Source organism: Flavihumibacter sp. UBA7668 (genome assembly GCF_002483205.1).
GTDB lineage: Bacteria > Bacteroidota > Bacteroidia > Chitinophagales > Chitinophagaceae > Flavihumibacter.
The window spans coordinates 57,672-115,342 of the sequence record NZ_DLHM01000007.1; the positions used below are offsets into that span (position 1 = coordinate 57,672).

A 57,671-nucleotide genomic window follows, 5' to 3' on the forward strand; every position below is an offset into this window, starting at 1 on the left:
TCAGCAACACCAGGGCAGGAATAATCAGAAACCCGCCACCTGCGCCAACCAGTCCGGTTAACATCCCAACGACAACACCTTCCAATAAAATCAATGGATAATTGAAATGCTGTTCTGTAACTACTTCTTCCTCCACTTCTTCTTTCTTGCTTCGAATCATGGAAACAGACGCAAATACCATCAACACTGCAAACAGCAACATCATCAGAATTGATTTGGTAAATACCATCCCCCCAATAGTAAACAGTTCATCCGGAATAGCCGGCACAATGAAAGCCCTGGTTGCATATACAGCAAGGATGGAAGGAATACCAAAAATTAAGGCAGTTTTCAGGTTGATTTCATTTCCCTTGTATTTCGGAAAACTACCAACCAAACTCGTTGAGCCAACAATAAAAAGTGAATAGGCCGTTGCAACAACCGGCTGAACCCGAAACAGATAAACCAAAACCGGTACTGTAAGTATAGAACCTCCTCCCCCAATTAATCCGAGAGAAATTCCAATTATAAGCGAAGCTATGTACCCTGCGATTTCCATATCCTTTGTATTTGAAAACAAAGATGAAACATCGCAAATCGGATTTTGGTGATGGTAGTCACACAGCTTGTGTGACACTAGTCACTCTATGACAAAGCTTATTCTGACCGGTTAAATTCTTGAAGATCCTTTCTGATAAGTTGAAGTGCCTTACTAATATGCTTTTCCACCGTACTAACAGAAATCGCCAGATGGTTGGAAATGTGCTTATTAGATTGAAACTCCCATCGGCTCAGACAAAATACCTGACGGCATTTTTCCGGTAAAGAAGAGATCGATTTATGTATGGTATGTTGCAATTCTTTAGCCTCAATATTTTTTGCAAAATCGATTTTGCATTGAGCGTTTAAAAAAAATTGCTGTTGGTATCGAACACGTACTGCCTGCGCCCTCATTTCATTTAAAAGCTTGTATTTCAACGCCTGCATAAGATATGCCTGAACTGAAACCGTGAATTGAACCCGCTGTTTATTCTGGTATAAGCTTATAAAAATTTCCTGAATTAAATCTTCCGCCTTTTCACGAGAACGAATCCTCCGGTAGGCGGTATCCATCAAAATCGACCAATACCGACAGTATAGGACCTCAAAGGCCTGGGAATCTTCCTGACGAACCCTGTTGAAGAGCTCCTCATCCGATAGTTTTTCATACAGCAGTTTAGAAGATAGCATGCAATTCGTTTAGGTAGCCAAATTAATACTTAAATAAGGGAATAGTATAGTAGAAACGCTAGAATTAATAGTTAATACGACATTTAATCCATTTTATTCCTCAATTTCCGCAAACCGAGCGTACGAAACTTTTCAATTTCTTCCTCATTTAGCGAACTGGTGAAGGAACCAGCCGAATCAAAAGAATTGTACCATTTATCCAATTGCCTGCATTCTTCATCTGTAGCATTCCCATTCAGGTATTTGTCGATTAATATGTCTATATCAGGTGGATACATGCCAATAAATATAATATTTATTTTGAGTTCCTTTAATCAGGTAGAGTTGCGAATAACCATTTCAGGTTGTTTTAGATAATTCTCAGCAATGGTTGGCGAATTTTTATCCAGTTGCTTCATCAATAAATGGATAGCTGATTTGGCAATATCCCTGATTGGTTGCCGAATGATAGTAATGGAAGGTGAATACAAACGGAATAAATCATGATCATCAAAACAAAGTATCGCCAAGTCCTCCGGAATCTTCTTTTTGGCATATTGCACTGCTTCCAAACCACAAATCCCTAAATAATTGGTTGCAAAAAATACCGCATCCACTTCAGGATGCTCTTTAAAAAACAACCCAATCGCTTCTACAATTTGCTCCTGACTATTCTGATAGGGCAAATTTAAAACCAGGGACTCCTGAAGATCAAGATGCCACTGCTGCAAAGCGATGTGATAGCCGCGCTCCCGTTCTTTCATCTGGATCTGATCAAGGTCAACCGTTACAAGAGCAATGGATCGATACCCTTTTTTAAGGAGGTGCTCCATCCCCATCATTGCCCCTGAAAAATTATCAACCAAAACCGATGGCACATCCAGCAACGGAAAGTACCGGTCCATCAGTACCACAGGTTTACCCGTCAATTTCAGTTTCCGAATCTCCGCTTCCATTCCAGGGCTGGGAGTAATCAGGTATCCATCTACCTGCTGGGAGGTTAACATGGCGATCAGCTCCCGTCCCTTATCATTATCATTCTCCGTACTGCAATACACTATTTTATAGCCACTCGCATAGGCCTCTTCTTCAATTGCTTTGGCAAGTGTTGCAAAAAAAACATTGGAGATATCCTCTACAATCAGGCCCAGCGTTTTTGAATAACCGGTACGCAGACTAACAGCAGTTTGCAGGGGACGATATCCTGTTTCATCTGCAATTTTCCGGATACGATCCGCCACCTCATCACTGATTCTTTGCTCACGGGCCTTGCCATTTAATACCAGGGATACCGTGGATGGCACCACACCTGCTTTGTTGGCAATATCTTTAATTGATATTCTTTTCATGTATTGCTGACTAATGCAGCAAGGCAAATTACAAATTATTCTCCTCCAGTACCGCAGCCATTTCAATCAGCATGGCGCCGCTTAACTGAATCGTAAGGTCCGTAGATGCACCCGGAGGTGTTTTCCAGTAGGATCCGAATAATAAATAATTTTTATCCGTACCGCTTGTCCATAAGGTTTTTGCATTATGCTTCAAATAATTCACATATCGACCCTTATCAGAACTCAGCATACCCGGTGTAAGAATCAGCTCAGTACAATACCGAACAAATACTCCTTTAAATAAACCACCATCTCCACCGCCTTCATCTTTTAAAAGATTATCTGTAAAATTAGTCAGTACATTATCTGACAATGTAAAGTTGGCTGCCTGGATCGCATCATTCAGGTAACCACTTTCATTCGTAATCTTGAACAATTCAACCGCTGCCCCTACAAACAACCCCTGATTATAGGTAAACTTCCAGGTAGTATTCCGAACACCATCATTATTGTCATTCATACCATCGTATACCCAGCCGGTACTCCGGTTATATAAACTGTCCTTTATCCAGGTGTAAATTTTTTTAGACCAGACAAGGTCATCCGGATTATTAAACTCTTTGTATAAGCGGGCAGCTAATATGGCAGCCGGACCATTGGCAGGTGTATTCTTATAGTACGGCATTGCTTTTCTCCAGGCTATTCCTCCCCCCATCGTAGCATTCCATCCATTTTTCAGATCTGCCCATAATACATCCACTGCATCTTTATATTTCTCATCACCAGTAGCCTTAAACGCTCTTAACATAGCCAGCGCATTCCATCCCATATCATCATAAAACTCATTGATAAATGTATTGCCATTTTTTACCGGCACTCCGGTGAACCATTTATCCATATAGTCTTTATACACCTGACTACCTGTACGTTCATATGCGTCTACCAAAACATCCAATCCATGTGCCTGAGGCCAGTAATGAAAATTGGTATTGATATTTTTTTCATTAAAATAATTACCAGAAGCATTCCAGAATTTGGATACCAGTGATTGTGTACTGCTGTCTGCTGCCAGTGCCCAGTCAATTTCTGCTTCATTCTCCCCTCCAGTACCATCATCAATTACACCTGGATCATAATCCTTTCTGCAACCAGTACTGAGCAGGACTAATGTAACGCCAGCAATTGCCGCCAGTGATTTAAAATGTACAAATCTCATACTCGGGATTATTTAATGATGATCTCGTGATTGTATGCAGCGTCCGTTTTAAAATTAACCAGCATATCAACATGTTTCATATCCGCTTCTGTCTTGAACTTGAAACAGTAATCCCATTGGTTTACATTCTGCTTGTAGATATTATACCAGGCAGCTGCAGTACCTGCATCCGGTCTTGAATTATCACGATTTACACTTCCCCAATCTTCTTCAAATTCATTCCCGTCAGAACTTTTTAGTTTCATCCGGAATTTATAGCGCTCATCACGGCCCCAGCCTTCCTGTCTGAATTCAATGGGAACATCAGCTGCTTTAAATACACCACCACCCTCATAGTCAAGTTCAGCCTGCAGGCTATTGTTTGGTGCAAACCAAAATCCAAGTCCGGTTATTTCAGTGATGCTAAAAGCAGCATTATTGAAATCAAGAACAAGCCGATATATCTGGGTGCCGGTTGCCGGACTGGCAACAGCTTCTCCTTCTTTCAGGAAACTTCCTTCTACCTGATAGGAAGTAATGGTTCCGCTGGTTCTGTTTACAAATCTGTAAGAGCCAGATTTCAATGAAGTATAAATTTCAAATACACCGGCACTGGTTGATTTCAGCTTTATTGCATTTGCCAGATCAGCGCCTGCTTCTGTAGCATCACCGCTAAGGAAAACCTCATTGGGGATTTCAGCAAAACCAGCCGGACGCTCCACTTCAATTGTTCTAACCAACTCGGATCTTTTCATATTGGTTCCTTTAGAAGCGATAACAGCCCAACTCATTTTACCCGTTTCAAGCGAACCAATACCCGCCATATCCGCTATGCGATTAAGTTCTTTGTGACTAAGAGACAAACGATTCTGTACGCCGTTCCCATCTGATGTTATCTTGTAAATTGGTTCAGAGAAATCACCCCCCTCTTCATCAAATGCCACTTCATACATTACCAGCGCTCCGTCTTCTGCTTTAGCATGATCCCATTCAAAACCCACAGATGCAGAAGTTGCAGGCTCTAATTTAACAAACACATTATCGTTTGGCGCATAATACTGTGTTACACCGGTAATGTTCATATTAATGTCTCGATCATTCCTGGAACAGCTGATGAATGCTGTTGCTAACAGGAGGCAACCAGTGATGGTTAAAAGCAATCTATTCATATAAGGAAGATTTATAAATTTTAAATGAGTTAGTTTCCGTAATTAGGGTTCTGCGACAGATTTCCATTTCTGCCAATTTCTGATGCCGGAACCGGCCAGAGATAATGTTTGGTTCGATCAAATGTTCTGAGCTGCGCCCGGATATATCCATTGTCAATGGAGGGGTCTTCGTATTGTGCCCCATGTGCCCATCCGTTTAACACTTCTTCAGCAATTTTCCATCTGCGGATATCATCTACCCGCAGACCTTCCATAGCAAACTCTACTCTTCTTTCATTTCTGATTATTTCTGTCAGATCACCGGATGATGGAAAATTCAATGCAGCAGGATCAGTAAAACCGGCTCGTGCCCGAAGCGGACGAATGGTTTGATTCCAGACTTCTTCATTAAACTGATTCATTGCCTGTTTCGCTTCTGCATACATCAACAAAACATCCGCATAACGAATCAGAATAAGATTTAATCCCGAATTAAATCCAGCAACCGCTGTTGGATCATAATATTTTTTCCAGAAATAACCGGTGGCTGTTCCCTGTCCGGATGGATTGTATTCATTATTTGCAGCCGGATTCGGATCTGTTCCAGGCTCAATATAAATTGTTTGAGTTGTTCCATTTGCATTGGTCCAGGTTGAACCATGGTATACTATGGTAGCAGTAAGTCTTGGATCTCTGTTTGCATATGGATTATTTTCATCAAAACCGGAACCTGCCGCATTAATTGCAAGTCCGTTTGTCATGGTATAACTATCTACCAGTTCTTGCGTTGGTGCCAGGTTATTACCTCTCGCACCCGCAGAAAGAGGAACAAAGTCAATATGTTCACCCCAGGTACGAAGGTTTGGAACGTATTGCAGATCCAATATTACTTCACTGTTGTACTCATTAGTGGGACTAAATACTGCAGAATAAGAAGACTGAAGACTGTAAGTGCCATTTGTACCCTGATCATTCATTAGTTCTTCACAAATGGAAACCACCTCATCCATACGATTCCCTTCATAGAGGAGTACTCTTGCCTTAAGTGCTTTGGCAGCACCTTTTGTAATACGACCCCGGTCGCCTGCAGGATATTGATTTCGGGTAGGTAACACAGCAGCTGCTGCATCCAATTCTGATAAAATAAAGCCAAGCACTTCTGCTCTCGGTGAGCGGGCAATAGCTTTTGCTTCATCCGGCGAAAGATCTGTTTTTATTAAAGGCACATCACCCCACCAGTTCATGAGTCGGAAATAATGAAAAGCCCGAACAAACCGCACTTCTCCTTTATTTCTTTCACGTAGGGACGCATCCATTGTGGTATTCTGATCTACATTATCCAGAAAAATATTGGCAGCTTTGATGCCGGTATAATAATAAGCCCACTCGCCTCTGAACCGATCCAGAGTTGGCGTAAAGTTTCCACTGGTAATTACATCCGGAAAGCCGGCACCAATTCCCAATCTTGTGTAGGCATTATCGCTCAATGCTTCATTGTAGAAAAAATACTGACTGGTATACATCCGGTTGTATACATTGTTCAGGGCATTATTTACATTGGCACCGGATTGCCAGAAATTCAATTCAGTAAACCGGTCAATTGGCGTAAGATCCAGCTTTTTGCAACTCACCATCCCTGTTACCAGCATGAGCACCGTACTTAAGCGTTTTATTTGATTTGCAACCATTGTTAAAGAGATTTTTGTAATTAAAAGGTTATATCCAGTCCGGCTCCATAAAATACCGGCAATGGATAGGCACGTCCGCTATTTGCGCCTGCTCCCATTCCTGTGCTATTTCCAAATTCAGAATTTTCAGGATCAAGAAAATTCATATCTGTGATAGTGAATAAATTCTGGCCACTGAGGTAAATTCTTGCTTTCTGAATTTTTGCGCGTTCAGCCAGGTGCTTTGGAATAGAATAACCAATCTGGAGGTTTTTTAACCTTGCATACGCTGCATTAAAAAGATAAATATCTGAACCAGTGCGGTAGTTATTTGCATTTGACGGCGTTCCTGATTCAGCCAGACGCGGCCATTCTGCATTCGGATTGGTTGGTGTCCAGTAATCTGTCTGATGCTGGTACATGGTTCCGGAATAACCTACGTGAAATGGCTCCACAAGCTCACCTCTTACCATTACTTCACGGATTCCCACACCCTGCATAAATACAACGGCATCAAACCCTTTCACATTTACTGAATAGGTAAGTCCAAATGTGTATCTGGGGAATGGATTACCCAGAATAAATTTATCGCGGTCATCAATGGTGCCATCACCATTCTTATCTACAAACCGGACATCCCCCGGAACAACAGTTGCATTGGCAGGCTTTGGCAATGTCTCCACATCTCTAACATTCTGGAAATAACCTGCTACCCGGTATCCCTGATATACGGTAATTGGAAGTCCGACTCTGCGAACAAATTCAAATTCTTCCTTACGAAGCACCAGCTCTTCTGCACCGAATGTGTAATTCAATAATTTATTCAGGTTATCTGCCAGGTTTGCGTCGATTCTGTGGGTAAACAAACCTCCACGATGGGTATATCCAACCCGAACTTCCCAACCACGGTTCTGAACTTTTGCAGCATTATAGGGCGGGAAGCCTGCTCCGAATAATTCTGGTACATCTTCTCGTGCCACCAGGATATCTGAAGTGACTTTATTAAAAAAATCGAAGGAGAAATCAAGTTTATTATTAAAGGCTGTACCATCCAGCCCGATATTAAAAGTGGATGCTTTTTCCCAGGTCACTTCCGGATTTCCTAAGGAATAACCAGAACCACCTACAATTTCATTGTTGAATCCATACGCATTGGCATAATTAAAGAAAGTGGTCTGGTACTGATAAGCGCTGATATTCTGATTTCCCAACATACCATAGGATACGCGAAGTTTCAGGTCTCCAATTTTATCCTTATACCCCTGTAAAAAATTCTCCTCTGTTGCACGCCATGCAGCGCTAATGGAAGGAAATAAACCCCAGCGTATGGCTTTTGGGAAATTTGAAGAACCATCATACCTGAAATTAACTTCTGCAAAATATTTGTCGTCATAGGAATAACCAACTCTTCCCAATAAGGAATTGAGGCTTGTTTCTGAAGTTCCCTGAACGGTATTGTTTGAATTCGGATCCACAACAGTACCGGTAGTTGGAACGCCCCAAACCGGATCTGTAAGTGTTTTACGAACATTACTTGCTTCAGTTTTGAAGGATTCATTGGTTCCTCCAAATAATGCGGAGATATCATGTTTGCCCAGGTTTTTTTTGTACTCCAGCAATAACTGAGTGTTTGTTAACAGCGATTTGCTATTGGCATCAAAAACCTCCCGATCCTGACCATATCTGCCACCTGGTACAAACTCCAGTTCCAGCCGGCGGCCGAAAGAGGTATTGGATCGTACAGTTCCACCAAACACACCCCTGATTTTAAGATCTTTGGTAATTGCATATTCACCATTTATACTTCCAAATATTTCGTCGTTGTTATAGGTTCTGTAACCGCCGTTTTCCAAAACAGCTTTCGGATTGAATTCTGATGATACAGCATTGGTAAGATAGCGACCCAAACTATCCTGAAAGTCATAAATCAACGGAACACGTGAAGCATCGATTATCAGGGTTCCTGCACTGGAAGAATGATCCCGTCCGTTTGATTTCGCATAACCCAGGATGGTGTTCAATTTGAACTTGCCTATTTCAGTACTTTGATTGATCCGGAGATTATATCGTTTCCAGCCATAATCATCACCAATAAAATTATTGGCCTGATCCATGTATCCAAATGAAACCATGTAGGAACTGGTTTGTCCACCACCTCTAACACTTACGCTATGGGTATGCTGAGGAGCGTTTTGCAGAATATTTGAAAGCCTCCAGTTACCATTTCCTCTTGCGGCCAGCTCCTGAATCTCTGTTGGTGAGTAAATAGGTTGTCTGCCTGAATTAACCAGTGATTCGTTTTTATAATAGGCATTTTTCCAGCCATCAACAGGTTGTGCTGCAATATTCGGAGAGGTTACCCCATACATGCCATTGTAGGTCAAGCTAGGCTTTTGATTCTTACGGCCTTTTTTGGTTGTAACCAGGATAACTCCATTTGCAGCACGTGATCCATAAATAGCAGCAGTTCCCGCATCTTTTAACACAGAAACGGATTCCACATCATTTGGATTCAGCAGATTAAGGTCACCCCCTACGATTCCGTCAATTACCACCAATGGATCATTGTTTCCCAAGGTTCCCAAACCACGAATATTGATGCTTAATCCCTGACCGGGTTCGAAATTGGTTTGCTGAATAATTAGATTGGGAGAAACACCCTGAAGTGCCTGGCTCATATTAACAACAGGTTTCCCTTCAATGGCATCCGTACCAATTTTATCCACTGCACCAGTAACTGATATTTTCCGTTGGGTACCATATCCAACAACGATCACTTCACCCAGGCTTCCATTCTGAGCCTGCAGTTGAATGGTGAAATTATCCTTGTCCAATGGCAATTCCTGCGTATCATAACCAACATAACTGATAATCAGGGCACCTTTTATTTCTGGTACGGAAAGCACAAAATTTCCATTGGCATCAGTAGAAGTAGCCAGTGTGGAATTTTTAAGCTGAACTGTTGCACCTGTTACCGGAGAATTTTTATCATCCATCACTTTACCGCGAACAGAAATACTCTGTGCTAGCAGTGAGGATGCTGATAAAAACAACAAAAAAACTAAAACGCCGATTTGACGGCCAATACGGTACACCGCAGGCGGCTTGAAACTATTCATATGGATGCTTATTTAATCGTTCGTATTATAAAGTCACTTCAAAAGAAATAACCTGCTATTCTGTTAAAAAAATTATTTCACACCGAATGTAATTTGGAAACATACCCTGCTGCTCCAACCAGAGCTGCAGATTCTCCAAGTTTTGAGATTTTAATTGTAATTGGAACGCGGCTTTGCTTCAACTGATTTAGCAATGCGGGCGCAAACAAAGGATAAGCCAAAGAAATACTGCCACCAAGAATTATATACTCCCATTTATATTTATAATAATAGAAAAGCAGAAATTCGCCCAGATTTTTACCAAAATCATCAAAGAGTTCGGCAACTATATGCTGATCTCCCTGTTCCGTAATGGACAGGACATCCGTTAATATAAAACCTGTTCTTTTTTGATAATTTTCTACAAACCATCGGGTGGATAAATAATCTTCTGCTGTTCCCTGTTTAAATGGAGCACACCAAAGATTGGCATCGACGGCAACATTCATTTCTGTTATTGCAGAACCAAATCCGGTTCCCAATGTAAAACCGGCAGTGTAATCCGGTAAATTTTCCTTTGCGACAAATAACTCGCCCTGTAAAAAACAGGCGGCGTCATTGGAAAAATGAATTCCTTCCGAATGTATCCCGAGAGAAGTAGAAATCAGGTTACGGATATTCAAACCATACAAAGAATCAAATTTATTCTGGTTCTTCATATAGGAAATACCCTGTGTATAGTCAAATGGTCCAGGCATTGCAATGCCAACTTTACGAACAGGGAGCTCTGCGAAACAAATCGAGTCCTTTATTGCCAAAGCCCATTCATTAATAATTTCCGCCGAAGTTCCACCCGCATCAATTTTCCGCCGAATGCAGGAATTTTCAAGAACGACTCTTTTTTTACAATCAACTAATGCTGTGGCAATATGAGATCCACCAATATCAACACCTACAACTAAAGGAGAATTCATGATAAAAGATGTTTTCGCTCACGATAGGTTTTCCATAATAATTCCCCGAACAGGGTATTTGCCCAAGCAAACCAGGAGCGGGTGAAATTTTTTGGATCATCTTTATGGAAAGACTCATGCATGAAACCGGTATCTGCATGCGTTTTTCGTAATACTTCAATACAATCTGCAATTTCCTTATCGCTATTGCTGGTCATCGCTTTCATTATAATTGCCATTGGCCAGATCATATCCTGCCCTACATGCGGACCGCCAATCCCTTCTGCTACTTTTCCTTTGAAGTAAAACGGATTATCATCAGACAGAATCATTTTTCTAGTATTCTGATACACCGGATCAGATACCGGAATTGCACCCAGATAAGGCATCGCCAACAAGGAAGGCACATTGGCATCATCCATCAACAATGTGGAACCAAATCCATCAATTTCAAAAGCAAAAACTTTTCCATATTTTTTGTGGTCGACAATGGCATATTGCTTCAATGCTTTTTCTACCTCATTGGCCAGATTCAGCAAAGGTTGTGCTCCTGCGATATCCTGATGGATTGCTTTCAGCATTTCTGCTGCCTGCCGAAGACTGGTAACTGCAAAAAAGTTGGAAGGAATCAGGAATGAAAAGACAGTGGCATCATCACTTGGACGGAATGCGGAACAAATAAGTCCGATTGGTTTAACCGGATAACCATATCCCTTCATGGGTTGGGTATCAGTAGCATGCGGGGTAGTCCGTTGAAAATGATAGGATCCCAGATTTGCTTTTCTTTGTTGATCACGAAAAACCCTATAAATTGTTTGAATCGCTTTTTTCCAATCAGCACCATAAGGACTATTATCTCCTGTCATTTTCCAATAGTGGTAAGCCAGTCGGATAGGATAACAAAGGGAATCAATTTCCCATTTGCGCTCATGCACCCCAGGCTGCATATCGGTATGATCAGTTGCCCATTCGCCCCTTTTAGCCGGATCATTATAAAATGCATTGGCATAAGGATCTTTCAGAACACAACTGGTTTGGCGATTAATTACCCCTGCAATAAGAGCCTTCAGTGCTGCATCTTCTTTCACCAATTGCAAATAAGGCCAAACCTGTGCAGAACTGTCCCTTAGCCACATGGCATCGATATCTCCTGTGATTACATACGTATCAGGTACGCCATTTTTTATTTCATGAAAAACTGTAGTATCTAATGTATTCGGGAAACAGTTGCCGAATAACCAGGCCAGTTCTTTGCTTTTAACTCCTGCCTGAAAACTGTTGATGGTTTGTTCAACTGCTTTGCTTGTAAATCGGCGTTTTGCAAGGGGCACCCTTACTTCCGGAAAAGTTTCATATGCAGCGAAAGAAGAGAACTGATTCAGTACCAGTCCGGCACCAAGCAAGCCTGAGTTTTGTAAAAAATGGCGACGTTTCATCGTTCAAAAAAATATTTAGTACTTAATAAGTCACTTCATATTTATTCTACCACCAGTCGGCCGCCATTTTTTTATTTTTTTTATCGGGTCTTTATAATCAGCTCACCTCCCTCATTAAATAAGGTATGTGGTACAAAATACCCATCCAGCTTGTTATCATTCCAGTTGATCTGGTAAGGTGTACGGGTACCACCCTCATTGCTGATATGCACTTTTTTCCCATTGGGAAGTTTCCAGTTGATCTTATTAAACAATGGAACAGAAACAATATAATTGGTATCTGCAGGAGAAAGCGGATACACCCCCATAGCTGCAAATACATACCAGGACGACATTTCACCAGCATCATCCATCCCGCAAAGTGCTAAGCCCTCCGGACCAACTCCGTAAAGACTATCCATTATAAAATCCAGGATTTTCTGCGATTTTTCAGGTTTGTCAACAAAATGATAGGAATAAGGCGCTTCATGATCGGGCTGGTTGCCGTGGCAATACTGTCCGATCATGGTTTCCACATTTCGGGCTATATAGGTCGGATTCCAGGGCAGGCTGAAGAGGGAATCAAGCTTGGATTCAAAAGCAGCTTTCCCTCCATATAGCTGAACAAGTGAAGGCATGTCATGCGGTGCGAAAAAAGACACCTGCCATGCATTGGCTTCCCGGTACATATATTCATAATAGGGGTACTGCGGATTAAAATTCTGGATCCACCCGCCAGTTTCCGAACGCCCGCGCATAAAACGCGTGGACGGATCAAATACATTTTTATAATTACGGGAGCGCTCCATCAGTATTCTATGATTGGCCGTATCACCCAGTTTAGCTGCCAGTTGTGCCAGCGAATAATCGTCATAGGCATATTCCAGGGTTTTGGAAACACCAGCCTTTCCTTTGATTTCAACATTATGGATACCAGCAATCTCGGGATCAGCTATGTACCCTTTTTCCATGTATTCATTCAGGTGAGGACGGCTTGGCCCTTCTTTGAAAGCATTATTTAAAAGTCCTTTATATGCCTGTTGTACATTAAATCCATCAATACCTCGCAGATAGGATCCAGCGATAAATGGTGCGGCGTGATCACCATGGAAAAAAGTTGGTATAAAACCGGTCTTATCTCCCATATCGGTGAGCGATTGTATGATGTCAGCAGTTACTTTGGGCGACATCATACCCAGTAAAACCAGTTTGTTCCGATACGTATCCCACAATGAAGGAACCGTATAATAATTGAAGTCAGCCTTTACAACCTGATTTTTTACATCTGTGTATTCTCCGTTAATATCTGACCGTAAAGCAGGCCACAAAAAAGTTCTGTATAAAGAAGAATAAAATAATTGTTTTTTTTTTTCAGTTCCACCTTCCACCTGAATGCCAGCAAGTAATTTTTCCCAGGTCGCATTGGCGGCATTTTTGATTTCGGCAAAGGATTGTTCGCCAATTTCTTTCTCCAAATTTTCTTTTGCATTGGCAGTGCTCACATAGGAAAGACCTATTTTAAGTTCAACCGCTGGACTTTTTTCCTCCATTAATTTAAGAAAAGCTCGTCCTCCCCTGGTATTTTCTCCCTGTTTTTCCAGTTCAAACGGACTATTTAATTTTGCATAAAAATATACCTGCTCACCTCCCATATCCTGCACACCCTGTACCGCAGCAGAATCGACCTGATCAATTTTCCAGCTCCTTACACGATTATTGGATCTTGCCAGATCAAATAATATGGATCGCGCTCCGGGTTTTGTAAATTCATATTGATGAAAAGCTGCACGCAGGGTTGAGGTCAATTTCACGTTGATTCCAAAATCCTGCAGCACTACCTGATAGTATCCTGCGCCAGCTGATTCCTGCGTATGGTTATAGGCAGATTGAATCGGCTTGCTTGTATCAACTTCACCGGTAATTGGCAATACAGGCACATTGCAGAGATTCCAATGTCCTTTGTTAGTATGTGCGAAACCAATTATTACAGAATCTTCATATTCATAACCGGCACCTGATCCATATTCTGTAATCGGACTTACCTGAACCATGGCATTGGGAAGAGCTGCACCGGGATAGGTTAATCCCGACCAGGGACGCCATCCATCCGGAACCCGAAAACCAACAATGGCCGAATCCGTGAGTGGAGTTGTGCCAAGAAATGGATTTACATACTTTGCAACATCATCGTCTGTACCCGTTGGCAGATTTGTTTTACAGGCAATAGCGGAAACCAAAAAGATCGGCATCCATAACTTAAGTAGATCTCGCATGGGCTTGAAGGATTTATCCATAAATCAATAATAGTCACTTCAAATCGATCAAACCGCTATTCGCCTAATAAAAAAAGCCGCCTGCTCCTGACCGACCGGGGGAACCTGCGGCTTATAACCAACTGCCAGTAAACACTACAACATAGTTTTCGGAGCCTCATAGGTAGATTTAGGGAGGGCTGTTTTGGAAAGGGCAGCAAATCCTCCCTGAATATTAATTAATTTATGGAAACCTCTCGCTTTCAGAATGGAGGCAGTAATCATGGAGCGATAACCGCCTGCACAATGTATATAATAGGTATTGTTTTTATCCAGCATACTCATATTGGAATTAATAAAATCCAATGGGAAACTCATTGTTCCTTCAATATGCTGACTAGTGTATTCAGATTCACGACGCACATCCAGCACCTGGAGTTCCTTGTATTTTTCGTACATCCTGACAAAGGAATCCGCATCAATTTCTTCAATCTGATCAGTTGGTAGTCCCGCTGCTTTCCAGGCGGCAATTCCACCTTTCAGATATCCCAGCGTATTATCGTATCCTACTCTTGCGAGCCGGATCACTGCTTCTTCTTCTTTTCCTTCCTCCGTAATCAAGAGGATCGGCTGTTTTAATTCGGTTACAAGTGTTCCAACCCAAGGCGCGAAATTATCATCCAGTCCAATAAAGATGGCTCCAGGCAGAAATTCCTTTGGAAATTGATTCTTGTTTCTTGTATCAATAACAATTGCTTCTTCCGCTTCCCAAACCAATTGAAACTGGCCGGGATCGAGGGCTGTGGTTCCCTTCCGTATGATCTGGTCTATGCTGTTCAAACCTCCTGTAACATTCATGATCACATTATGTGGAAAGTATTGAGGCGGCGCAACGAGCCCCTCAGTAACTTCTTTAATGAATTCATCCCTTGTCATATCGGCACGAAGGGCATAGTTGTATTTTTTTTGATTTCCCAAGGTATCCGTGGTTTCTTTACTCATGTTTTTACCACAGGCACTGCCAGCACCATGTCCAGGAAATACAATGATATCATCGGAGAGTGGCATAATTTTATTCCGCAAAGAATCGAATAATTGTCCGGCTAAAAACTCCGGCGTGATTTCTTTCTTAACTTTTTGCACCAGATCAGGACGGCCAACATCCCCAATAAAAAGGGTATCTCCGGTAAAGATGGCCGACTCTTTTCCATTTTCATCAATCAGCAAATAAGTGGTGGATTCCATCGTATGACCTGGCGTATGTAATACCTTGATCTTCAATTTTCCAAGTACCAGGATTTCGCCATCCGTTGCAACATGCGCATGATATCCGGGCGCAGCAGTTGGACCAAACACAATAGTGGCACCTGTTTTAGCAGAAAGATCCAGATGCCCACTTACAAAGTCGGCATGAAAATGTGTTTCCAGAATATATTTAATTTTTGCATTATCCTGTGCAGCCCGGTCTATATAAGGTTTAGTTTCCCGCAAGGGATCAATTATCATGGCTTCTCCCTCACTCTCAATATAATAGGCTGCTTCTGCCAGACACCCCGTATAAATTTGCTCTATTTTCATGGTGGTCAATTTTATCATTCAAAGTTGACCATCTTCCTTAATTGCTTTTGTATCCTTTGTTACAAAGCGGTTTGATTTGAATCAGTTCTAGTACTGATATATGTCATATAAAAAGGGGCCGCATTTCTGCCGCCCCTTTCACCTTTCACCTTTCACCTTTCACTTCTTCCTCACACCCTCCCTTCCGCAATATGCTGGTCAATCTGACTCTCCAGGTCTTTCTGCGCTTTGATCTCTTTCAGTTTTTTACCATATGCCAATTTGGTAATAAGTACATACAGAACCGGTACAACAAAGATTGCGAGGGTAGTAGCTGCGATCATTCCTCCAAATACGGTCCATCCGATGGTTCTTCTTGATTCCGCAGCTGCACCTGATGCAAATGCAAGTGGAAGCACCCCAAGAATAAATGCAAGGGAAGTCATAACGATCGGGCGTAAACGAAGTTGCACTGCCTGTAAGGTTGCATATACCACATCAATTCCCTTATCTACTCTTTCTTTTGCAAACTCAACAATCAAAATCGCATTTTTAGCGGCCAGCCCGATCAGTGTGATCAAACCGATCTGTGCATAGATATTATTATTAAGCTGCGGCAACAGGGTCAATGTAAGAATGGATCCAAATGCTCCGATTGGAACCGCAAACAATACGGAGAAGGGAACCGACCAGCTTTCATACAGTGCAGCCAGAAATAGAAATACAAAGACCAGAGAAATCATAAAGATAACAGCCTGCTGACTTCCTGCTGCTACCTCTTCCCGGGTTAAACCAGAGAATTCATAGGTGTAACCCGCAGGTAGTGTGGCAGCAACTTCCTGTAATGCTTCAATTGCCTGCCCGCTACTAAAACCTGGTTTTGCCGCTCCGTTAATCTGTGCAGAACGGAATATATTAAAGTGATTTATCACAGCAGGAGTTTCAATTACAGATGTCTTTACTAATGATCCAAGTGGAATCATATTGCCCTGACTGTTGCGCACATAAAACTTCTCCACGCCAGCCAGAGAGCTTCTGTAATTACTATCCGCCTGACTCACCACCCTGAAATTTCTTCCATAAATATTGAAATCATTGATATAACTACTTCCAAGGAAGTTGGAAAGAGTGCTGTAAACATCCGATACCTGAACACCCATTTTTTTAGCCTGTTCACGATCCACATCCACTTTATAGGACGGTGTTCTTGCATTGAAGAAAGTATATGCCATGGCAATTTCTGGACGTTGATTCAGTTTACCGACAAATTCATTCACCACCTGTTCAAACTTCTTCACATCATCTGCACCACCGGATTGTTGTAACTCAAAGGAGAAACCGGAGGTGGAACCCAATCCGGGTATTGCAGGCGGTGCTATAACCAGAATCCTTGCTTCTTTAATATCAGCTGTAACCGCTCTGATTTTATTCATCACGTCGGTTGCATGCTGTCCTTTATCTTTTCTGGAATCCCAGGGCTTCAGGTTTACGAAAATGGTACCTGCATTTGATTTATTGGAGAAGCTGATAATATTCAATCCGGCTAATCCACCCACTACCCTGGATTCAGGGATCGATGAAACGCGTTTAATGAGTTCATTTGCCATTTCCACACTTCGGGTTGTTGAAGTTGCTTCCGGCATTTCATAGGTTACCAATACACGACCTTCATCTTCTGTCGGAATAAATCCGGTTGGTTTATTTTTGAATAACAAAAACAGGCCTACAAAAAGTGCCACCATCATACCCAGTACCCAGGGAGTCCGGCGAATCCAGTGCCCTACAGATTTCGCATAACCACGCGTTACCTTATTGAACCAGTTATTAAAACTGAAAAAGAATTTCTCCAGTAGATTTTTCTTTGCATCCGCATCCTTAGTTGGACGCAACATCAAAGTACACAGAGCGGGAGTAAGCGATAATGCCACAAAAGCCGAAATCAATACAGATACTGCAATGGTGATTGCAAACTGCTGATATAATCTTCCAACGATACCCGGAATAAATCCAACCGGAATAAATACCGCAGCCAAAATCAATGCAATCGCAATAACCGGCCCGGATATTTCCTTCATCGCTTTCTGAGTGGCCTCTTTTGGCGACATCTTTTCATGATCAATATTATGCTGTACCGCTTCAACCACCACAATCGCATCATCCACCACAATACCTATAGCCAATACAAATGCGAAAAGTGTTAGTGTATTAATGGTAAAGCCAAGCGGACCAAAGAAAATAAATGTTCCGATCAATGATACCGGGATAGCCAGCAACGGAATAAAGGTTGCTCTCCAGCTCTGAAGGAAAAGAAATACCACCAATACTACCAAAATCAATGCTTCCACCAGTGTATGCAATACTTCGTTTATAGAGGCCTCCACTACCGTAACTGTTTCCAATGGTACCACATAATCAACATCCTTTGGAAAAGTACCTCTTAAATTATCCAGTGCTTTATTGATCCCCTCATAGGTATCCAATGCGTTTGCTCCCGGAGCCTGATAAATCAGCAGGAAGGCAGCAGGCTTTCCGCCTTCCACCATCGCATTGATGCCGTAATCAAATTTTCCCAGTTCAACCCGCGCAACATCTTTGAGGTAAACTACGGAACCGTCCGCCGGGCGGGTACGAACAATTATATTCTCAAACTGATCCTTTGTAGTTAAACGGCTATTGGTAAGAATGGTGTATTCAAATGCTTGAATTCCAGGCTGTGGATTTCCTCCTACCGTACCGGCCGCCACCTGCAGGTTTTGTTCCTGCAAAGCCTGGTTTACTTCTGCAGGAGTCATATTAAGCGCAGCCAGCTTCTCCGGATTTAACCAGACCCGCATGGCAAAATCATCCGCCCTGGTAAATACATCCCCAACTCCTTTCACCCGCGTAATCGCATCTTTAATATAAAGGTTAACATAGTTTCCTATGAATGTAGCATCATGGGTTCCATTCGGAGAATAGAAACCAAGTACCATCATCACACTCGGATTTCGTTTTCTAACAGTTAAGCCTAATCGTTTTACTGCATCCGGCAAACTGGGTTCTGCCACACTTACCCGGTTCTGTACATCCAGTGTTGCAATATCAATATCGGTACCCACTTCGAAATTGACCGTTATACTGCTTTGCCCGCTGGCTGTACTGTTACTGGTCATGTAGGTCATGCCCGGTGTACCATTCACCTGGGTTTCAATAGCGGTAGTAGTGGTTTGTTCCACTGTCTGCGCATCCGCTCCAATAAAATTTCCACTGATTGAAACGGTTGGCGGAGTAATATCGGGATATTGCGCAACCGGTAAGTTGATCAGCGAGATCACCCCCACCAGAACAATCACCACCGAAATAACAATGGCGGTGACGGGTCTTTTTATAAATATATCTGCTATCATGCTGCTTCTTTATCTGGTTCTGATGAATCTGAATTATTGTTTTACAGGAGCTGAGGTTGGGGCAGGAACAGATTCAATTTTTGCTCCCTCCCGAAGGTTCTGAACCCCCTGTGTTACAATGGAATCTCCAACCTGCAATCCAGTCTTGACAATGATATTGGTACCAATCTGTGTACCAAGTACGACTTTCTGCTGCGATACTGTACTGCTATCGGTTTTCCGGTAAACAAAAAACTCACCAAGTTGCTCGGTAACCGCTTTATATGGAATTAAAAGAGATGAACCATTTGTTTGGTTTTTCACCCGAAGTGTACCATTCATTCCCGTGCGGAGACGTTCTTCTTTATTTGGGAAAACAACCCTTGCTTTAATTGTTCCTGTTTGTGCATCTACTGCACGATCCAGCAAAACCAATCTTCCCGGAACCGGATAATGATCTTCTCCAAAAGAGAGTACAAAAATGGAATCCTTTGCAGGTTTATTCAGCAATGAAGTAAAATGATAAATCTGCGACTGATCCAGATTAAAATCAACTGCCACATCTCCCACTGATGAAACGGTATTCATCAATGTTTGTCCAGCTGTTACAGGGGCACCTGGTTTAACCAGAGAAATTCCGATCACACCATCAAAGGGTGCGATAACACGGGTATAACGCACACTGGTTTGTGCTGCAGCAATAGCTGCTTTGGCTGCTTCCACCTGCTTTTGCGCAACTTCCAGTGCAGCATCTGCATTATCTACCAACTGACGGGCTACCGCATCATTCTTTTGTAATTCATGATAACGATCCGCATCTTTCTGAGCACGGGATAGATTTGCTTCCTGTACATTCAGATTGGCAACGGCTTGCTGATAATTCGCGTTATATAATTGGGCATCGATACTATACAACAGCTGCCCTTTTCTTACTTTTTGGCCGTCTTTAAAATGTATCCCGGTTACAAAACCGCTTACCTGTGGCCTTAATTCCACCTGATCCAGGGCAGTTAAGGTTGCGGGAAATTCTTCATAATAAACCGGACTTCCTTCCTGCACCGCTTCCAGTGTAACTTTAACTGCGGATGGTACCATTGGTCCTGCCTGCTGTGCTTGCTGTCCGCATGCTGCCAATACAATTGATCCGATAATTGCTGTATATAGTCTGTTTCTCATACCAGTAAATTAATAGTTGATTTGTCCAAGTTCTTTTTGCACATCTACCTTGCTTGCCAATACATTATAGAGCGCTGTATAATAATTGATAGTGGCCGTACGCAGATCCGTTTCCGCATTGATTACTTCCAGATAGGTTTTAATTCCATTCCGGTATTGTAATTGAATAACGTCGTATACTTCACTTGCAAGTTCCAGGTTTTCTTTCAGTGCCTGGTAATTGATATAGGTACTTTTATAGGTAGCCATCGCCTGAGAATAGGCCGCATTCACTGAGTTTTTCAAACTCAGCAGATCCAGTTTTGTTCTTTCCAGCTCCCAACTGGCTGCATCAATATTCGCCTTTCTCTTTCCTCCCTGAAATATGGGAAAACCAAGTGTAATGGCTGCAAAAGAAGCAGGATAATTCACATTATAGAGTTTGGAAAATTCATTGTTCAGGTAATTCAAATTATATGCTCCATTCAATGACACATTGGGGAGATAAGCCCATTTATTATATTTTAAATTGGCCTCCTGCAGTTTCAACTGGGTGGATAATAACTGAAATTCAATCCGGTTATTTAAATCAGGTGCTTCAGAACCAGGCAGGCCGATGGAATTTTCCATTGCCAAACTATCATAGCGTAATTGAACCGGGGCCTCTGCCGGATAACCCATCAGCGATTTAAGGAACTCCTGTTTCGCTTTCAGAATTTCTTCATTCGCAATTTTGGATGCCTTTGCATTATTCAGCGCTATTGTTGCGCGCTTATAATCGGTTTTATCTGCCACCCCTGCATCATATTGAAATTTCGCATCCTTCAGGCTGCGTTCAATTCGGTTGATATTCTCTTCCGCCACTCTCACCTGCTGGGTAGTTGCAATCACATCATAATACGCTTTCGATACCGCCACCACCACATCAATTTTCTGCTGCTCAGTGTATTGCAGGGATTGCTGCAGTACGTCCTGCTTTGTTCTGCGGGCCAGCAACACATCACGATTGAAGAGGGTTTGTGATAAGGTAAACTGAAGAGCTGAAACATTATCAACACCTAACTTAACCGGGTTGCCACCAATTATATTGGTTTGTACAACAAAGTTGTGCTGAAGATTGTAATTGAAATTTACCTGGGGATACCAATCAGCCAGTCGGCTGCGAACATTTGCCGCAGTGATTTTCTGGTCAATTTCTGATTGTTGTACAAGGGGCTGGTGCTTTAAGGAAAATGCGATCGCCTGTTCCAGATCCAGTTCTTTTGGCAAACTGTCGGGAACAGTCTGTGCAATGCCTTGTAAGCACCCCAACAGGAGTGCGGGCAAGATTAGCTTTGTTCTCATCATTTATTTTATTACGCGTCTACTATGGCCTGCCTAACCGGCAATCGTTTTTAGCTTTTTGGAGTATTTTTCAAAAAGCTCAGTATTCAGGATGTACGTGTAGTTGCGACCGGATTTTTCAGGTTCGATCAAACCAGCTTCCACCAGAGTTTTAATATGGTGACTAACAGAAGGTTGTGCCAGGTCCAGGTGTTGAACAATGGCGGCGCATTCCAATACACCCTTTTTCTTCGAAATGGCTTCGAGGATTCGGAGGCGATTCAAATCGCCCAACGCCTTTGACACTTTCTCAAACTGTTTCCAATCCATTCCGCTAATTCATTGAAGGATGCAAATGTATTGATTTAATAAGTGGACAAAGACAATCCATTTCCAACTATTTCAGGGAAAAAATAAAGATTGTTGGTTATTAACGTTTTATTGGGTGAGACTTCTCAGATTCTCGATCCCTTTAAGTAGCGCATCCGGTGTATAAGAAATACTATCTATTCCGGCTTCCAAAAGAAATCGTGCAAAGGAAGGGTCATCGCTGGGTGCCTGTCCGCATATACCGATTGGCCGGCCTGCTGCATGTGCATTCCGGATGGCCATTTCAATCATCAGTCTGGCAGCGGGATTCTGTTCATTAAACAAGGGACTTACCAGTGCAGAATCACGATCTACCCCCAGCGTTAGCTGGGTCAGGTCATTTGAACCAATGGAAAATCCGTCAAAAACCTGAGCAAATGATTCCGCCATTAATACATTTGATGGTATTTCTGCCATCACATAAACCTCCAACCCGTTCACCCCCCGCACAAGCCCGTAATTGCTCATTTGTTCCATTACCTTTTCGCCTTCCTCCACGGTACGACAAAATGGTATCATCAGTTTTAAATTGGTAAACCCCATTTCTTCCCGCACCCGACGGACAGCAGCACATTCCAGCCGAAAACCCTCCCGGTAGCGCTCATGGTAATAGCGGGATGCCCCCCTGAAACCAATCATCGGATTCTCTTCCTTAGGTTCAAATCCTGCGCCCCCGAGAAGGTTTGCATATTCATTGGATTTGAAATCACTCATCCGGAGAATTACCGGCTTGGGATAAAATGCAGCTGCCATGGCTGCAATTCCCTGGGATAACTTATCAATGAAGTACTCACGCTTATCCGGATAACTCTGTGTCAGGAGAGCGATCGTTTCTCTATCAGGCGAATCATTTATTAGCTGATCAAAATGAACCAATGCCATAGGATGGATCTTAATTGCATGGGTAATCATAAACTCCATCCGCAAAAGACCAATACCATCATTTGGATAAAAAGACAATTGAAATGCTTTGTCAGGATCCCCTGCAATCAGCATGACTTTTGTCTTTTCCGGCATTTTTATGGAGCTGAAATCGTGTTCTATCAAATCGTATAATAATGACCCTGCATAAATGCGCCCGATTTTTCCTTCACAACAGGATACAGTAATGATATCACCATCTTTAATTTTTTCCGTTGCATTTTCACAACCAACGATTGCCGGCACCCCAAGTTCTCTTGCTACAATGGAAGCATGACTGGTTCTGCCTCCCTTATTTGTTACGATTGCCGCTGATTTTTTTAAAATCGGATCCCAATCCGGACTGGTTAGATCTGTAACAATAATTTCACCGGCTTTTAATTTATCAGCCTCTGCCGTACTTTTTAATAAACGCGCAGTACCAATGGCGATAGACGATCCAATTGCCTGACCGCTCGCCAATATTCGTGCACCTTCCCCATGCAACCGATATTCTTTCAACAGAAGAGGATTCGACCTGGAATGTACAGTTTCAGGGCGGGCCTGAAGAATATAAAGTTGTTGCGATATGCCATCCTTTGCCCATTCTATATCCATTGGCTTTCCATAATGGTCTTCAATTAGTTTACCCCATTGAGCCAGCTGAATAATTTCAGCATCTGAAAGAACGAACCTGGCACGCAGGTCAGCTGCTGTTTCTTTGTTGAGGATAGCTTGAGAAGTATCATCGCCATATATCATCGTCTGTTCTTTTTCCCCAAGTCTTTTCTGAATAATGGGTTGCTTAACTTTTCCCAGAAAAGGTTTGAATACCAGAAATTCATCCGGTGTAACAGTACCCTGAACAATATTTTCACCCAGTCCCCATACGCCGGAAATATGAATCAGGTTGCGAAAACCTGATTCCGGTTCCAGCGTAAAGAGTACACCGGAACAAGCAAGATCAGACCGAACCATTAATTGAATTCCGACTGAAAGTGCTACTTTTTCGTGCTGAAATCCATGATCCTCCCGATATTTAATAGCTCTGTCAGTATATAGCGACGCAAAACAACGCTTAACTGCTTCCAGCAGGGCCTCTTCACCCCGGACATTTAAATAGGATTCATGCTGTCCGGCAAAACTTGCTTCCGGTAAATCTTCTGCTGTTGCACTGCTCCGTACAGCTACTGCAACCGGCTCACCTTTGCCAAGTTGTTCATACGCCTGTAAAACTTCCTTTTGCAAATGAAGAGGTAATGCTGCATTCAATAAGAGTTTTCGTGCTGCGGCACCGATGGTTCGAAGATTGGTATAGAGGTGGTGATCCAATTGCCTGATCAGCTCACTTAATGGTGCATGCAGTCTGTTGAAGCTAAGAAAATTTTCAAATGCAAGAGCAGTTGTGGCAAATCCATCCGGGACAGTGATTCCCTTAGATGCCAGGAGGGAAATCATTTCACCCAGGGAAGCATTTTTTCCTCCAACAGAAGGGATATCCGCAAGACTAATTTCATTGAAATTTCGAATCCAGGCTGGTTGCATGAAAATTAAATTTTTATCTGCTGTTTAATAAAAACGGACCAGGGCAATTTTCCCAAAGTCAGTTAGTTTTCCCGGATCTACAAATTCTACTTCCCCCCCTACTTCCAGTACTTTTTCAATTATATCATCCACTGCATCTTTGATATAGGAATAGGGATTATGCAGCTGAAATCCATCAAAATAAAAATCACGTTCCACTACCAATAATTTGCCATTATGATGCATGGCTTCTTTCCAAACTTCTGACATACCAATGGTGAGCCGTTGCGCGAGTTCAGCGGCAGAAAGGCGAAGCAATATTGCTGTCTGTTGCCAGCTTGACCACTGGTCAAAATAAGGTTTTAATTCCTTTTCTATTTCAAGTGAATCACGTTCTGTTCCGGCAAAGGGAATTAAATCAATGATTGTATGGGTATTCATCGTCACCTTCCGAAAATCTTCCAGATTTACAGATGCGCCAAGGATGAATGCCGGTAAATTATACGCTCGTATCATTTGTCCAAGGGTCTGATCTGCCTGCTTTAACGCAACCTCATTCGAATATTCGATGTGGGTGGAAAGAATCCGGGTTTGTTTTCCAGGCTCCCCAAGTAAAATATGCATTTGTTGAGGCTGAAACAGCAAGACGAGGAATTGCCGGGATATTTTTTTACAATTGATCAGATCGCGGATTTCGAAAGAATCATCAATAATAACTTTTGAAACAACGTCCATATCCAGGTAAAGCAGTTTCTCAAAAACAGGGGAAATAAAAATCGCAATGCTCCGCTTGTGTGTACTGTAGTTTAACTGCTGGAACATTCCTTTCAGGCGCTGAAGCAAAAGCAGGGCCAATTCAGGCGGATACTGTTTGAGCAACGATTTTTCAACCTGATCACAGGTGGTTTTCAGAGAAATCAATAATTCATCCTTTGCCGTCATTTTTGGATTAAATGGCAACACAATCGATACTGCAGGCCGATAATGAACCGCCTCCAGTACCTTTTGAAGGTCTGGTGTAAGCACTGGATTCATAGCCGGGTAAATTTCGTGACGAAACTAGTTAGAACACCGTCTGAATGAACTGATACTAATCAGGCTCTTTTTTGATCTTCATCAAAAGTCCACGCATATCCTCCATCATTTCAATCTGTGTTTTCTGAATTTCAAACAGCGTTTGCATCTGTTCAGTCATTAACAGATCGAGTTTACAATGAAGATTACGTACTTCTATCTCCGACTTCAGGTTGATCATATAGTCGCTAATGGCTCTTTGCCGGTCTTTTTCTTCTTTTCGGTTTTGGCTCATCATTATTACAGGCGCCTGAAGTGCAGCAACGGTAGAGAGTAGTAAATTAAGCAAAATAAAGGGATAGGGATCAAAGGGCCTGGATAATAAAAATATATTCAGCCCGATCCACAGCAACATCAGGAAAGCAAAACTCAGGATAAATCTCCAGCTGCCACCGAAGGAAGCCACTTTATCTGCAATCCGAGCCTGAAACCCGGGATGTTGTTCTTCTAACTCCTTTAACTTATCTGTGAGCAGTTTTTCCTCTTCCACCGATTGTCTCACCATTGAATTTAGTTTTTCCAGTTGGGCTGATTCAGTTGAAAAAAGCTGCTCCAATTGAGTTTTTGTCATTTCTGCTGAATTTTGGGTGTTCCCTAAATTACTCATTTGACCTTAACTGCGTCAAACATCCATAAAATCAGGCTGTTGGACGACATTAGAAATATTTCGACAGCGCCTGGTAAACTATTAGAAGCAGGGTTCCGTTAATATTGCATAATCCGTTGTAAGGCATATAAAATGAAATTCCCTATGATAAACGAGTTGCCCGATTTTCGGGAAGAAATGAGATTGGCTGATCTGTATTCATTCGGAATATTGGATACAGAAGAAGAAGAAGATTTTTCTCAGCTGGTTGAACTTGCAGCCAACATAACGAATTGCCCTATGGCAGCTATCAGCTTTATAGACAAAGACAGGCAATGGTTCAAAGCGATCAAAAATATGGGTGTCAGGGAAACAAGAAGGGACGAAGCTTTTTGTCACCATACTATTCAACAGGATGAGGTATTGATGGTATCAGATGCCGGCACCGATATTCGTTTTCAAAACAATCCATATGTTACCGGCGATCCAAATATCAGCTTTTATGCCGGGGCTCCTATCAGTAGTATTTCAGGGCAGAAACTTGGCGCGGTATGTGTACTGGATTCTGCCAATAACCGGCAATTATCAAAATTCCAGCTGGAATCATTACAAACCATTGCCAACCAGATAAGTCGTCTGCTGGAACTGAAAAGAAAAAACAAGTCCCTTATCAACTATACCAATAAATTGATTGAAGCGGAAAAGGCCTTACATCGCCTTTCTATCAAAGAGGAAGAATCGGAACGGAATTTTATTGCCAACCAGTTACATGAGAATTTTGCACAAACACTGGCCGCAACAAAATTGTACATAGAGTTTGCAGAAACAGAAAAAGATCTGGCAGCAAGTTTCCTTGCCAAAAGCAAGGACAATATAGAACATATCATCAATGAAATCAGGTTGCTTTGCAACTATATCAAACCGGTAGATAATTACCAGGCAAGCCCCACTTTATTAATCAACGAATACATAAAGCAATGGTCGCTGAACAGTAATGTAGAAGTCTCCTATCTGATGGAAAGTGAAGAAGAGCTGCCTTCGGAATCGGGACTCTTCATTTATCGTTTATTACAAACGGTATTGCCACTTACCAAAACCTATCGGGTACGAAAACTAAACTTATCAATTATACTGGGATCTGATATCGAAATCAATGTTAATTATCAGCCGAACAGCAATTATACGGTAGATCCTTATCAATTGTTATTGCTGAAAAAATCAATTTCTATGGCACAGGCAGAAGGTGGGCAATTACTGGTTACAAGAACAGCGGAAGGTGCTCATCAAATTATGATACACCTACCGCTGCCAATTCAGGTTGCTGTTTGATAAGTGTTGATGGAACAGTATTACATACCTGGCATCGCCATCACTTTATAACCGGATGTTGCCATTATTTTGCCATCCTTACTAACGGAGATGGCTTCAAACCTGGATAGATTGCCTGATTTTTTATCCGTACTTTCCATTCTGAGCATAACACCGTTTTCCATTCCTTTCATGGAAGGGAAGCGGATTGGTTTGGAACCGGTTTCCAGCATGGCAGCCAGACTTTTGGCAAAATTCCCCATTCCGGATCCCAGTTCTGTTGTCATCCACACGAGCGACTGACTATCGTCGCTCTCCACCTGAAACTGCTCACATTTATATCCCAGAATAGTTTCTGATTTGCCAGTTTTGGTAACTTTTACGTTGTTTGGATTTTCCTCCTTCACCTGGCCCTGCATTTTCTGCTTCATTTTTGCCAGATCCATAATCATCGCCATTTTCTGATCGGTCATGAACGTTATCATTTTCTGATCTTTGAGATCCATCACCATAAAAAATCCCTTTTGTTTTGGACTTTCCATACCAGTATAATCTCCTTTCGAGAACCACATCCCCATCTGTTCTCCTTTTTTTAAAGAGCCATTTTTTCCGGAGCTGATCTCATAGGTGATTCCCAGACTGAATTCATAGTTTTCCGGAAGGGTTTGGGAAATTGCTGAATGAGTTGATAAAATCGATAGTAGCGCTAAGCTAACGAACTTGAATATTCGAAAAATTGCAGGAACGGAAGGCTGAATTGCTGATCGCATAATTTAAATTTTAGTGATGAATTCATTGCCTTAACCGACTGCTAAGCTACATCAATTCTTTAAGATCGTAAATTCAACACGACGATTGAGCTGCCTGCCATCATCCGTATCATTTGATGACAGTGGCTTAGTTTCACCATATCCCTGTGAACGAAGGCGGGATGCTGCTATTCCTTTGGTAATCAGGTATTCCATTACGGATCTTGCCCGATTATCACTGAGTTTATAGTTGTAGTCATCTGAACCTTTACTATCGGTATGGGCACTCAGTTCTATTTCTATAGATGGGTTTTCTTCCAGTAACTTAACCACGCGATCCAGTTCAACAAAGGATTCTTTTCTTAATTCCCATTTATCAAAGTCGAAGAATACATTGTTTAATCGTACCGTTTGTCCGATTTCGATTGGTACCAGGTAGAGGTCCTTATGAATTTCCGTGTATCCGGCCTGAACCATGGAATCGAGGTTCAGATTCTCCGACATAGAGAAGAAATGATTGGCCGTTGCCCGTATGCTGTAATTCCGATTGAAGGGCAGAACGATTTTGAACGCGCCATCAAAGGGGCTCGAAAGGGCATTCCCCACCTGTACCCCATCAGGAAGGGTTTCATATAAAAGAGAAGCGGTTATGGGTTCGCCTGTTTTTTTATTAAATACATTTCCGGTTACCATAACAACCGGATCCGGCTTTTTCTCTTCCAGCAGGCGAACGCGTACAATATCACTGGCTCCATACCCCTCTTCACTGGTGGTGAGATACGCAAATTCACCCCCGGCATCCATGGTAAAAAATGCGTCCCAATTGGAGGTATTGATTGGCGCACCCAGGTTTTCCGGTTCGGACCATTTGGTCCAGCTATCATCCAGCCTTTTGGTTTTCCAGATATCATTATCCCCCAGTCCACCTGCGCGGTTACTGCTGAAATACAGTGTAACACCATCGGCCGCCATATAGGGCGTCATTTCATCAGTTTCCGGGGTATTGATTTTTTTTCCAAGGTTTTTGGGTTCCGACCAACTGCCATCCTGTTTAAGAAAACAGACAAAAATATCATTCAGCGCACTTCCTTCCTCAGTTGACATATACAATAATAGGGTCTGTCCATCATGCGCCATGGATGCCCCGGATAATTTCCCCTTATCGTACTTGAAGTAATTTTTAATATTAAGTCCCTCTGGCTGGCTCCAGCGGCCATCTTCCTGCATAAAACACATACTGATCCCTTTTCCAACATAACCTCCTTTAACAAAAGCGCCACGAATCAGGATCCGGTTATTATCGGGTGAAATCCAGTAAACGGCGTTGTAATGAGTGGTATTAAGCGGATAAGCCAGGTGTTTGGCTTCACTCCAGTTGCCCAGTGTATCACGAAAAGCGACCCAGATATCCTGAGAATTGGGAACAGACCTGTATTTAGTATTTCGAGGGTGATTTTCGCAGATAAAAAACAGCAGGTTGCCATCCGCAGAAATGGTGGGTCTTAACTCCGGTAAATCAGAATTGATTCCTTCTCCGAGATTTTCAATCTTTATAATCGTGCCTTCCCTTATTACATTTTCCTTCTGGGCAATGAATTTACTACTGGTGTCTATGGAAGTTTGGGCAATAACAAGGGCACAGGTAAAATGCAAAAGCAACAGAAAGTACAGTTTTCTCAAGGCTTGGATCTTTCCTTAAAAACGTAAACCCATTAAAAATAATGTATCAGAGAAGGTTTTTTTTAGCTTTAGGATGCACTAAACACACATTTATGAAGAAAATCTGGACAAGTCTCTTTCTTTTGTCCGCTTATTTTGCACAAAGTCAGCTAAAAGCTGGTGAGGTTCAGAGCTTTACACTTTCAAACGGTATGAAATTTCTGGTAGTGGAGGATTTTTCCATCCCCAATGCCAATATGTACCTGTTCTACCGGGTTGGATCCCGGAATGAGTACCAGGGCATAACCGGATTATCCCATTTTTTTGAGCACATGATGTTCAATGGAGCCAAAAAATACGGGCCAAAGGAATTTGACCGTACCATGGAATTTAACGGTGGTGCGAACAATGCCTATACCCGTGAGGATGTTACGGTTTACACCAACTGGTTTCCGGCTTCCGCAACGGAAGTGATTTTTGATCTGGAGGCGGACCGGATATCAAGTTTGACTATTGACCCCAAAGTTGTAGAGAGCGAACGAGGGGTCGTTATTTCTGAAAGAAGTACCGGCCTGGAGAATTCGCCTTACCGGGTATTGTTTGAAGCGGTACAGGGACAGGCATTTGCGGAGCACCCCTACCATTGGCCGGTAATCGGGTACCTGGATGACATGAAAAACTGGAAACAGGCGGATCTGGAACGTTATTTCAAAACCTATTATGCGCCCAATAACTGTGTAGTAGTAATTTCAGGTGCTGTGAAGTTGTCAGAAGTAAAGGCATTAGCAGATAAATATCTTGCTCCGATACCGGCTCAGACGGAACCTCCGGCGGTTCATATTAAAGAACCCAAACAAACGGGTGAAAAAAGAATAACGGTACAAAAACAGGTAGCCAACCCCTATATCAGTATGGCCTGGCATACGCCGGAAGCGAAGCATGCCGATTATTATGCATTATCGCTTTTGGCAGATTTGCTGGCACAGGGACAGTCATCCCGTCTGTATTCGACCCTTGTTGATAAAAAGCAGCTGGCTACAACGGTTTTTGCCCGTTATGAAGAAAGTTTTGATCCCACTTTATTTAGTATAACTGCGGCAGCTTCGCAAGGAGCTAAAACCGCTGATATTGAAAAAGAAGTGTATGATGCGTTGGAACTAATCAAAAAAAATGGCGTTACCAGCCAGGAATTGGAGAAAGTAAAGAATGCCAAATTGATCGACTTTTACCGGCAGATTGAAACCATCAATGGCAAATCGAATAATATCGGAACCTACGAACTGTTTTTTGGCGATTACAAAAAACTATTTGATGCACCTGCGCAATTCAATAAAGTTAGTGTGGAGGATATCAAACGCGTGGCAAGTGAGTATTTCATAAAATCAAATCGTACGGTGGGTATCGTAACAGCAAAGGTTGATGACTAATCAAATTAATTCAAACACATGAAACAATTTTATAAGAAATATATCCTGTTGGCGGGACTAATGCTTTGTAGCTCTGCCTATATTTTTGCGCAGTCGTTCAAATTGCCGCCCTATCAGAAATTTACGCTGAAAAACGGACTGACTGTTTACCTAATGGAACAGCATGAAGTGCCGATGATTTCGGTATCGGCTATTTTGCCGGCCGGTGCAATTTTTGATGGGGATAAAGCTGGGTTGGCCGCACTTTCAGCTGCTTCCCTGCAACATGGAACAAAATCGTTTTCGAAGCAGGATCTGGATCGGGAAATCGATTTTATTGGTGCCAACATTAATACCTATGCGAATAAGGAATTTGCAGGTTTGACTTCTTCCTTTGCAAGCAAGGATGCGGATAAGATGTTAGGCATTCTGACGGAAGTATTGACATTACCCCGATTTGATACCACGGAATTCACCAAGGAAAAAAGACGCGCATTGATTCGTCTGGAACAACAGAAAGAGAGTCCGCGGAACGTAATAGGTTCCTATTTTGATCAATTCCTTTTTGGCCAGCATGTTTATGGATCAATTGTTTCTGGAACAGTAACTTCTGTTCAGCCACTGGCAAGCGATGATATCCGTTCCTTTTATCAGCGACATTATATACCAAATGGATCGGCCATTGCTGTTACAGGTGATTTCGACTCGAAAGTGATGAAAGCACTGATTACGAAATTGTTATCGGGCTGGAAAAAAGGGGTACCGGTAAAAGAAACTGAAGCAGCTGCTTCAATTGCACAACCAGAAACCAATCGGGTATTGCTGGTGAATAAAAATGATGCGCGGGAAACCACCTTTTTTATTGGGGCGCCCGGAATCAGCCGGAATAATCCGGATTATATTGCGATTGACGTTATCAATACCTTATTTGGCGGACGATTCACTTCTATGCTGAATGATGAATTGCGGGTAAATACCGGCTTAACCTATGGAGCGCGTAGTAATTTTAGTACGCTGAAATACGGTGGTAGTTTTACGATCAGCACGTTTACAGCTACTGAGAACACAGAAGCAGCAATTGATAAATCTTTAGAGGTACTGAATCGATTACATACACAGGGTATTGATGAACAGTCTCTGACTTCTGCAAAAAATTATGTGAAGGGGCAGTTTCCTCCTGATTTTGAAACGAGCCGGCAGTTAGCAACTTTAATGACTCAGATGTTCTGGTATGGGTTCAATGAATCCTTTATCAATAATTTCCAGGCCAATGTGGATGGTTTGACATTGGAGAAAGCGAAGCAGATTATCCAAACCTATTTTCCGAAGGACAAACTGCAGTTTGTGTTGGTGGGAAAGTCTTCCGAGATCAAAAAAATTGCTGAAAAATACGGTCCCGTAACCGAGGTTCAGATCACCGGCGAACCCCGTCCGTTTTAGGTATCAGACAGGTGTTAAAACTTTGTTAGAGAGGTGTCAGACAGATATAAGGATAGTGTTCTAACACCTGTCTGACACCTCTCTAATACCGTTCCAACAGCTGTCTGACGTCTCTGACCTGAAGTTCCGTATCCACAAAGTCGAGCATGATGAAAAGTTCTTTGAGTTCTTCGTAGCTGAGCAGAAGCTGAAATCCCTCACAAGGGGTTGGAAGCCGAATGCTCTTCACAGAGGCTAGCGCAGGCACCGGTGTGGTTTCAAACACTTCTGACAACCATTGCACAAAGGGCTTGAAATCAGGCACCCGAAAAGTAACACAGACTGTTCCAAATCCAACCTGTAAATGGTTACATGCATCGCAGTGAACCACATAACCAAAAGAGGAACTAAACAAGGTTTCGAAATTACACATGTTCATATTTTTTTATTTATTGAATCGCTCAACCAATTGAAGTATTCCGTTCCGCCAGTTGGCAGCTGCTGGCAATCCGGGCTTACGCTTACCAAAAAACTGCACAACCATTTCGCCCGGTGAATCAAATATTTCAATTGAATGCACAAGCCCGTCAACCGTTGGTTTTTTAACCAACCAGGCGGATGACACCGCAGCCATTTTAAGGTGTAAATTGAAGTCGGTATCCTTCACATTAATCCAACCCGGTATTTCAACATTTTTTTCAACCGGACCGGTATGAATCTTGCTTCCATTCCCAGGGCAGCAATAATTTCACTCACTGATCCGCTCTGGGAGCCAATTCTTTTTAGTGCAAGTGAGAAAATAGGCTGAAAGAAAAAAATAATAAACAGGTTTCTATTCAACATCTTGTAAGATTTAAAAGCAGCCTCGTAGAAACGAGGCCGGTAGCTGAGTGGCAACATTTACACGCTGGTCACCTCTCAGAGATTTGAACGACCAATTAAGCTTGTTTAACTAATTGAAAACTGATTTCTGGTTTACCTATTGTAAAGTGTCGACCACATGAAAGATCCGAATTCACCTTTATGTCTGAGTGCGAGTAAATGCGGTACAAACATACTGGAGCAAGGGTATTCCTAACTTACGAATAAAGGAAAAGCATTTACGAATCCCGGAAATCCCGTAGGTGTCAGACAGATGTTAGAACACTGTTAGAGAAGTATCAGATAGATGTAAGAACATTATTCTAATACCTGTCTGGCACCTAATCTGACAATATCCTAACACCTGTCTGATACTTATCACATTAACAAATAATTGGAGTCAAACTTCTATTTAAAAACTGCCGGCATTTTTATCTTTATACATGTTCCGACTTGTACAATTCTTACTTTTTATGGCTTGCTTCCTCGACGCTTCCGATTCCATCGCCCAACAACAGCTCAGCGGAACTATTTTTGATGCCACCACTGATTCCACCCTGCAGGATGTATTTATCATCAACCTCAATTCCAACCAAACAACAGTAGTTTCAAAAAGCGGACGCTACAACATTCCCGCAGCCGAAGGAAACCGGATTGTTTTTACAGCTATCGGATATGAACCAGATACACTTAAAGTTGAATTTCATATGTTCGTTACCGGGTATGATATCTCCCTGAAACAACGTTACAACCTGTTAAAAACAGTCGTTGTTACAGAACGTGATTACCAGACCGACTCTCTTGAACGAAGAGAAGCCTATCGACATATACTTGACGATCCTCTCCCAGGAATCACTGGTAGAAACACCCCTTCATCAGGCTTTGGCGTTGTTTTGAGTCCGGCTAGCTTTTTCTCCTCCAAATCAAAACAGGAAAGAGAACTGAAGAAAAAATTGCTCTACAATGAAAAAGTAGCATATGTTGATTTTAAATTTTCCAGGTCTTTTGTTCAACGATATACCGGATTGAAAGGAGACTCGCTCCAAACTTTCCTATTGCGCTTCCGGCCAAGTTATGAATTCTGCCGGCAATCCAATCAGGAGGATATGATCAATTACATCAATGAAAAGCTGAAAATTTATCTTCGTCGGGAAGAAAACAAGTAGTTTTAGTTACCAAAACATCCTTCATGAATAAATCAGTTGAATCTGCCGCCCGATTGATTTGGGATTACCATCACCTGAACCACCCACTCCAAAAATCCGACTGCATTTTTGCATTAGGAAGCCATGATCTGCGGGTGGCTGAATGGGCTGCTGAACTCTGGCTGAAAGGATGGGCTCCCCTGCTTCTGCTTTCAGGCGGACTGGGCAACTTCACTCAAGGTATGTGGACCGAAAAGGAAGCTGATAGGTTTGCTAAAATTGCTGTCGCGATGGGAATTCCGGAATCGGCCATCCTGATTGAAAACCAGTCAACTAACACTGGGGAAAATATTCAGTATTCAAAAAACCTGCTCAAAAAACATCAACTCGATCCACAACGATTTATCGTTGTCCAAAAACCCTATATGGAACGGCGCAGTTTCGCCACCTTCAAAAAAAACTGGCCCGAAAAAGATCTTCTTGTCAGCTCTCCTCCTATTTCATTCGACGATTACCCCAATGATGAAATTCCACTCGAGCGGGTAATCAATATAATGGTCGGCGACCTTCAACGTATTAAAGAATATCCAGCAAAAGGTTTTCAGATTGAACAACCGATCCCAGCAGCTGTTTGGGAGGCATTTGAATTACTGGTTAATGAAGGATATAACAAACACCTAATCGGAAGTTAGAATTAGGAAGTGGGAAGTCGGAAGTTAAGTCCCAAGTAACCGGGTGATGATGTCGCTGGCCGTTTCAATTTGCGAAATGGCAATATGCTCATCTGCTGTATGAGCTTGTGCAATGGAACCCGGACCAAAAACCACACATGGAATTCCGGCTTCCTGATAAATGGCAGCATCCGTTGCATAATGTGCTGACTGCAATTCCGGCTTCACTCCTTCCAACTCACAGGCACGAATAAGTGCTTTACAATGAGCGGCATCCGGCGCATTATCCACTCCCATTGCCAGCAGATAAGGTTCAGTTATTTTATAACCTGAAGTATCTCCCAGATATGGAAGTAGCCCATTCAATATACTCTGCAAACTCATGCCTGGTAATAATCGGTTATCTATTTCGATACTGCAGGACGCAGGTACCGTATTCACCGTTTGTCCGCCGCTGATTCGTCCTACATTTATTGTTGCCTGTCCCAGTACGGGATGCCTCAATGTCTCCAGACTTTTTGCATAAGCTGCTACACCTTCCAATATCGGTCCCATTTTATAAATCGCATTATCTCCATTCCATGGCATGCTGGAGTGACAACTGCGCCCCTCCGTATGTATAAAAAACCGGCATAATCCCTTGTGCGCATAAATCAGATTCAACTCAGTAGGTTCACCTACAACAGCAAAATCGGCTTTCACTCCTTTTGCCACCAATTCTCTTGCTCCGGAAAAGGAATATTCCTCATCCTTCACAAAAGCCAGCACCACATTATGCGCAAGCTTTTTCTTTTCATGAATTATTATCCTGATTGCATGCAGATAGGTTGCCAGCGAGGCCTTGGTATCACAGGATCCCCTTCCATATAAAAGTCCGTTTTTTATTGCCGGATCAAATGGATCAATCGACATCTGCTCCTCCGACACCGTATCCATATGAGCTTCCAGCATAATGGTGTGCGACTTACCCGCATCAATATGTGCGACAAGATTTGGCCGCTCCGGGTCCTCACCGAACAACTCAGCAGCAACTCCCAATTCAGACAGAAACCGCTGAATAAACAATGCCATATTTCGTTCGGTATAATTCGATCCGGATAAACCCTTTCCCATTGGATTCACAGATGGAATCGATATCAACTCTCTGGTAATAGAAACAGCTCCATGCATACTAATTCGCTTTATTCGGTATATACCGCCATAATTCGGTATTATGCTTGAAATATAGCGCACCTTTTTCATCCATCGCCAACAAACTTGCTTTCTCTTCAAGAAGAGTTACTGAAAAGGTTTGCGGATCAATCCGAAATAAATTACCACCTCCTGTTCCATACACATTCCCATCCGGATGATTTACCAAAAAGGCACTTCGCCAGACATGACCTCCTCTGTTTGGTGCAGTATGAATATGTTTTGTACGAATCACCTCCTTGCGTTGTATATCAAATTCAAATAACATTCCGTCAGCAAGTCCCCATATTTTTCCTTCCGAAACCTGCAACAGACCTGTTATCGCCATAGCGCCGGCAAGCGGTGCAATATCAAATACTTTTTCTTTTTTATCGGGATCCCATCCAACAAGTCGGGCTTCTTCTGCCTTGGCTGCAGCACCCAAACCTCCGGATATCGAGCTGCCCATTACCACCATATTGCCGGCATACACCAAACTGATGATCGACTGATCAGGCACAATATTGACCATGGCATCCAGTTGCTGCTTCTCCAAATCATAACAGACCAATGCACCACCCAGTTGTCCATAATCCGGAACGGTTCCAAAAAAAACTTTTTTCTTCTCCGTTAATGGCAGCACGGCAAACCCTCTGCTCTGCCCGGGTACCTGACCCAGATGTTTTGGATTTCCCTGTTTCGGATCCCAGGGTGCTTTTGTATTGTAGTAATAATAATGTCCATGGGGATAGATCCCCATAAAAATGGTATCCCCCGAAAAGGCCATTCCTTCCGTTTGTTCCAATCCTTTATACGCAGTGGTTGTTCCGCTCACCGGATCATAAGCTGCATGCCCGCCAGCCAGATAACCTCCCATCCAGATTCTGCCATCCGGCCCCTTCATCATAGACTGAATGGGAATCGGTTGCCCCGGAACATCCAGCTTCACCGTGCTGGCTTTTTTCGCTGTTATATCAACCTGATGGTAAACGGCATTCGATGTCAACAAACTCAGCTTCCTTTTCCCATCCCATCGAAAAGCATTGGATGCACCCCGCGTTTCGGTTATACGTTGCGGTAAGCTTCCTTTTTTATTTAGATCCAATTCATATAAATTGGATTTCATGGTATAATAAATCCTCGCAGTTCCGGGCTCCTGCACAATTGTTTTCATGTCAATCCCTTCCAGCTCTCTTTCCACCTTTTGTGTCTTAAGATTATACACCAGGGTCAACTGACCACTTGTTAAAAGTGCCAGCAAATAATCAGGTCCTTTATCCTGGTACACCATTTCCAATCCATATACAAATTCTTTTCCTTTATATTTTGCAGGAAGAATTTCCTTTTTCACGCCGGTACGCGTATCTATTTCAACAAGGAATGCATGAGAACCAACGCCTGCATATAATTTGGCCGTTTTCTTATTATAAGCCAGACTTCTGACATAGTTCTCTCCTTCAACCAGTGGCCCTTTTCCAAGATCGCTGAATCCATCTTTAGGATGATACCGGAATACCCTGCATCCCGGATAGGTGGCTCCAAATAACTCACCATCCCTGCCAGTAGTAAGATTCCAGACATAGGTTTGTCCGGGTAATACCAGTCCGAGGTTCTCCACAGTCTGCGTTCCCGGTTTGTGCCGGAATAAAAAACCACTGGCTCCGGGTACATATAACCAGCCATCGGAGGACCATGCCATATCCCAGGCACCATCTGCTCCTGGTAAGGGCTGGTCCAGTTGAAGCTGACCTGTAGCAGCATCATAACCAAGTAAATGGGCAGGTTCTCCCCGAACCACTGTATAAATCCAATTTCGCCCGGCAGGATCGGTTAAAAATATACTTCCCTGTATCATGGCTGCTCTGAGCTGCGGACCAAGATTGGTTAACACTGGTTGCGCTATTCCTGTACTGCTAATCAAACAGGCAAGTAATAGCCCCCTTATAAAAGTTCGAATCATCTTAATTAATTAAGTCTTGTTGCTGCTTTAAAAACTCCTGCACAAATGCATCGTCATTCATGTATTGATAGGATTCATACACTCTGGAAATTTCATCAGCCTGACCTTCACTCAATACTTCCTTTTCATTCAGACACCAGATTCCTTTAAGAATTCCCTGCCTTCTCAGTACTTCATGGATACCAGGAATACAGCCATGAAAATGATGCGCCGGGTCAAATATGGCAGCATTCACATCCGTCAGGTGAACTCCTTCCAATAAAAGATTTTTACTGGGCAGATGTCCATTCTGACGTGCCAGTTTAATTCTGTCCAACAGGTCAACCGCTTTGTTTGTCCAAACTGCCCACTGACCCAATAAACCACCTACAAAGTTCTTCTCCACCCATTCGCCCTTAATTTTAAATCGAAATGGTGTGATCAGATCGGCAATAATATTGTCATCATTCCCCGTATACAGGGCGATTTTATCTTTACGCGATGAAGCCGCCACCGCACGCACCACATCAAGTGTACAATACCTGTTAAATGCAGCTACCTTTATACCAACTACATTATCAATTTCAGCAAACCTTTCCCAGAACGAGTAACTGAAAATCCGGCCACCTACTGCAGGTTGCAGGTAAAACCCAAATACCGGAAAAATTGCTGCAACTGCCCGGGTTCTTTCCAGCAACTCATCTTCAGAATAATGCCCTAAACCTCCCATACTTAGCAATCCTATATCATATCCAAGATCCGCGGCCAGCCTTGCTTCATTTATTGCCTGATCGCTTGGTCCGCAGATGCCCGCCACTTTTATAAATGGCCGATTCAGCTTTGCAGCTTCCACTTCTTCAATAGCCAACCGTAATACCCGCTCAAAGAGATTTATTTGAGGATCACGAATTTCAAACTGAGTTGAATGTACTGCTACTGCCATACCCCCGGCTCCGCTGGCCATATAATACCTCGATAATAATCGTTGTCTTTTTTCATCCAATACCCTTTCAGCAGTTAACGCCAGCGGATGCGCCGGAATCACGGTCCCTTCCTGTAATAATGCCGATAATTTTTCGTCTAATAATTTTGTATCCATAGTTAAAACTGTCCGTTTCTTTCCTGAAAATGTGTTGCTTTTCCAAATGTATCTCCGCCCTGTTTCACCCATTCACTGGTGATATCAATGATATCCCGGATAGTGGTCCGCGGATAACCAAATAATTGGTTACAGGCGGAAGCGTTGCTAAGTAATGCTGTTGGCTCCGGCTGACTAATAAATACCGGTTGCTTATCAAATTTTCGACCAAACTGCTCGGCTATCCACTGAACAGAAAGTAATTCGGGACCGGTTACATTCAGAATTCTGGCCGGACTGCTGCAATGAAGTAAGGAACGGATGGCAATTTCATTGGCATCACCCTGCCAGATTACATTTACATTACCGGAGCTTAAATCAATGGCCTTGCCTTCCCAAACGGACTTGGCTATTTCCAACACCACACCATAACGAAAATCTACTGCATAATTCAGCCGGTAGATGAGTGTCGGTGTTCCGTTTTTCTCAGCAAAATATTGAAAGATTCGTTCCCTTCCCAAACAGGACTGCCCGTATTCACCAACCGGAGCAGGTGTTACAGTTTCATCCAGTCCGCCTTTGTAAACTGGTGCAAATGGATACACGTTCCCGGTAGAAAAAGCTACAATTTTTGAATTTTTAAATTTTTCGGCTACACGTCCGGGTAGGTAGGTATTCATAGCCCAGGTAAATCCTTCCCTTCCGGTGGTTCCGAATTTTTGTCCGGCCAGGTAAATAATATTTTCTACCTGAGGCAGTCCTTTCAATGCATCATCATCCAAAAGATCAGCAGCAATTGTCTCCACTCCGGCTGCTTCTAATTCCTGTTTGAGTCCGGATTCAGAAAACCGTGATACCCCAATTACCCTTTTTGAAATACCGGCTTCAGCAATGGCTTGTATCGCCAGTTTTGCCATACTCGGACCCATCTTACCTCCCACACCCAGGAGCATGATATCTCCTGAAATAGTCTTCAAATCTTCTGTCAAAGCAGGTGAAGGTGCGAGTAAGCGCTTTTCCCACTGCTCCAGTTCTGTAAATTGACCACTCATTTTATTTATTTTAAAAACAGTTCGTAGAAATTAAATACCGCTAGTGAGGTAACTAATAATAATCCCAGGAAGCCAATAATCCGCTGACTTTGGCTATTTACCTGATCTCCCATAATGGATCGATCATTGGCAATTGCCAAAAGTGCAAAGCCAATAAATGGCACTAAAAAAATGGTAATACTTTGTGCCAATACAATCATTTCAAGTGGCAGTTTCCCAAATAGGATTGCAACAGTAGCACCTGTAACCATTACTGCTGCAATAAGCCATTTCACTTTTGTATCCCTGAATCCATCACCCCAGCCAAGTGCATCTCCCAGTAAACTGCCACCTACAGTGGCATTTCCAACCAAAGAGGAAAAGGAGGCTCCAAATAAACCCAGATAGAATAATACGGATGCATACTCTCCATATAATGGCTCCAAAGCTTTCGCCATTCCTGCAGCATTGGTTACTTTTATCTGTTGAGGATGTAAAACTGATGCGGCACAAATCAATACAACAGCACTCATTACTCCCAGTATAAGAATTCCTGTAGTACCGGAAGATTTTCCGGCGCCTCCCGGATGAATTCTTCTTCTTTCTCTTTCCAAATAGGACTGATACACGGCCCCAACGATGGAAAAACAGGAAGCAATAAAAGCAATGACCAATCCTATTGATCCATCAGGCAAAGAAGGAACCAATCCGCCCAGAATTGAAGAAGCGGATGGTTTCGCCATAAACAGCGTGGATCCAAATGCAAACAACATCAATCCAACCAACGCCATCATAAGTTTCTCTAGAACTGAATAAAAACTTCGGAAAAAAAGTAGGCTGATGGACAATGCTGTAAATAACAGAATCCAGTTATTGGGTTTTGTATGAGTTGATTCACCCAGAGAAATTCCTAATCCGATTGCATTACCTGCCTGAAAAGATGCGGTCACCAAAAATATGCCTGCTCCTATTGCAATGGATACCACACCACCCCATTTTTGCCGGATTAAGGTAAGCAAACTGGCAGATGCCGTTGCACCGATCCGCGCCCCCATATTGGTGAAGCTGATCATAAAAAATATCGCCACAACAATAATCCATGTTAATCTATATCCATATTCAGCCCCCAGCCGGGAAGTGATCGTCATTTTACTTGGGCCAAATACCAGAGCAGCGGTGATTATACCGGGACCTAATCGCGATAGCCAATTTCGGATAGCGTACATAGTTAGTTATTGGTTCTTTTTTTTTGAATAGCCGCTGGTGTAATTACTCCCGCTTCGTTTGACCAGGCAGTTCGGATATAGGATAATACCATCGCCAATTCTTCGTCCTTCATAAAAGAAAAGGAGGGCATCTGATTTTTACCCTGTAATACCAGTTTCACCAGAGAATCCGAATTATTTAATACCAATTCATTTTGAACAAGTGAAGGAAAACTTCCAGTTACTCCTGATCCATTTGGTTTATGACAGGATGCACAATATTGATTATAGATCCCTGCTCCATCTTTTGAATGTACCAATCCGGCCTTCCCTGGTTTTAAGATTTCACCTTTACTTTCCTTAGCTGGCGAAATTTTTAATACCCGATCATCGGTAGCTTTAGGGAAACCCGGACCCGGATTCCAGTCCCGGTTGCTGGTAGCCATAAATATATCCCCCTCTGGAGAAACTGTAATGGACCTAATTCTTCCATACACTCCTTCCAGTAAAACAATTTCATCGGTTATTTTTTCTCCGCTCTTATCCAGTTTCAGCACCCTTAAACTCTGGGCTTTCAGGCTCACCAGCAACAAACTGTTTTTCCATTCAGGGATGCGGTCCTTATTGTACCAGACTAATCCTGCGGGTGCTATAGTGGGTGTCCAGGTCTTAATCGGACTGATCCGATTCGCAAATGCAGGATCCATTTCTTTCGCCGAGTCTGTATACCCTTCAATCTCCGGCCATCCATAGTTGCCCAACGGTTGAAGTAAATTGATTTCATCATCCGTGGCCTCGCCATGTTCGGACGCATACCATTTACCGCTTGCACCTTCCGTCAATCCCTGCATATTACGAAACCCCCAGGCCCAAACCGGAGAACCGGCAATCGGATTGTCATCAGGAATGGATCCCTCCCTATTAATTCGTAAAATTTTTCCATTCAATGAAGTACTGTCCTGAGCATTCCCATATCGGTGTGCATCACCTGTTGCCCAGTAAATAATGCCATCTTCGGAAACTTTCAAACGGGAACCATTATGTGAATGATTGCCTGGTATCTGAAGCACCAGAAACGGTTCTACCAAACTATCCCGTTCAAGTCTGTAACGAACCAGTTTACTGGTAACAATAGTGTCTTTCTGATGCGTATAATTCAGGAATGCATATATAGTACCATCCGATTCTTTAAACAAATCCATACCCAATAAACCTGCTGTTCGCTTAAACCAAACATCAGGTACTTTAAGTACAGATTGAATTTTCCCGGTGGAAGGATCCAATCGGCTTACGCCTCCCTCCTGCTCCGTCATCCAGATTTTCCCATCCGGTCCCCAGCAAATCTCCCAGGGAACCTTGCGATTGATCGCCACTTCATAAACACCCAACAAACTGCTGTCAGATTGAATGGTAGCGATTTGAGGAAAAGCAACCGAATCCTCTTTACAACTATACAGACCACTGCAGATCAGCAGTATAAAAAACAAATTAAGCCCAAAACTATTTTTGTTCATTTTTTTACACGACGTGGTTTTTCAAACGCTTTTTTCATTTGAACTGGCAATTGGTATACCCGTCCCTTCCGATCTGAAAAATACAATTTTGATTGGGAAGGCTGGCGGCCATGTCCATCGGCCCAGAATGAATAAAATCCCGAATGAACATTTACCGGTTTTCTTGGATAGGCGTGATTAAATCTACTATCTGCAGTCAACTCTTTTGATTTCCAGGTTTTTCCCTGGTCGGCGCTTTCCCATTGAACCAATTCGCCGCCGGTATTAAACGCCTGTGGACCGGTTGCAGTTGGACCCACCACTACCCAGGTGCCATCTGCCTCCACATAAAGCGAGCCCATGTCGTAGTTGTTGTCGGACTCCGTTAATTTATTGATTTCCCAATCAGCTCCATTAAAATGCGCGGTAAACCATTCCTGCGGACCGGATTTCGGTCCGGCTTCATATCCATTGCTCGTTATGTATAAAATGATGGGCCTTCCCTTTGCATCAAAAGCCAGGTCATTGATATAAACCAGTTTACCTTCTCTTGCATAGTCTTTCACCAATGCAGCATGTTGAATGGAATTAACCGGTAATTGAATAGTTTCACCAGTAGCCGTTTGCCAGCTGTTGGCAAAATCAGCCGTTTCAACATAGTACAGATTGGTACGATAATTCAGTCCGTTTTCTTTTTCCTTTATTGGATGATAATTGAAAGATGTTGCTATTTTCTTACCCCACTGGCCACTGGTCTGATAATGCCCTTCTTCAATGGTGGCAATATCCATCCATTCACCATAGGACCTGCCATCCATACTCTTCATATACGAAATAGTACGGCGCGGTTTGGATGGTTGCTGCGGAATTACCTTACGATCATAATGTGTAAACAAATTTAAAAATCCACTATCCGGTACCACCCAGGCCTGCAAATAAGAAAAATTATCAAGTGGTTTAGTTGAACCATTTACCTGTTTGCTAACAGGGATCCGCTCAAATTCAGCAATATCATAGGGCTGTTTGCTGCGATGTACATACGAAACAGTGCTGGTGCCATGCGAAGTGGAAAATAACCAGATATATCCTTGCGCATCAATATTCAATACCGGGTTGTCATGGGCGTCATTGGTATTTTTATCCATTACTAAAACCGGCCTTGGAACCTTTCCTGTTTTGTGATCAAAATAGGACACCATATGCAACAGTGTTTTACCTGCTGTATCCGTGCCACCATAACAAAAAAAAGTCTTATTTACTTTCGGCGCATACACAGAAAAAGGATAGTGATTGGCGGGATAAGTACCCAACCCCCCACTATACTTATACACGTATTCATCACCAGATGGCTGGTTGCTGTACCAGATTCCCCGATAGCCATCAAAAGGCTGATTGAGCGTGATGGAAGTGTCTATGTTGCCGACACATAGCAGTGTTCGGCAACATAGTACAAGTAAAAGAAATAGTCGGATCAAAGGAACTGATTTAACTGTTATTGATAACCGGGATTCTGTGTAATCTTAGCAGGATTGATATCGATCTGCAACTGAGGAATCGGATAAAGTAATTGATAGGGCTCGATCTCAATACCATGTTCAGCCATCACAGCAATGGCTCTGTCTGTACGAACCAGATCAAACCAGCGATGATTTTCAAAAGCCAGTTCAACACGGCGTTCCTGCTCAATAGCCAACCGAAAAGCAGCCTGATCTGCAACCTGTAAGGAAGCCTCTGCATTCACAGCTGTTTTAGATGGAAGTCCGGCGCGTGTGCGAACCTGATTCAGCATATTGAATGCTTCTCCATCTGCTACAAATCCCTGCTCATTCAATGCTTCTGCATACATCAGCAATACATCTGCATAGCGTAACACCGTCCAGTTATTATCTGCATCATTTGCCTGGAAAGGAATATCGAGGTATTTCGTGATGTATTTCACACCAACAAAATTGCTGCCGTTCATATATCCCTGCGCCATAGAAAGATCTTTCCGGAGATCATTTGCTTCATATGCATCCGACATATCCTGGGTTGGGATATTGTAACCCAATCCCGCTCCAACCTTACTCACAATTACGCCGGATCCACGTGGTGCAAACTGGTTGGTAAAGGGGCTTCCTTCTCCGGTTCCGCCTTTTTTGAATTGTACTTCAAAAATAGACTCCCGGTGATTTTCATTGGTTACTTTCCAGAGATCCCCATAATTCGGTAATAACATATAACGGTTCTCACCGGTATTATCTATTACTTCTTTTAATTTGGAAGCTGCCAAACCCCACTGCTTATTGGTGAGATACACTTTTCCCAACAAGGTCTTTGCAGCACCGGAAGTAGCGCGACCAATATCTGCACCCGTGTAAATAACCGGGAGTTTGGATTCGGCATCCTGCAGATCTGCTATGATTTGCTCATACACTTTCGCAACTGATTCACGACCATACGCATATCCTTCTTCAGGAGATTTTAATTCAGTCAGCACCAATGGAATAGCACCAAAAGTGCGAACCATGTTGAAATACATCAATGCGCGGAGAAATTTCACTTCGCCGATATAACGGCTTTTGAGTGCCGCATCCATTTCAATGGCATCAATGCGGGCGAGTACGATATTGCACTGAGAAAGTCCGCGGTAATGATCATTCCACATACCATTCAACAACGTATTGCCCGACTGGTTAGTGAAAATATCTATCTCCACCACATTCAATCCTGTTTGCACATCCAGGATCTCTGTATTATCAGAACGCACTTCTGCAACTTCATGAAGCGCACTCCAGTATTGTCCACTGTATTGCAATGCCCCATAGGCTGCATTCACTGCCAGTTTCATATCGGCAGCTGTCTTGTAAAAATTAACGCTGTTGTTCTGGGAAATCGGAGCAAGCTCAATAAAGTCCTTACTGCATCCGGCAAATCCCAAACTTATCGCTGTTGCTGTATAGATAAGAATTCGTTTCATGTTTCTTCAGTTTTGAGATTAGAAGCCCAGGTTTAATCCAAGAGTAAAAGTGCGGGCTACAGGATAACCACCATAGTCCACACCGGGAGTTAATGTATTTGCACCGGTCACGCTCACTTCTGGATTGTATCCTTTGTAATTGGTAAACGTGTGCAGGTTTTGAGCACTAACATACAGGCGGGCAGATCTTGCTCGAACATATCCGGCCAGTTTCTCATTCAGGTTATAGCCCAATGCTATATTTCTTATTCTCAAAAAGGAAGCATCCTCAACAAACAGGGAAGTAATATTGGCACTGGCATTGCTGCTGGTATAACGGGCCAGATCACGGTTCAGTCTTGGAACATTTCCGTTGCCAGGATCCTGTGGAGAACGCCATGCATTCAACATATCAGCTGATCCATTACCGGTACCTGCATAGTTGGCATAAAAACGACGGCCCAGGTTCATTACTTCAAACCCCTGTACACCCTGCAACAGGATATTCAGTTCAAATCCTTTGTAAGAAAAACTATTGTTGATACCATAGGTCATATCAGGGAAAGGATTACCCAAAATGGTACGGTCATCAGTGCTCAGCACACCATCCCCATTTATATCCTCAAACTTCAGGTGACCAGGCCTTGAATCAGCAAATTTGGGGCTCTTTTCCAAATCAGCTTCATCCTGATAAACGCCAATCACTTTATATCCATAAAAATTACCCATTGCCTGACCAATCTCGGTTTTATGGCTGGAGTTCAACTGATAATTCCCGAAGATCGGTGCCCCTTCAGGACCTAGTGCCAATACCTTGTTTCGGTTGAAGGATACATTGATATCAGTGGTCCATTTGAACGCCCCAACGGTATTCTTCGTTGCAAGGGATAATTCTATCCCGTGGTTTTTGATTTCTCCGATATTTTGTGTTGCAGAAGTAAATCCGGTTAGTGATGGAACCGGCACATTCAGCAATAATTTAGACGTGCGTTTGTCGTAATAATCTGCAGTAAACACGACCCGATTATTCCAAACACTCATTTCCACTCCCAGATCCAATTGTTTGTTCATTTCCCAACCCAGATTCACATTTCCAAATGTACTCGGATACAAGCCATTCACTTCCTGACCGGTTCCTGTTCCCAATACATAGTTTTGTGAAGACAGAAGAGCAATATGTGCATAGTTGCCGATAAAATTATTACCTGTTACACCATAGCTGGCACGAAGTCTCAGATCATCCAACCAGTTGATACCAGACATAAAAGACTCTTCAGAAATCCTCCATCCGGCAGATACAGAAGGGAATGTTCCCCACTTATTATTGGCTCCAAAACGGGAAGATCCATCTCGACGAATTGTCGCAGTTAATAAATACTTACGATCAAAACTATAATTCACACGGGCCAGATAAGAAAGCAGTGACCATTGTTGCTGATCAGAACTTCCTCCATTGATAATTCCTGCATTGATTGTTTGGACATTATCATTCGGGAAATTCGTTGCTGATACAAAATTGCTTTCGAAATTATCTTTCTGGGCAGTATAACCAAGCAAGGCATCAAACTGATGACGGTCAATTGTTTTTTTATAGGCCAGGGTATATTCAGACAGCCAGTTGATGGATTGGCTGGTGGTGTTGGTTGCCACCGGAATTGAAGGTGGAGGTGCACCATCGCGTCCTACAATAGATGGAATAAACGTGCGATTTCTTGCTGAAGAAAAATCTGCACCCACCAATAATTTAAACTTTAAATCTTTCAATAGCTCAACCTCAGCAAAACTGGTACCCAGCACACGCATGCGATTCCACTTATTCACTCGTTCTTTTGCTGACTTTACCGGATTTTCCACACTACTGAATCCATATCCAAGATTCAGTGCATGTGTGTAACTGCCATCTTCATTGTAAACAGGCAAATGTGGAGCCATCAACAAAGCAGAAAGAATTACAGCTCCTCCACTCCAGTGACCTTCTGCCTCTACTACATCACTTGTAGTAAATGTTGGAGTAAGATTAGCACCAACTTTAATTCGATCAGAAATCTGAGATTCAACATTTAGTTTAAAACTATAGCGTTTGAAATTACCATTGATTACTACTCCATCCTGATCAAGGTAACCGGCCGACATATAATATTTTGTCTTTTCATTACCACCGGAGAAACTCAACTGAACATTTTTGATAGGCGCGGATTGGAAAATCTCATCCTGCCAGTCGGTTCCTTTACCAAGCGCAGCAGGATTTGCCAGAAATGGAGGAATCCGATATAATACATTGTTACGAACAGTATTATCGTCTGTTACAGAACCACCTCTGTCTACCCAGGCATTATTGCGGGTTTCAGTAATATAAGTAGCAAAACCCTCTGCATCCAGCATGTCGATTTTTTTGGCTACTTCCTGAAAACCGGTAAACATATCCAGGTTTACCCGGGAAGTACCAGACTTACCGGATTTAGTGGTAATAATGATTACACCATTGGAACCACGTGATCCATAAATAGCGGTGGCAGATGCATCTTTCAATACCTGAACCGATTCAATATCATTCGGATTGATGGTATTCAGCGGATTATTGGTTTGGTTATAATCGCTGCTTACAGGAAAACCATCAATCACATAAAGTGGCTCATTTCCTGCAGTAAGCGATCCCGCACCACGAACCCGAACTGTTACACCACCACCAGGCGTTCCCGTTGTTTGCGCAACCTGTACACCGGCAATTTGTCCGGCAAGGGCTGCATCCATGGAAGTAACCGGCTGGTCTTTAATTTTTTTCGAAGGCAGTGAAGCAATTGCACCGGTAACATCCCTTCTTTCCTGAGTTCCATAGCCCACCACTACAACAGATTTTAAACTATTGTCATCCTCTTTCAATACCACGCGGATGTCCTGATTTTTTTTCAGCACCACTTCCTGCATGAGATATCCGGTATAGGAAATAACCAACACGGTTCCTTCCGGTAAATCAGGAATGGAAAACTCCCCATTTGAGTTGGAAACAGTGGCATTGTTGGTTCCCTTTACCCGCACCGTAGCGCCAGGCATTGGATTCCCTTTTTCATCCACTACGCGTCCTTTGATATCAACCGGAGGCAATTCAGGAAGCGGATTATTTAATCCGGATTCCTTCCTAACCACAACAATCGTTTTATTGTCGATTGCATACGTAAATGGCAGGTTGCGGAATAATTCTTCCAGGGCCGTTTTTAACGGAACATTCCTGAGCTTTACCGAAAGCGGAGCCGCATTCTTTAACTCATTGTAGCGGTAAAAGAAAAAATAGCCGGACTGGTCCCCGATTTCCGCGAGGGCCTTTTCCAGGCTGATGTTTTTACCTGTCAGTGTTACATTCTGTGAGAAGCCATTGGCACTTAATTGCAGGCATCCCAATAATAAAAAAGCAGCAGTCAGTTTCATGTACAAAACCGTTTTGAGAGCCGGTTTTCCGATCTTCCGTCGGAGCCGGCCGATAACGTTAATTTGCATACATTTGAGCAGTTTGGGTTAAGAAATAGAATCTTTCGCGAGAATCTTAACAGTCTGATCCAACAGACCTTGAATGGTCAGAACCGGTTGTGTTGGTAGCACTTCCGGTTTTTTGTTTCAGCCTGTCTAATATGTTATTTTGGTCCTACAATAATGGTTCGGTTTTCAATCCTGAATTGCACTTTACTCAATTCCAAAATGCGTAATACGCCTGATATGTGTTCACTTCGATTAATTTTTCCAACAAATAAATCAGAAGGGATGGCACCCTTATATTCAACCTTCACATCATACCAACGTTCAATCTGACGCATGATGGTTTGGATATCTGCTTTATTAAACTTGAAATAGCCATTTTTCCATGCAATAGCTTCTTCTGTATCCGCTTCCTTCACTTTAATAGATGAGCCGGTTGAATTCGAAGCTTCCTGTCCCGGACGGATTATTTGCGCTGTTTCTCCTGCCAGCACTTTTACTTTCCCTTCCAAAAGAGTTGTTTTGGTTAGCGTTTCATCTTCATACGCATTCACATTAAAATGCGTTCCCAGCACTTCAATTGACTGTTTTGGAGTTTCTACTATAAATGGATGGGAAACATTCGGAGCTACTTCAAAATAAGCTTCTCCAGACAACTTGACCCTACGTTCTTTACCAGTAAAACTGGCCGGATAATGCAAACTCGTTGCTGCATTCAGCCATACTCTTGTACCATCCGATAAGGTTAAGCGATACTGCCCCGCTTTGGGTGTGGAAATGGTATTGTAAATAAGCGGAGCCAGGTTTTTTTCTATCTGATCCTGCTCTTTATATACTACCTGGCCATCAGCGGTTTTACTGATTACTGCGCCGGCCTGTTTTGATAACTCTCCCTGTTTTGCATCATCCAATAATACAGAACTGCCATCCGCCAATACCAATACGGCGCGATTTGTACCGGGTTTGATATCAGCAGGTTCAGCGGTTGCATTCGTTTGAACTATTGGCGGGGTATTTTCCTTTCCATTAATCCACCAATACAATCCGCTGCCGGCAGCCAGCAACATAAATGCAGCAGCCAGCCAGTTCCTCAACTTCAACCGGCGTACCGGCACCCGGTTTTCCTGATGTATAATTGTCTGATCAATCGCATATTTCATTCGTCCTTTCTGCTCATTCAATTGTTGTTCCGACTGAACAGCCGGATCATCCAGCTGATCAAATGCATCATAATAGGAATGCAGGAAAGCGATTTCATCCGGACTCGCTGTCCCCTCCTTATATTTTTTCAGTAATTCACGTAAAAAAGAGTGATCCATACACTACACAGCTTTCTATATAGACCGGAAAAGAAGAAAAACTCCCATGCTGAAGTCGTTTTTTTTATTTCATCAAAAATAACAGCGCCCAGATAAGCAGGGATTCTTTCAAATGCTGCACAGATTTGCCCAATTGATTCTGTACCGTTTTGCGGGAAAGTTGTAATTGATCTGCAATTTCAGCGGTGCTGAGATCCTCTTCAAAACGCATACGGAAAATCTGTTGTTGTGCTTTGGGAAGGTTGGATATAATGGTTTCGTATAAGCGCTTCAGTTCCTTTTCAATCAATGCAGCATCTGCAGCCCCTTTATTTATTGAAATTTCTTCCAGCAGATTATCTACCGCAACAATTCGTTGCTCTTTCTCCAGTCGTTTCAATACATTGTTACGAACGGAAGTAAGCAAATAGGCTTTGAGGTATTCTATCTGCAATTCGGATCTGCGCAGCCAGAGTTGAAGGAAAATATCCTGTGTTATATCTTCAGCAGCAGATTCATCCCGAAGTCTTTTGAAAGCGGCCTGGTAAACCATCAGCCAGTACCGTTCGTATAAACTGTCAAATGCCGAATTGCTATTGGCTTTCATCGCTTCCAGCAATTCGCAGTCGGTTAATATGGTTTGATTTTCCTGGGGCATTCGGGTAGATTGTTTCAAATGTATCATTTTTCCGAACACAGCACGCCGGCTATTTTTTACTGTTCAGGTATCGATGCATTGCTTCCAGAAAATAATAATCTGCATAGATGAGCGGCACATTGATTTCTCTTCCAGCCGGAAAATTTCCCACACTTCCATTCAGCAAAAAATAGGGATTTGTTTTCTTTGTATTAAGATAGGGTTCCTGACTGAGCGAAACGATCATATCAGTTGCAGCATTTTTATAATATTGTTGCTCATCGCCCTGACAATAGGTACTCAATTCAAACAATGCGGAAGCCGCTATTGCTGCAGCAGAAACATCCCGTGGAATTATTGGATATACAGTTGAATCATAGTTCCAATCGGGCGTAAATCCAGTTTCACCCACATTGAAATCCCACAAGGGAACTTTATCAGCCGGCAGGTTTTTATGACGGAGAAAGAAATTGGCGAGACCTTTTGCCGTGCTCAGAAAACTGGAATCTTTTGTAAAGCGGAAGGTGCTGGTAAAACCATAAATACCCCATGCCTGGCCGCGGGCCCAGGTGGACTGATCAGAGAAACCCTGTAGCGTTTGCTGATGCAGAACGGCACCGGTAGCAGTGTCATAATTGACTACATGAAAGGTTCCAAAATCAGAACGTATATGATTTTTTTGCGTTGTTTTTGCATGCTGCACTGCAACCTTGTAAAAATTGGAGTCGCCGGTTTCCTGTGCTGCCCAGAACAACAATTCCAGGTTCATCATATTATCCATAATAACCGGATAATTCCATTGGTTCTGTTTATTGATGGAGGGCCGGGCATTCCATGACTGAATGCTGCCCACGGTTGGTGAATATCGCTTGCAAAGGGATTTCGCAGATTGAATCAAAATGGGTTTATACGAAGTATCACCTGTGATCCGCAAACCATTTCCATAACTGGAGAACATCATAAAGCCGATGTCGTGGTGCTTTGTATTATACTGATTGGATTCAAGGGAAGCGGTCCAGCGCAGGGCGGCATCTTTCCATTTTTGATTTCCCGTATATTCATACATATACCAGAGGGCGCCGGGCCAGAATCCGCCCGTCCATTCATCTATTCCAAAATAAAATATTTCTCCTTTCAGGGTAAAGGAATGCGGATATTTTGTCAGATCCGATGCTGCTACCAGCAGGCTGTCATATCGTTCAGCAGCTACCTGGAAACTATGGTCGATCCGTTCTTCAACCGTGGGTGATTTACAGGACACAATATACCCGGTGAGGGTTAACAGCAGAATTACCCGGAAACTAATCAGTCGCCTTCTCATACTAATGCAGTTTGGTATTTAAATACAACGGCTTTCTATTACAAGACCGGCGAAAGGGGAAAACTCCCATTTGATGTAAAAAAAATTATTCGCTATCCGGTACAACCAGGAAGGGGTGTCGGGTGAGATAAGCCATGTTTCGGGTAAAGCTTTCAAAGAAAAATCGCTGAAGGAAGTTCTTTTTGCGTCGAACCATGGCCAGCAGATCGTATTGTATTTCTTCATCCAGATGCTCCAGGGCATCCACTATAGACGAAGTGGCAATCAATTGAAAACTTAAGGAATTGGTTTTAAATTCCTGCTTAAGAAGGGTTGTATATTGTTCAAATCGTTCGCGTTCCAGGTCAGCATCGTCTTTTGTCATATGGCCACTTACCAATCGAACAACCGTGACAGTTGTAGTAAAAATTTCTGCCATCCTGGTCAGAATCGGAAGGGCAATCTTATCTGCCGGTTGATAATCCGTGGCCAGTACAAGTTTTTCCGGTTGTTTCCACTCATAAAATTCGGGAATCAGCAATACCGGCAAATCAGCTTTTTCAACAACACGGGATGCGATTGTTCCAACCAGGGTTTTCTTTAAGCCACTGGCACCCTGGGTACCCATTATAATTATATCAATCCCGTTATGTTCTGCAAAGCCAAGGATATTATCAATTATAGGGGTATAACCAAGGATGGTGGATACTATCACGCCAGGATAATCAGCTTTGTATTTTGCATTTAAACGGTTTAAATGTTTTACCAAATCAGTTTCCATCTGATTATTGTACGCCGTGCGTTTGGTTTCATTGTCTATATAACCTGCTTCCAATCGTTCATATACATGATACAAAAGAACCGTGCCGGAATTGCGTGCTGCCAATTCAAGTGCAAATTTGAAGGCTCTTTCAGAGGTTGGTGAATAATCTGTCGGTACCAGTATTCTTTTAAGCATAGGCTGTCTTTAATGGTGTGCAATAAACACCGGATTAGTTAAATCATGTAACAGCATATCCGCCATACTCGATGTAAACCACCTCGACAAATCCGTTCTTCTGTAGGCCCCTGTAACCAGTAATTCATTACCTGCCTGATTGCGTACATATCCCTTGATTTGATCCGCTGGATTTCCTGTTAAAATGGAATAACCGGCTTTTGGAAAATGTCTATCTATAAACTCCCGGATAAGTTTATTATTTGGAAGATGCGTTGAATTTCCAGGTAGCTGAACGGTGAGTACTTCTATCGCTTTCGAAGCTGCTAAAACCGGCAACAGATAATGAAACATTTTTGTTGCAAACACCGAAGAGGGCTTTCCATCATAAAGCAGAAATATTTTATCAATGAGTGAATATACTGGTGGCACAACCAATACCGGACAAAAACTGCCCGCCATAAGATTTTGTAAAAATGCAGAAGGAATTTCCTGTTGCACGATGGAGAAACTTTCCTGTTTTCCGATAAGCAGCAGATCCGCATAAACAGATTCCTCCCTTATTATCTTTTCTGCAACCTGCCGGTCATGATGAATAGAAAATGATATGCCTGCTTTTTCGCAGGCGGATTGAAATCGCCGGGCAGCTTCTTCCCGCTTCAAATCATCCAATTTATCCAGGTTTTCAATGGTTCGATCTACATCTGCAGCCTGCATGATAACCTTATACATATCATAGCTCCGATAAACCCGTTCATCCAGAAATACGCCAACCAGATGGGCATTTTCCAATTTTGCCAATGCAATTGCGTATTCCACTGTTCCCTCGGCTAAGTGAAAACCGTCCAGTACTGCCAGGTACTTTTTCATACCATCAATTTAAGCCGCTTCGGACAGGTAAAACCTGATCCTGCTCAATGCGAACCCTGATTTCTGCTTAATCCCAAATTTTAACAAAACGCGATGCTATTCCTAGTATATTTGTAGACATTGCTATTTGCGAAACAACTCAATTTTAAATCCACATTATTATGTCAAAGCAACTTCGGTTTGAAACCCTGCAGGTGCATGCAGGCCAGGAACCTGATCCCGTAACAAAATCCCGGGTAGTTCCAATTTATCAGACAAGTTCCTACGTATTCGACAGTGCAGAACATGCAGCTAATTTGTTTGGCCTGCGGGAGTTCGGAAATATTTATACCCGCCTGATGAATCCCACAACAGATGTATTTGAAAAAAGAGTGGCAGCACTCGAAGGGGGTGTGGCAGCACTTGCTATGGCATCCGGACAATCGGCGCAGTTCATCACCTTTCAAAACATTTTACAGCAGGGTGATAATATCGTTTCTTCTTCTTTTTTATACGGCGGAACCTATAACCAGTTCAAAGTAACCTTTAAGCGCTTAGGCTTTGAAGTTAGATTCGCCAATGGCGATGATCCTGCTGATTTCGAATCCAAAATTGATGCACGTACCAAAGCGCTCTATGTTGAAACAATCGGAAATCCGGGTTTTAGTGTACCTGATTTCGAACGGCTTGCGGATATTGCCAGTAAACATAATATTCCCCTGATCGTTGATAATACTTTTGGTGCTGCTGGTTACTTGTGTCGTCCAATTGATTTTGGTGCCAATGTGATTGTGGAATCTGCCACCAAGTGGATTGGCGGACATGGAAACAGTATTGGAGGAATTATTGTGGATGGTGGAAATTTCAACTGGGGCAATGGCAAGTTTCCCTATTTCACCGAGCCGGATGAAGCTTACCATGGTATGAAATTCTGGGATATTTTCGGTTCAGGCGGACCGTTTGGGAATATCGCTTTCATTATCCGTGCAAGGGTAACCGGATTGAGAAGTATCGGTCCGGCAATCAGTCCGTTTAACTCCTTCCTTTTCCTGCAGGGACTGGAAACACTGAGCCTGCGCGTTCAGCGAACCGTGGACAATGCACAGGAGCTGGCGGAGTGGCTGGAAAAACAGCCGCAGGTGGAGTTTGTGAATTATCCCGGACTGAAAAACAACAAGTATCATACGTTGGCAAAAAAATACCTGCGCAATGGTTTTGGAGGGGTGCTCTCTTTCAAAATCAAGGGAGGCAAAGAAGCGGCGGATGCTTTTGTAAACAAACTGCAACTCATCAGTCACCTCGCGAATGTGGGTGATGCCAAAACCCTGATCATTCATCCGGCTACTACCACCCACGAACAACTTACCGAAGCTGAGCAAAAATCAGCTGGTGTGGAACCCGGAATCCTGCGGGTATCTCTGGGCATCGAACACATCGATGACATCAAGGACGATATGACCCAGGCATTCGCATAATTTTTTCACCCGACCGGTGGCACCGGTCGGGTGAAATTTAACACCACAGCAATGTGGTGTTTTTTTATCCAAAGTTGTTGAATTCTTATCTTGTCAATCCAGCGTTTTAGCATAATAAGGAACTTACTCACACATAAAAAATGATGCATGCGCCGGTATACTATTCTTTTTCTGATTTTCCTACCCTCCATCCTGTGTGCACAACCCGTTAAAAAATATGGGCAACTGAAAGTAATAGGAACCCAATTATGCAACCAGCAGGGCCAGCCCGCAGTATTAAGAGGGATGAGTTTTGGCTGGCATAATTTCTGGCCAAGATTTTATACAGAAGGAGCGGTAAGCTGGCTACATCAGGACTGGAAAGTGGATCTGGTTCGTGCAGCGATGGGAATTGAGCCGGCTCCACGGGGCTACCTCCATGCAAAAGAGAGTTCCATGAAGGCCATTGAAACCGTTATCAATGCCGCTATCAAAGAAGGAATTTATGTAATTGTAGACTGGCATTCCCACAATATTCAATTAGAGGAGGCCAGGGCGTTTTTTAAAGACATAGCCACTCGGTATGGCCATCACCCCAATATCATTTATGAAATCTTCAATGAACCCGATCAGGAAAGCTGGCCGGAGGTGAAAGCCTATTCCATTGAATTGATCAGCACAATCCGCTCAATAGATAAAGACAATATAATTCTGGTGGGAAATCCGCACTGGGATCAGGATGTACATCTGGTGGCAGATGACCCGATAACAGATCAGCAAAATATCATGTACACCCTGCATTATTATGCGGCAACGCATCATCAGTCACTTCGCAACAGGGGTGATTATGCGCTTTCTAAGGGAATACCGCTTTTTATTTCTGAATCTGCCGGAATGGAAGCCACTGGAAATGGCCCGCTGAACGAAACCGAATGGCAACGATGGATCGACTGGTCAGAAAAACACCGCATCAGCTGGGTAACCTGGTCGGTTTCGGATAAAGACGAAACCTGTTCTGTTCTTCTGCCCTCTGCCTCTTCTGAAGGCAATTGGAGCGATAAGGATCTAAAACTTTCCGGCATTAAAACCCGCGCCTACCTTCGTCAGTTTCACCGGTCAGGTGGCACCCGACCGGTGGCACCCGACCGGTGAAATTGGAACGTTTTAACAATTACCTAAATATGGATGCGAATGAATGTTAGTAAATTTGCATCACATATATGAAACGGATTATCGTCCTATTAGCCTGCTTTCTATTCCTGGTTGCAAGTCTGCCTGGAACGGCCATACAGCAATGGTTGGATCCGACTGCTGTTTCTGAAACCACAGCAACAAATGAGCAAAAAAGCTCTACAGAAGAAAAAACGGAAGAGCATTTTCTTCATACCAGAACAAGGGTTCAAACAGCTTATCAGCCTTCCGATTGCTGCGCATCAACTCCGGTTAATGCGGATCAATTAATTCCTTACAAGGAACCCATTAAAGATGCAGGCTCCCTCACTGAGCCAACGCCATTATACCTGCAACACAGCAGTTTCCTGATTTAGTCAATTTCC

General features: G+C 42.8%; 46 protein-coding genes (1 of these 46 only partly in view). 8 read left to right on the plus strand and 38 right to left on the minus strand.

Annotated features, from left to right (window positions below; genetic code table 11):
* The 19 genes from B2746_RS18030 to B2746_RS18120 all read right to left on the minus strand — a co-directional run.
* Positions 1-538: the 5' portion of a sulfite exporter TauE/SafE family protein gene (locus tag B2746_RS18030; protein ID WP_290796914.1), read on the minus strand. Its footprint begins 260 nt before the window's first position; the window shows 538 of its 798 coding nt (coding positions 1-538); it begins with the start codon at positions 536-538; the stop codon falls past the left edge of the window.
* 98 nt (positions 539-636) lie between these two features.
* Complete coding sequence (locus B2746_RS18035) at positions 637-1,209, minus strand: RNA polymerase sigma factor (protein WP_290796917.1); 573 nt, start codon at positions 1,207-1,209, stop codon at positions 637-639.
* 83 nt (positions 1,210-1,292) lie between these two features.
* Positions 1,293-1,487: a hypothetical protein gene (locus tag B2746_RS18040; RefSeq protein ID WP_290796920.1), complete on the minus strand. Its 195-nt coding sequence runs from the start codon at positions 1,485-1,487 to the stop codon at positions 1,293-1,295.
* Positions 1,488-1,523: 36 nt separating this feature from the next.
* Positions 1,524-2,537, minus strand: a complete 1,014-nt coding sequence (locus B2746_RS18045) for a LacI family DNA-binding transcriptional regulator (protein WP_290796923.1) — start codon at positions 2,535-2,537, stop codon at positions 1,524-1,526.
* 28 nt (positions 2,538-2,565) lie between these two features.
* Complete coding sequence (locus tag B2746_RS18050; protein WP_290796926.1) at positions 2,566-3,735, minus strand: glycoside hydrolase family 76 protein; 1,170 nt, start codon at positions 3,733-3,735, stop codon at positions 2,566-2,568.
* Positions 3,736-3,743: 8 nt separating this feature from the next.
* The gene (locus B2746_RS18055) at positions 3,744-4,883 is read right to left on the minus strand and encodes a SusE domain-containing protein (protein WP_290796929.1); all 1,140 of its coding nucleotides are present in this window, start codon (positions 4,881-4,883) and stop codon (positions 3,744-3,746) included.
* A 29-nt stretch (positions 4,884-4,912) separates the two neighbouring features.
* On the minus strand, positions 4,913-6,550 hold the full coding sequence (locus B2746_RS18060) for a RagB/SusD family nutrient uptake outer membrane protein (RefSeq protein WP_290796932.1): 1,638 nt from the start codon (positions 6,548-6,550) through the stop codon (positions 4,913-4,915).
* Positions 6,551-6,570: 20 nt separating this feature from the next.
* Positions 6,571-9,648, minus strand: coding sequence for a SusC/RagA family TonB-linked outer membrane protein (locus tag B2746_RS18065; protein WP_290796935.1), 3,078 nt, complete (start codon positions 9,646-9,648; stop codon positions 6,571-6,573).
* A 77-nt stretch (positions 9,649-9,725) separates the two neighbouring features.
* Positions 9,726-10,601, minus strand: a complete 876-nt coding sequence (locus B2746_RS18070; protein WP_290796938.1) for an ROK family protein — start codon at positions 10,599-10,601, stop codon at positions 9,726-9,728.
* Positions 10,598-12,016, minus strand: a complete 1,419-nt coding sequence (locus tag B2746_RS18075) for a glycoside hydrolase family 125 protein (protein WP_290796941.1) — start codon at positions 12,014-12,016, stop codon at positions 10,598-10,600. Before B2746_RS18075 ends, B2746_RS18070 begins: the two co-directional genes overlap by 4 nt.
* An 80-nt stretch (positions 12,017-12,096) precedes the next feature.
* A complete protein-coding gene (locus tag B2746_RS18080; protein ID WP_290796944.1) occupies positions 12,097-14,268 on the minus strand; it encodes a GH92 family glycosyl hydrolase in 2,172 nt (723 codons plus the stop codon).
* Positions 14,269-14,403: 135 nt separating this feature from the next.
* Complete coding sequence (locus B2746_RS18085; protein ID WP_290796947.1) at positions 14,404-15,825, minus strand: MBL fold metallo-hydrolase; 1,422 nt, start codon at positions 15,823-15,825, stop codon at positions 14,404-14,406.
* 170 nt (positions 15,826-15,995) lie between these two features.
* Positions 15,996-19,190 carry an efflux RND transporter permease subunit gene (locus B2746_RS18090; RefSeq protein WP_290796950.1) on the minus strand — a complete coding sequence of 1,065 codons (3,195 nt, stop codon included), beginning with the start codon at positions 19,188-19,190 and terminating at the stop codon, positions 15,996-15,998.
* 33 nt (positions 19,191-19,223) lie between these two features.
* Positions 19,224-20,345 (minus strand): efflux RND transporter periplasmic adaptor subunit, encoded by a 1,122-nt coding sequence (locus B2746_RS18095; protein WP_290796953.1) that lies wholly within the window; start codon positions 20,343-20,345, stop codon positions 19,224-19,226.
* A gap of 9 nt (positions 20,346-20,354) precedes the next feature.
* The gene (locus B2746_RS18100; RefSeq protein ID WP_290796956.1) at positions 20,355-21,668 is read right to left on the minus strand and encodes a TolC family protein; all 1,314 of its coding nucleotides are present in this window, start codon (positions 21,666-21,668) and stop codon (positions 20,355-20,357) included.
* A 33-nt stretch (positions 21,669-21,701) separates the two neighbouring features.
* A complete protein-coding gene (locus B2746_RS18105) occupies positions 21,702-21,977 on the minus strand; it encodes an ArsR/SmtB family transcription factor (protein WP_290709698.1) in 276 nt (91 codons plus the stop codon).
* A 108-nt stretch (positions 21,978-22,085) separates the two neighbouring features.
* Positions 22,086-24,461, minus strand: a complete 2,376-nt coding sequence (gene ppsA / locus B2746_RS18110) for a phosphoenolpyruvate synthase (protein ID WP_290796960.1) — start codon at positions 24,459-24,461, stop codon at positions 22,086-22,088.
* Positions 24,462-24,485: 24 nt separating this feature from the next.
* A complete protein-coding gene (locus B2746_RS18115) occupies positions 24,486-25,475 on the minus strand; it encodes a hypothetical protein (protein ID WP_290796962.1) in 990 nt (329 codons plus the stop codon).
* Positions 25,476-25,530: 55 nt separating this feature from the next.
* Positions 25,531-26,085 carry a DUF1003 domain-containing protein gene (locus tag B2746_RS18120; protein WP_290796965.1) on the minus strand — a complete coding sequence of 185 codons (555 nt, stop codon included), beginning with the start codon at positions 26,083-26,085 and terminating at the stop codon, positions 25,531-25,533.
* Between the two features lie 180 nt (positions 26,086-26,265).
* On the opposite strand from B2746_RS18120, the gene B2746_RS18125 reads away from it, so the two are divergent.
* Positions 26,266-27,429 carry a GAF domain-containing protein gene (locus tag B2746_RS18125; RefSeq protein ID WP_290796977.1) on the plus strand — a complete coding sequence of 388 codons (1,164 nt, stop codon included), beginning with the start codon at positions 26,266-26,268 and terminating at the stop codon, positions 27,427-27,429.
* Between the two features lie 20 nt (positions 27,430-27,449).
* Here B2746_RS18125 and B2746_RS18130 read toward each other — a convergent pair whose 3' ends face one another.
* Both B2746_RS18130 and B2746_RS18135 read right to left on the minus strand, forming a co-directional pair.
* Positions 27,450-28,178, minus strand: coding sequence for a DUF4412 domain-containing protein (locus tag B2746_RS18130; protein WP_290796979.1), 729 nt, complete (start codon positions 28,176-28,178; stop codon positions 27,450-27,452).
* Positions 28,179-28,229: 51 nt separating this feature from the next.
* Positions 28,230-29,837, minus strand: coding sequence for an OmpA family protein (locus B2746_RS18135; RefSeq protein ID WP_290796983.1), 1,608 nt, complete (start codon positions 29,835-29,837; stop codon positions 28,230-28,232).
* A 92-nt stretch (positions 29,838-29,929) separates the two neighbouring features.
* Here B2746_RS18135 and B2746_RS18140 point away from each other — a divergent pair, with 92 nt between their 5' ends.
* Entirely contained in the window at positions 29,930-31,243 is a 1,314-nt protein-coding gene (locus B2746_RS18140) for a M16 family metallopeptidase (protein ID WP_290796986.1), read from the plus strand.
* An 18-nt stretch (positions 31,244-31,261) separates the two neighbouring features.
* The gene (locus B2746_RS18145) at positions 31,262-32,662 is read left to right on the plus strand and encodes a M16 family metallopeptidase (RefSeq protein WP_290796989.1); all 1,401 of its coding nucleotides are present in this window, start codon (positions 31,262-31,264) and stop codon (positions 32,660-32,662) included.
* Between the two features lie 82 nt (positions 32,663-32,744).
* On the opposite strand, the gene B2746_RS18150 is transcribed toward B2746_RS18145, so the two are convergent.
* The 3 genes from B2746_RS18150 to B2746_RS18160 are packed head-to-tail and all read right to left on the minus strand — an operon-like array spanning position 32,745 to position 33,484.
* Entirely contained in the window at positions 32,745-33,074 is a 330-nt protein-coding gene (locus tag B2746_RS18150; protein WP_290796993.1) for a DUF6686 family protein, read from the minus strand.
* A 12-nt stretch (positions 33,075-33,086) separates the two neighbouring features.
* Positions 33,087-33,308 carry a ChuX/HutX family heme-like substrate-binding protein gene (locus tag B2746_RS18155; RefSeq protein ID WP_290796995.1) on the minus strand — a complete coding sequence of 74 codons (222 nt, stop codon included), beginning with the start codon at positions 33,306-33,308 and terminating at the stop codon, positions 33,087-33,089.
* Positions 33,305-33,484: a hypothetical protein gene (locus tag B2746_RS18160; protein ID WP_290796998.1), complete on the minus strand. Its 180-nt coding sequence runs from the start codon at positions 33,482-33,484 to the stop codon at positions 33,305-33,307. The genes B2746_RS18155 and B2746_RS18160 overlap by 4 nt, the downstream gene beginning before the upstream one ends.
* A 491-nt stretch (positions 33,485-33,975) precedes the next feature.
* On the opposite strand from B2746_RS18160, the gene B2746_RS18165 reads away from it, so the two are divergent.
* Both B2746_RS18165 and B2746_RS18170 read left to right on the plus strand, forming a co-directional pair.
* Positions 33,976-34,668: a carboxypeptidase-like regulatory domain-containing protein gene (locus B2746_RS18165; protein ID WP_290797001.1), complete on the plus strand. Its 693-nt coding sequence runs from the start codon at positions 33,976-33,978 to the stop codon at positions 34,666-34,668.
* 23 nt (positions 34,669-34,691) lie between these two features.
* A complete protein-coding gene (locus B2746_RS18170) occupies positions 34,692-35,339 on the plus strand; it encodes a YdcF family protein (RefSeq protein ID WP_290797007.1) in 648 nt (215 codons plus the stop codon).
* A 24-nt stretch (positions 35,340-35,363) separates the two neighbouring features.
* Here B2746_RS18170 and B2746_RS18175 read toward each other — a convergent pair whose 3' ends face one another.
* The 14 genes from B2746_RS18175 to B2746_RS18240 form a co-directional block, all read right to left on the minus strand.
* Positions 35,364-36,488, minus strand: a complete 1,125-nt coding sequence (locus B2746_RS18175; protein WP_290797011.1) for a M20 family metallopeptidase — start codon at positions 36,486-36,488, stop codon at positions 35,364-35,366.
* Between the two features lies 1 nt (position 36,489).
* A complete protein-coding gene (locus B2746_RS18180; RefSeq protein WP_290797014.1) occupies positions 36,490-38,448 on the minus strand; it encodes a hypothetical protein in 1,959 nt (652 codons plus the stop codon).
* A 1-nt stretch (position 38,449) separates the two neighbouring features.
* On the minus strand, positions 38,450-39,526 hold the full coding sequence (locus tag B2746_RS18185) for a dihydrodipicolinate synthase family protein (protein WP_290797017.1): 1,077 nt from the start codon (positions 39,524-39,526) through the stop codon (positions 38,450-38,452).
* Between the two features lie 2 nt (positions 39,527-39,528).
* Positions 39,529-40,557, minus strand: a complete 1,029-nt coding sequence (locus tag B2746_RS18190; protein ID WP_290797020.1) for an NAD-dependent epimerase/dehydratase family protein — start codon at positions 40,555-40,557, stop codon at positions 39,529-39,531.
* Between the two features lie 5 nt (positions 40,558-40,562).
* The gene (locus B2746_RS18195; protein ID WP_290797024.1) at positions 40,563-41,762 is read right to left on the minus strand and encodes an Nramp family divalent metal transporter; all 1,200 of its coding nucleotides are present in this window, start codon (positions 41,760-41,762) and stop codon (positions 40,563-40,565) included.
* A gap of 2 nt (positions 41,763-41,764) precedes the next feature.
* Positions 41,765-43,255 (minus strand): PQQ-dependent sugar dehydrogenase, encoded by a 1,491-nt coding sequence (locus B2746_RS18200; protein ID WP_290797026.1) that lies wholly within the window; start codon positions 43,253-43,255, stop codon positions 41,765-41,767.
* Positions 43,252-44,709 (minus strand): BNR-4 repeat-containing protein, encoded by a 1,458-nt coding sequence (locus B2746_RS18205; RefSeq protein ID WP_290797028.1) that lies wholly within the window; start codon positions 44,707-44,709, stop codon positions 43,252-43,254. The genes B2746_RS18200 and B2746_RS18205 overlap by 4 nt, the downstream gene beginning before the upstream one ends.
* A gap of 17 nt (positions 44,710-44,726) precedes the next feature.
* Positions 44,727-46,193, minus strand: a complete 1,467-nt coding sequence (locus tag B2746_RS18210) for a RagB/SusD family nutrient uptake outer membrane protein (protein WP_290797031.1) — start codon at positions 46,191-46,193, stop codon at positions 44,727-44,729.
* Between the two features lie 18 nt (positions 46,194-46,211).
* Positions 46,212-49,664, minus strand: coding sequence for a TonB-dependent receptor (locus B2746_RS18215; RefSeq protein WP_290797034.1), 3,453 nt, complete (start codon positions 49,662-49,664; stop codon positions 46,212-46,214).
* A gap of 134 nt (positions 49,665-49,798) precedes the next feature.
* Positions 49,799-50,959 carry a FecR family protein gene (locus tag B2746_RS18220; RefSeq protein WP_290797037.1) on the minus strand — a complete coding sequence of 387 codons (1,161 nt, stop codon included), beginning with the start codon at positions 50,957-50,959 and terminating at the stop codon, positions 49,799-49,801.
* Positions 50,960-51,023: 64 nt separating this feature from the next.
* A complete protein-coding gene (locus tag B2746_RS18225; RefSeq protein WP_290797040.1) occupies positions 51,024-51,614 on the minus strand; it encodes an RNA polymerase sigma factor in 591 nt (196 codons plus the stop codon).
* A gap of 31 nt (positions 51,615-51,645) precedes the next feature.
* Positions 51,646-52,896 carry a glycoside hydrolase family 88 protein gene (locus tag B2746_RS18230; protein ID WP_290797043.1) on the minus strand — a complete coding sequence of 417 codons (1,251 nt, stop codon included), beginning with the start codon at positions 52,894-52,896 and terminating at the stop codon, positions 51,646-51,648.
* Positions 52,897-52,981: 85 nt separating this feature from the next.
* Positions 52,982-53,833 (minus strand): universal stress protein, encoded by an 852-nt coding sequence (locus B2746_RS18235; protein ID WP_290797046.1) that lies wholly within the window; start codon positions 53,831-53,833, stop codon positions 52,982-52,984.
* A 9-nt stretch (positions 53,834-53,842) separates the two neighbouring features.
* On the minus strand, positions 53,843-54,682 hold the full coding sequence (locus B2746_RS18240; RefSeq protein ID WP_290797049.1) for a universal stress protein: 840 nt from the start codon (positions 54,680-54,682) through the stop codon (positions 53,843-53,845).
* A 161-nt stretch (positions 54,683-54,843) separates the two neighbouring features.
* Between B2746_RS18240 and B2746_RS18245 the strand changes: the two genes are divergently transcribed.
* The 3 genes from B2746_RS18245 to B2746_RS18255 all read left to right on the plus strand — a co-directional run bounded on the left by B2746_RS18245 (position 54,844) and on the right by B2746_RS18255 (position 57,662).
* Positions 54,844-56,136 carry an O-acetylhomoserine aminocarboxypropyltransferase/cysteine synthase family protein gene (locus B2746_RS18245; RefSeq protein WP_290797051.1) on the plus strand — a complete coding sequence of 431 codons (1,293 nt, stop codon included), beginning with the start codon at positions 54,844-54,846 and terminating at the stop codon, positions 56,134-56,136.
* Between the two features lie 147 nt (positions 56,137-56,283).
* The gene (locus tag B2746_RS18250) at positions 56,284-57,267 is read left to right on the plus strand and encodes a glycoside hydrolase family 5 protein (RefSeq protein WP_290797054.1); all 984 of its coding nucleotides are present in this window, start codon (positions 56,284-56,286) and stop codon (positions 57,265-57,267) included.
* Between the two features lie 68 nt (positions 57,268-57,335).
* Positions 57,336-57,662: a hypothetical protein gene (locus tag B2746_RS18255; protein ID WP_290797057.1), complete on the plus strand. Its 327-nt coding sequence runs from the start codon at positions 57,336-57,338 to the stop codon at positions 57,660-57,662.
* The last annotated feature ends 9 nt before the right edge of the window (positions 57,663-57,671 follow it).

Excerpts from the sequence above, each read along its gene's own strand:
- B2746_RS18035 (WP_290796917.1), bottom strand. The coding sequence starts at position 1,209 with ATGCTATCTTCTAAACTGCTGTATGAAAAACTATCGGATGAGGAGCTC.
- B2746_RS18040 (WP_290796920.1), bottom strand. The coding sequence starts at position 1,487 with ATGTATCCACCTGATATAGACATATTAATCGACAAATACCTGAATGGG.
- B2746_RS18045 (WP_290796923.1), bottom strand. The coding sequence starts at position 2,537 with ATGAAAAGAATATCAATTAAAGATATTGCCAACAAAGCAGGTGTGGTG.
- B2746_RS18050 (WP_290796926.1), bottom strand. The coding sequence starts at position 3,735 with ATGAGATTTGTACATTTTAAATCACTGGCGGCAATTGCTGGCGTTACA.
- B2746_RS18055 (WP_290796929.1), bottom strand. The coding sequence starts at position 4,883 with ATGAATAGATTGCTTTTAACCATCACTGGTTGCCTCCTGTTAGCAACA.
- B2746_RS18060 (WP_290796932.1), bottom strand. The coding sequence starts at position 6,550 with ATGGTTGCAAATCAAATAAAACGCTTAAGTACGGTGCTCATGCTGGTA.
- B2746_RS18065 (WP_290796935.1), bottom strand. The coding sequence starts at position 9,648 with ATGAATAGTTTCAAGCCGCCTGCGGTGTACCGTATTGGCCGTCAAATC.
- B2746_RS18070 (WP_290796938.1), bottom strand. The coding sequence starts at position 10,601 with ATGAATTCTCCTTTAGTTGTAGGTGTTGATATTGGTGGATCTCATATT.
- B2746_RS18075 (WP_290796941.1), bottom strand. The coding sequence starts at position 12,016 with ATGAAACGTCGCCATTTTTTACAAAACTCAGGCTTGCTTGGTGCCGGA.
- B2746_RS18080 (WP_290796944.1), bottom strand. The coding sequence starts at position 14,268 with ATGCGAGATCTACTTAAGTTATGGATGCCGATCTTTTTGGTTTCCGCT.
- B2746_RS18085 (WP_290796947.1), bottom strand. The coding sequence starts at position 15,825 with ATGAAAATAGAGCAAATTTATACGGGGTGTCTGGCAGAAGCAGCCTAT.
- B2746_RS18090 (WP_290796950.1), bottom strand. The coding sequence starts at position 19,190 with ATGATAGCAGATATATTTATAAAAAGACCCGTCACCGCCATTGTTATT.
- B2746_RS18095 (WP_290796953.1), bottom strand. The coding sequence starts at position 20,345 with ATGAGAAACAGACTATATACAGCAATTATCGGATCAATTGTATTGGCA.
- B2746_RS18100 (WP_290796956.1), bottom strand. The coding sequence starts at position 21,668 with ATGAGAACAAAGCTAATCTTGCCCGCACTCCTGTTGGGGTGCTTACAA.
- B2746_RS18105 (WP_290709698.1), bottom strand. The coding sequence starts at position 21,977 with ATGGATTGGAAACAGTTTGAGAAAGTGTCAAAGGCGTTGGGCGATTTG.
- ppsA (WP_290796960.1), bottom strand. The coding sequence starts at position 24,461 with ATGCAACCAGCCTGGATTCGAAATTTCAATGAAATTAGTCTTGCGGAT.
- B2746_RS18115 (WP_290796962.1), bottom strand. The coding sequence starts at position 25,475 with ATGAATCCAGTGCTTACACCAGACCTTCAAAAGGTACTGGAGGCGGTT.
- B2746_RS18120 (WP_290796965.1), bottom strand. The coding sequence starts at position 26,085 with ATGACAAAAACTCAATTGGAGCAGCTTTTTTCAACTGAATCAGCCCAA.
- B2746_RS18125 (WP_290796977.1), top strand. The coding sequence starts at position 26,266 with ATGATAAACGAGTTGCCCGATTTTCGGGAAGAAATGAGATTGGCTGAT.
- B2746_RS18130 (WP_290796979.1), bottom strand. The coding sequence starts at position 28,178 with ATGCGATCAGCAATTCAGCCTTCCGTTCCTGCAATTTTTCGAATATTC.
- B2746_RS18140 (WP_290796986.1), top strand. The coding sequence starts at position 29,930 with ATGAAGAAAATCTGGACAAGTCTCTTTCTTTTGTCCGCTTATTTTGCA.
- B2746_RS18145 (WP_290796989.1), top strand. The coding sequence starts at position 31,262 with ATGAAACAATTTTATAAGAAATATATCCTGTTGGCGGGACTAATGCTT.
- B2746_RS18150 (WP_290796993.1), bottom strand. The coding sequence starts at position 33,074 with ATGTGTAATTTCGAAACCTTGTTTAGTTCCTCTTTTGGTTATGTGGTT.
- B2746_RS18160 (WP_290796998.1), bottom strand. The coding sequence starts at position 33,484 with ATGTTGAATAGAAACCTGTTTATTATTTTTTTCTTTCAGCCTATTTTC.
- B2746_RS18165 (WP_290797001.1), top strand. The coding sequence starts at position 33,976 with ATGGCTTGCTTCCTCGACGCTTCCGATTCCATCGCCCAACAACAGCTC.
- B2746_RS18170 (WP_290797007.1), top strand. The coding sequence starts at position 34,692 with ATGAATAAATCAGTTGAATCTGCCGCCCGATTGATTTGGGATTACCAT.
- B2746_RS18175 (WP_290797011.1), bottom strand. The coding sequence starts at position 36,488 with ATGCATGGAGCTGTTTCTATTACCAGAGAGTTGATATCGATTCCATCT.
- B2746_RS18180 (WP_290797014.1), bottom strand. The coding sequence starts at position 38,448 with ATGATTCGAACTTTTATAAGGGGGCTATTACTTGCCTGTTTGATTAGC.
- B2746_RS18185 (WP_290797017.1), bottom strand. The coding sequence starts at position 39,526 with ATGGATACAAAATTATTAGACGAAAAATTATCGGCATTATTACAGGAA.
- B2746_RS18190 (WP_290797020.1), bottom strand. The coding sequence starts at position 40,557 with ATGAGTGGTCAATTTACAGAACTGGAGCAGTGGGAAAAGCGCTTACTC.
- B2746_RS18195 (WP_290797024.1), bottom strand. The coding sequence starts at position 41,762 with ATGTACGCTATCCGAAATTGGCTATCGCGATTAGGTCCCGGTATAATC.
- B2746_RS18200 (WP_290797026.1), bottom strand. The coding sequence starts at position 43,255 with ATGAACAAAAATAGTTTTGGGCTTAATTTGTTTTTTATACTGCTGATC.
- B2746_RS18210 (WP_290797031.1), bottom strand. The coding sequence starts at position 46,193 with ATGAAACGAATTCTTATCTATACAGCAACAGCGATAAGTTTGGGATTT.
- B2746_RS18215 (WP_290797034.1), bottom strand. The coding sequence starts at position 49,664 with ATGCAAATTAACGTTATCGGCCGGCTCCGACGGAAGATCGGAAAACCG.
- B2746_RS18220 (WP_290797037.1), bottom strand. The coding sequence starts at position 50,959 with ATGGATCACTCTTTTTTACGTGAATTACTGAAAAAATATAAGGAGGGG.
- B2746_RS18230 (WP_290797043.1), bottom strand. The coding sequence starts at position 52,896 with ATGAGAAGGCGACTGATTAGTTTCCGGGTAATTCTGCTGTTAACCCTC.
- B2746_RS18235 (WP_290797046.1), bottom strand. The coding sequence starts at position 53,833 with ATGCTTAAAAGAATACTGGTACCGACAGATTATTCACCAACCTCTGAA.
- B2746_RS18240 (WP_290797049.1), bottom strand. The coding sequence starts at position 54,682 with ATGAAAAAGTACCTGGCAGTACTGGACGGTTTTCACTTAGCCGAGGGA.
- B2746_RS18245 (WP_290797051.1), top strand. The coding sequence starts at position 54,844 with ATGTCAAAGCAACTTCGGTTTGAAACCCTGCAGGTGCATGCAGGCCAG.
- B2746_RS18250 (WP_290797054.1), top strand. The coding sequence starts at position 56,284 with ATGCGCCGGTATACTATTCTTTTTCTGATTTTCCTACCCTCCATCCTG.
- B2746_RS18255 (WP_290797057.1), top strand. The coding sequence starts at position 57,336 with ATGAAACGGATTATCGTCCTATTAGCCTGCTTTCTATTCCTGGTTGCA.